This window comes from Kitasatospora sp. NPDC059795 (genome assembly GCF_042732175.1).
Lineage (GTDB): Bacteria > Actinomycetota > Actinomycetes > Streptomycetales > Streptomycetaceae > Kitasatospora.
Map to the genome: position 1 here is coordinate 1 of NZ_JBHWID010000008.1, position 54,436 is coordinate 54,436.

Here is a 54,436-nt window from a genome sequence, read left to right on the forward strand (position 1 = left end):
ACCTCGGCGATCTGGCACAACGACCGGACCGGTCAGCCAGTCATGCGCTCGCTGACCGCCTACGACCACTAACCCTTCGCATCATTCATCTAGAGCCGCGTCGCGCACTCGCTCCGAACGGGGCCCCGGCCGTGGCCGGGGTCCCGTTCGGCGTTCTGCCGTCCTCGGACGGCCGGTCACTGGTACGGGTGAAATCTCCGGCCGCCTGGTACGTGGGGCCGTCCGCCGCCGTTGACCGAGGAAGGCGGTTCGTCGGCGGAGGGGCGTGCGGATGGCTCGGGTGCACAAGGCGGTCCTGCTGCGGGCGCTGGCGGCCGGCCTGGCGCTGTCCGCCGCACTGGTCGGAACCGGCGGCGTGGAACGGGAGTTGGCGCGCCGGGGCGCGGAGCGGGCGGTGGTGTGCCAGCAGTCGGAGGCGGAGTGCGGACCGCCGGGGCGATGATCCGAAGAATCGGACGTACGACCATATAACGTCACTCGTCCGGCGTAACTGGCGAATATGGAGGAACCACACCTCATCCCCTACGGTTCATCAGGCAGGAAACGGTGGAGCGCACCCGAGGGGGAACCGATGGCCAGTCAGCAGGCCGAACACGACCGGGTGGGCGGGTTCCGCCGGGTGGTGGACGGGCCGGCGGCGGAGTGGTTCGGGCTGGCGGTGCGGCTGGGCCTGGCCGTGGTGTGGGGCTGGGCCGGCCTGGCGAAGGTCTCCGACCCGGCGGAGGCGGCGCAGGCCGTCCGGGCCTACGAGATCCTGCCGGAGTCGCTGGTGAAGCCGGTCGGCTGGGGGCTGCCGTTCCTCGAACTCGCCCTGGCCGTCCTGCTGGTGATCGGCCTCGGCACCCGGGTGGTGGCGGTGATCTCCGCGACGCTGCTGCTGGTGTTCATCGCCGGCATCTCCTCCGCCTGGGCGCGCGGCATCTCGATCGACTGCGGCTGCTTCGGCGGCGGCGGCACGGTGGACGAGTCGCAGACCAAGTACCTGCAGGAGATCCTCCGCGACACCGGCTTCCTGCTGCTGTCGGCGTGGCTGATCTTCCGCCCCCGCACCAAGCTCTCCGCGGACGCCTGGCTGGCCGCCTGACCCGCCCGTCCCGCCCACCCATCGACGAACCGACCCCTGGACCATGGCAGAAGACCTCATGAGCGACAAGAACCGAGAAGGCAAGCGCAGCGCCCGTGAGCGGATGCTGGAGGAACGGGCGGGCCAGGAGGCCCGGGCGAAGCGGAACAAGAAGCTGGTGGTCGGCGGCGCGGCGATCGCCGTGATCGCCGCCGCGGTGGTGGTCGGCGTGGTGGTGCAGAACCAGCGCTCCAAGCCGGAGACGCCGACCGCCGCCCCCGCGGGCACCATCGGCGACAAAAATCTGATCATCCCGGTCGGCGCCGACAACGCCCCGTCCACCCTCACCGTCTACGAGGACCCGCGCTGCCCGGCCTGCGGCAGCTTCGAGCGCACCTTCTCGCCGACCGTCGACCAGCTGGAGGACGCCGGCAAGATCTTCGTCAACTACCACATCGTCTCGTTCATCGACCGCTCGCTGGGCGGCAACGGCTCCAAGTACGGTGCCAACGCGCTGGGTTGCGCGCAGAACGCCGGGCACTTCCGGGACTACCACGACGTGCTGTACCGCAACCAGCCCGGCGAGACCGAGGACACCTTCGGCAACAAGCAGACCCTGATCGACCTCGGCAAGCAGGTCCCGGGCCTGGACAACCCCGAGTTCCAGTCCTGCGTCAACACCAACACCTTCGGCGGCTGGGTCTCCGCGGTGCAGCAGGACTTCGACAAGTCCAGCTTCAAGTCCACGCCCACGGTGCTGCTCAACGGCCAGCCGATCTACCCGAAGAAGGGCGACGAGCAGATCAGCCCGGAGAACCTGGTCAAGTGGGTGGACGAGGCCAACCAGGGCAAGCAGCTCGGCACTCCCGGCTCGCACGGGCAGAGCCCGGCGCCCAGCTCGACCGCCGCCGAGACCAACACCTCGCCCTCGCCCTGACCGCCGGCGGACTCGACCGGGAGAGTGACGCTTCCGTGACCCGCTCCGGTGCGGGTACGACCGGCGGGACACGGTAGCGTCGAGGGTGTCATGGATCTCGCATACATTCCGAGCCCGTCGCGGGGCGTCCTGTACCTGGGGCCCATCCCGCTGCGCGCCTACGCCTTCTGCATCATCATCGGTGTCGTCGCGGCCGTGTGGCTCGGCAGCAGGCGCTGGGTCGCCCGCGGCGGCGGCAAGCACACCGTCGGCGACATCGCGGTCTGGGCGGTGCCGTTCGGCCTGGTCGGCGGTCGGCTGTACCACGTCATCACCGACAACCAGCTGTACTTCCGCGAGGGCAAGCACCCGCTCGACGCGCTGAAGATCTGGGAGGGCGGCCTCGGCATCTGGGGCGCCATCGCGTTCGGCGCGGTCGGCGCCTGGATCGGCGCCCGCCGCCGCGGCGCCCCGCTGCCCGCCTGGGCCGACGCGCTCGCCCCCGGCATCGCGCTCGCCCAGGCCATCGGCCGCTGGGGCAACTGGTTCAACCAGGAGCTGTACGGCAAGCCCACCACGCTGCCCTGGGGCCTGGAGATCGACAAGACCCTGCCCAACGGCGAGGTCGTCACCGGCATCTACCACCCGACCTTCCTGTACGAGTCGCTCTGGTGCGTGCTGGTCGCGGTGCTGGTGATCTGGGCCGACAAGCGCTTCACCCTCGGCCACGGCCGGGCCTTCGCGCTGTACGTCGCGCTCTACACGCCCGGCCGGTTCTGGACCGAGTGGCTGCGGATCGACGAGGCGCACCGCTTCTTCGGCCTGCGGCTGAACGACTGGGTGGCGATCCTCGTCTTCATCGGCGCGGTGGTCTACCTGGTGGTCTCCGCCCGGCTGCGCCCCGGCCGCGAGGACCCGGACGAGATCGACCCGCAGGCCACCCGCGAGCGCGCAGAGGCCGCGGCCGAGGCCGTGGCCGTGGCCGCGGACGTCCCGACCGACGAGACGCCGAAGGACGGCAAGGGCCCGGAGGGCAAGCCGGACGGCAAGGGCGGCAAGGGCGGCAAGGACACCGAGGACGGCAAGGACACCAAGGACGCCAAGGACGTCCAGGACTCCGAAAAGTCCTCCTGACCACGGCAGTTGACCCGGCCCGGGGCCGCTCCGCCAGCATCGGCGGGGCGGCCCCAACTGCCTTTGGGCAGGCTTACTTTGCTGGAAACTCGCAGGTCAAACGGCTAGTTTCGAGAGGCACGAGCAGCCCGTCCGGAACCCGGCAGGGGGTTCTTCGCCGTGCCCGGAAGGGGAGGCCGACAGCATGAGCGCCGTCATCGCGGACCAGCACACCGACAACTCGCAGCCGCGGATACCCGCCGCCGACCACCACCGGGACGTCAACGGCGGCTGGCTGCGGCCGGCCGTGTTCGGCGCGGTGGACGGCCTGGTCTCCAACTTCGCGCTGATGACCGGCGTGGTCGGCGGCGCCGCCGAGCCGAGCACCGTGGTGCTGACCGGGCTGGCCGGTCTGGCGGCCGGCGCGTTCTCGATGGCGGTGGGGGAGTACACCTCGGTGGCGTCCCAGCGCGAGCTGGTGGAGGCCGAGCTGGAGGCCGAGCGGATCGAGCTGCGGCGCAACCCGCAGGGCGAGCTGGCCGAGCTGGCACAGCTGTACGTGGCCAAGGGCGTGGACCCGGAGCTGGCCATGGAGGTCGCCCGCCAGCTGTCCGCCGACCCGGACACCCTGCTCGCGGTGCACGCCCGCGAGGAGCTCGGCGTGGACCCGGAGGACCTGCCCTCGCCGCTGGTCGCCGCCGTCTCCTCGTTCGGCTGCTTCGCCCTGGGCGCGCTGCTGCCCGTGCTGCCCTACCTGCTCGGCGCCACCGCGCTGTGGCCGGCCGCGCTGCTGGCGATGCTCGGCCTGTTCGGCTGCGGCGCCGCGGTGGCCCGGGTGACCGCCCGCAGCTGGTGGTTCAGCGGCCTGCGCCAGCTGTCGCTGGGCGCCGCGGCCGCGGCCGTCACCTTCCTGCTGGGTCGCCTGATCGGCGGGGCGATCGGCTGACCGGGCCTCCGGACGGCCCTGTACGAACACCCAGACTTCTGCATGGTTATGCGCTCCGATGCGTGATGTTCCACACATGGGCAGCGCGCCCCGCCTTGCCCTAGTCTCAACATCCGGTCGTCGACCCGCACAATCCCAACCGCGATCTGCGCTCCGGTCGGGAAATCCCAGGCCGGCCTCCGGAGGGGGTCGTTCCGAGGGTGTTTCGCCCCTGTTTCGGCCCCCTGGCACCCGGGCACACTGGTCTGGACGCGCGACGCTGCGCCTACCCTCCATCGGCCCCTTGACCTGGGGTTTGCGTCCGCGATGTGGACGCAGGATTCCGCTACCCGGGATCACCGGCATCATGTAACCTGCACCGACAAATCGCATCAGGGCCAACGTCGTCCCTTTGCATGAAGCAACAGATCACGACGACGGGAGAGCCGATGCTGTCTGCATCCCTGCACTCCGGCCCCGAGGGCAACCAGGCCGCCGGCCCCTACGCCCTCGTTCCGGACGCGCGTCCCCAGGCCCAGGGTCTGTACGACCCGCGCAACGAGCACGACGCGTGTGGCGTCGGCTTCGTGGCCACGCTCACCGGCATCGCCGACCACAGGATCGTCGAGCAGGCGCTGACGGTACTGCGCAACCTGGAGCACCGCGGCGCCACCGGCGCCGAGCCCGACTCCGGCGACGGCGCGGGCATCCTCACCCAGATCCCGGACGCCTTCCTGCGCTCCCGGGTCGACTTCGACCTCCCCGCCGCCGGCTCCTACGCGGTCGGCATCGCCTTCCTGCCCGACGACGACGAGGCGGACGCCGCCGCCGTCGCCCGGATCGGCGCGATCGCCGCCGAGGAGGGCCTGACCGCCCTCGGCTGGCGCGACGTCCCCACCGCCCCGGAGCTGCTGGGCAGCACCGCCCGCTCGGTCATGCCGCGCTTCCGCCAGCTCTTCTTGGCGTCGGCTCCCGCCGGTGAGAACGGCGGGCGGGCCGGGATCGAGCTGGACCGGGTCGCCTTCGTGGTGCGCAAGCGCGCCGAGCGGGAGGTCGGGGTGTACTTCCCGTCGCTGTCCGCCCGGACCCTGGTCTACAAGGGCATGCTGACGACCGGCCAGCTGGAGCCGTTCTTCCCCGACCTGTCGGACCGGCTCTACGCCTCCGCGATCGGCCTGGTGCACTCGCGGTTCTCCACCAACACCTTCCCGAGCTGGCCGCTGGCCCACCCGTACCGCTTCGTCGCGCACAACGGCGAGATCAACACGGTCAAGGGCAACCGCAACTGGATGACCGCCCGGGAGTCCCAGCTCGCCACCGACCTGATCCCCGGCGACCTGAGCCGGATCTTCCCGGTCTGCACCCCGGACCACTCCGACTCGGCGTCCTTCGACGAGGTGCTGGAGCTGCTCCACCTCGGCGGACGCTCGCTGCCGCACGCGGTGCTGATGATGATCCCGGAGGCGTGGGAGAACCACGCCACCATGGACCCGGCCCGCCGCGCGTTCTACCAGTACCACTCCAACCTGATGGAGCCCTGGGACGGCCCGGCCTGCGTCACCTTCACCGACGGCACCCGGATCGGCGCCGTCCTCGACCGCAACGGCCTGCGCCCCGCCCGGTACTGGATCACCGAGGACGGCCTGGTCGTCCTCTCCTCCGAGGTCGGCGTGCTCGACATCGAGCAGGACAAGGTCGTCAAGAAGGGCCGCCTGCAGCCCGGCCGGATGTTCCTGATCGACATCGCCGAGCACCGGATCGTCGAGGACGAGGAGATCAAGGCCTCGCTCGCCGCCGAGCACCCCTACGAGGAGTGGGTCGCCGCCGGGCAGATCCAGCTCGCCAAGCTCCCCGAGCGCGAGCACATCGCCCACACCCACGCCTCGGTGACGCGCCGGCAGCAGACCTTCGGCTACACCGAGGAGGAACTCCGGGTCATCCTCGCGCCGATGGCCAAGTCCGGTGCCGAGGCGCTCGGTTCGATGGGCACCGACTCGCCGATCGCCGCGCTCAGCGAGAAGCCGCGGCTGCTGTTCGACTACTTCACCCAGCTGTTCGCCCAGGTCACCAACCCGCCGCTGGACGCCATCCGCGAAGAGCTGGTCACCTCGCTGCACAGCAACCTCGGCCCCGAGGGCAACCTGCTGGACGCCACTCCGGCGCACTGCCGCTCGGTCGGCATCACCTTCCCGGTGATCGACAACGACGAGCTGGCCAAGCTGATCCACGTCAACGCGGACGGCGACCAGTCCGGACTGAAGGCCGTCACGCTCTCCGGTCTGTACAAGGTCGCCACCGGCGGCCAGGGCCTCGCCGCCCGGCTCGCCGAGATCGCGGCCGAGGCCGACGCGGCGATCGCCGACGGCGCCCGGATCATCCTGCTGTCCGACCGGCACTCGGACGCCGAGCACGCGCCGATCCCGTCGCTGCTGCTCACCTCCGCCATCCACCACCACCTGATCCGCACCAAGCAGCGCACCCAGGTGTCGCTGCTGGTCGAGGCCGGCGACGTCCGCGAGGTGCACCACGTCGCGCTGCTGATCGGCTACGGCGCCGGCGCGGTCAACCCGTACCTGGCGATGGAGTCGGTCGAGGACCTGGTCACGCAAGGTGTGTTCGTGAAGGGCGCGGAGCCCGAGAAGGCGATCAAGAACCTGATCAAGGCGCTCGGCAAGGGCGTGCTGAAGGTGATGTCCAAGATGGGCATCTCCACCGTCGCCTCCTACCGCGGCGCGCAGGTCTTCGAGGCGATCGGCCTGTCCCAGGAGCTGGTGAACGCCTACTTCGCGGGCACCACCACCAAGCTCGGCGGCATCGGCCTCGACGAGATCGCCAAGGAGACCGCCGCCCGGCACGCCAAGGCGTACCCGGCGTCCGGCATCTCCGCCGCGCACCGCGCGCTGGAGATCGGCGGCGAGTACCAGTGGCGCCGCGAGGGCGAGCCGCACCTGTTCGACCCGGAGACGGTGTTCCGGCTCCAGCACTCCACCCGCACCAAGCGCTACGACGTCTTCAAGCAGTACACGGACCGGGTGAACGCCCAGTCCGAGCGGCTGATGACGCTGCGCGGCCTGTTCCAGCTGGACGGCCTCGGCCGGGCCCCGATCTCCGTCGACGAGGTCGAACCGGTCTCCGAGATCGTCAGGCGGTTCTCCACCGGCGCGATGTCCTACGGCTCCATCTCGATGGAGGCGCACGAGACCCTCGCGATCGCGATGAACCGGATCGGCGGCAAGTCGAACACCGGCGAGGGCGGCGAGGACCCGGAGCGCCTGCACGACCCGGAGCGCCGCTCGGCGATCAAGCAGGTCGCCTCCGGCCGGTTCGGCGTCACCTCCGAGTACCTGGTCAACGCCGACGACATCCAGATCAAGATGGCCCAGGGCGCCAAGCCCGGCGAGGGCGGCCAGCTGCCCGGCCACAAGGTCTACCCGTGGGTGGCGAAGACCCGGCACTCGACCCCGGGCGTCGGCCTGATCTCCCCGCCGCCGCACCACGACATCTACTCCATCGAGGATCTCGCCCAGCTGATCCACGACCTGAAGAACGCCAACCCGGACGCCCGCATCCACGTGAAGCTGGTCTCCGAGGTCGGCGTCGGCACCGTCGCCGCCGGTGTGTCGAAGGCGCACGCGGACGTCGTCCTGATCTCCGGGCACGACGGCGGCACCGGCGCCTCCCCGCTGACCTCGCTGAAGCACGCGGGCGGCCCCTGGGAGCTCGGCCTCGCCGAGACCCAGCAGACCCTGCTGCTCAACGGCCTGCGCGACCGCATCGTCGTGCAGACCGACGGCCAGCTGAAGACCGGCCGCGACGTGGTCATCGCCGCCCTGCTGGGCGCCGAGGAGTTCGGCTTCGCGACCGCCCCGCTGGTGGTCTCCGGCTGCATCATGATGCGGGTCTGCCACCTCGACACCTGCCCGGTCGGCGTCGCCACGCAGAACCCGGTGCTGCGCGAACGCTTCACCGGCAAGCCCGAATTCGTGGTCAACTTCTTCGAGTTCATCGCCGAGGAGGTCCGCGAGATCCTCGCCGAGCTGGGCTTCCGCTCGATCGAGGAGGCCGTCGGCCACGCCGAGCACATCGACGCGCGCGCCGCGATCGACCACTGGAAGGCCGCCGGGCTCGACCTCGCCCCGCTGCTCCACGTCCCCGAACTGCCCGAGGGCGCGGCCCTGCACCGCACCGTCGAGCAGGACCACGCGCTCGACAAGGCCCTCGACAACCAGCTGATCGAGCTCGCCGAGGACGCCCTGGAGCGCGGCGACGCCGTCCGCATCCAGCTGCCGATCCGCAACGTCAACCGCACCGTCGGCACCATGCTCGGCCACCGGGTGACCAAGAAGTACCGCGGCGAGGGCCTGCCCGAAGGCACCATCGACATCACCTTCACCGGCTCGGCCGGCCAGTCGTTCGGCGCCTTCGTCCCCCGGGGCGTGACGCTGCGCCTGGAGGGCGACGCCAACGACTACGTCGGCAAGGGCCTGTCCGGCGGCGTCATCGTGGTCCGCCCCGCCCGGGACGCCGCCGCGATCGGCGCCGACGCGCAGCAGCACGTGATCGCCGGCAACACCATCGGCTACGGCGCCACCGCGGGCCGGATCCACCTGCGCGGCAAGGCCGGTGAGCGTTTCGCCGTCCGCAACTCCGGTGCCACCCTGGTGGTGGAGGGCGTGGGCGACCACGGCCTGGAGTACATGACCGGCGGCCGGGTGGTCGTCCTCGGCGAGACCGGCCGCAACCTGGCGGCGGGCATGTCCGGCGGCATCGCCTACGTGCTGGACCTGCGCCCCGCCAACGTCAACAGCGGCATGGTGGGCATCGAGGCCCCCTCCGCCGCCGACCGCGAATGGCTGCGCGAGACCGTGCAGCAGCACTACGAGGAGACCGGCTCCACCGTGGCCGCCGAGCTCCTGGCCGACTGGGGCAGCGGGGTCTCCCGCTTCTCCACGATCATGCCGACCGACTACAAGGCAGTGCTCGCCGCCAAGGACGCCGCTGAGCGCGATGGCCTCTCCGAGGCCGACACCACCGCGAAGATGATGGAGGCGGCACGTGGCTGACCCCAAGGGCTTCCTGACCACGCCCAAGCAGCTGGCGGAGCGCCGTCCGGTGGACGTGCGACTGCGCGACTGGAACGAGGTCTACGTCGAGCGCAGCCTCCTTCCGATCATCAGCAAGCAGGCCGGCCGCTGCATGGACTGCGGCATCCCGTTCTGCCACAACGGCTGCCCGCTCGGGAACCTCATCCCCGAGTGGAACGACCTCGCCTATCGGGACGACTTCGTCGGCGCCATCGAGCGGCTGCACGCCACCAACAACTTCCCGGAGTTCACCGGCCGGCTGTGCCCGGCCCCGTGCGAGTCGGCGTGCGTGCTCGGCATCAACCAGGACCCGGTGACCATCAAGAACGTCGAGGTCACCATCATCGACAAGGCCTGGGACCGGGGCGGCGTCACCCCGCAGGTCCCGGAGCGGCTCTCCGGCAAGACCGTCGCCGTGGTGGGCTCCGGCCCGTCCGGCCTGGCCGCCGCCCAGCAGCTCACCCGGGCCGGGCACACCGTCGTCGTGTACGAGCGGGCCGACCGGATCGGCGGACTGCTGCGCTACGGCATCCCCGAGTTCAAGATGGAGAAGCGCCACATCAACCGCCGCATCGAGCAGATGCGTGCGGAAGGCACCCGCTTCCGCACCGGCGTCGAGGTCGGCGTCGACCTCACCGGGCAGGACCTGCGCTCGCGCTTCGACGCCGTCGTGATCGCGGCCGGCGCCACCACCGCGCGCGATCTGCCCGTCCCCGGGCGGGAGTTGAACGGCATCCACCAGGCGATGGAGTACCTGCCGCTGGCCAACAAGGTCCAGGAGGGCGACTACGTCGACTCCCCGATCTCGGCCAGGGGCAAGCACGTCGTCGTCATCGGCGGCGGCGACACCGGCGCCGACTGCGTCGGCACCGCGCACCGTCAGGGCGCGGCCTCCGTCACCCAGTTGGAGATCATGCCGCGACCGTCGGACGCGCGTCCGGCCGGGCAGCCGTGGCCGACCATGCCGATGACGTACAAGGTCACCTCCGCGCACGAGGAGGGCGGGGAGCGGGTCTACTCGGTCTCCACCACGCACTTCGCGGGCGACGAGGACGGGAACGTGCAGGAGCTGCACCTCGTCGAGGTCGCTTTCAAGGACGGCAAGTTCGAGCCGGTGCCGGGCAGCGAGAAGGCGATCCCCGCCCAACTGGTCACCCTTGCCATGGGCTTCACCGGGACGGACGTCAAGAACGGCCTCGTGGAGCAGCTCGGCGTCGAGCTCGACCCGCGCGGGAACGTCGCCCGGGACGGCAAGTTCGGCACCAACGTCCCCGGGGTGTACGTTTGCGGTGACGCCGGTCGCGGTCAGTCGTTGATCGTCTGGGCGATCGCGGAGGGCCGTTCGGCCGCTGCGGCGGTCGACACGTACCTGGGTGGCAAGACACCGCTCCCCGCCCCGATCAAGCCGACCGACCGTCCCCTGGTGGTCTGACCACCACCCCACAGACGCCAGCCCCCCTCGCGGGGGGTACGGCCGACAAACACCGACCCGCCAGAGCCGCCGGGATCCGGTCGACGCCTGCCCCTTTCCCCGACCAGGTAGAGGGCAGGCGTCGTTGTTTGTCGGGGGACTCGTTTTCAGGGGATCGAGGTTCTTTCTCAGCTCCGCGACTGCATGACCAAGTCGCGGTACGGGAGGGAGACCGTGGAGTTCCCGTAGATCCCCAATTCCTTCTCCACCGCTTCGATCAGCCCCATCGCGCCGGTGGTGGCGGTGCCCTGGAGCACCTCGGTCTCCACGAACATCCCGGCGTCGCGCACGGTGTCGATGTTCACGGTCACTCCCGGCAGATCGGGGTGACGGTAGGTGGTCCGGGTTTTCACCACCCGGACCAGCTCGCGCATGCCGATGTTGGCGAGCAGCCGTTCGGCGGCGGCGGCCTGGTCGGCTCCCGCGAGGGCCACGTTCGTCTCGGTCTTGGCCACCACGTCGTCCGCGCTGTGGGTGGTTCCGGTGGACGCGGGCTTGTACGTCACCTCCGCGATGCCGCCCCGTCGTCGGACCCGCAGGCATTCGACCGTCGTCATGTAGTCCACGTCCGGTCGGCTGAAGTAGGTGTCCTCCTCCGTCACCGGCGCATCGGCCACGTAGCCGAGCTCCGTCAGCAGTCCCAACAGGGCCTGCTCGTCGGGGAGTTCCCGCTTGCGCTCAATCTCCGTCAAATCTGGCATACCGTCATCCTGCCGTACTGGCCGCCGAGTACACGCGAGCCAGTGTGGAGCGGCTGCACCACCGCTGCATGGCGTCCATCGCCGACCGGAGCCGGTCCGTGTCGGACAGGCGGATGTTCGAGAACAGCACGAGCTGCTTGGCGTCGCGCAGCGGGTTGGACAGGGCGCGCCGCAGGTACCGGTTGTAGTAGGTGCGGTTGCGGCGCGTCACGTCCGACACGTGCACCGGCATGAGGATGGTCGGGTCGCTGCCGGTCGATTCCGTGGAGCTGACGGCGACCGTGGACAGCAGCGCGTCCAGCGTCAGGTACGCGTACGTCTCCCGCCCCTCGCGGACGCACCACGCGTTCCACACCGGCCGGCACTGGTCGTCACCGGCCTCGGCGAGTGCCAGGAACCGGGACAGGGCGATGTCCGAGCACATGTCGAAGACGTCGCCGTCCACCGTCAGGTGGTCTCCGAACGGCTCGCTGAGCGCGAGCATCATGCCGCGTTGCGACTCGGTCAGGCGGCTGTCGGTCAGCCGGTAGTGCACCTGCTTGTGCCCGTTGCGCCGGCTGTTCCAGTCGGCCGCCAACTGCCCGTCGAGGTAGGGCGAGAAGCCGAGCACGCCGGACCGCCACACGTAGTCGCGCATCGTGATGTAGTGCCGCTGGACCTCGCGGCAGACCCCTACCGGGGCGCCGACGATCACGGGCCGGTCCGGGGCGATGTCCCGCAGCGGCGCGATCCGGGAGTCCTGCCGGAGCACCACCTCGTCGTGGGCCCCGTGGTACGGGTGCGTGCCCTCGCCGAGGTAGAGCGGCAGAAACATGCGCAGGAACTGGGTCCACGGTCGCCGGTCGTACGTCTGCGTCACACGGACGTGCAGCGACTCGGCGTCCACGGCGTACACGTCGCGATAGGCGAACAGCCCCCCGGGGCGGAGAACGGCCGGCAGGGTCCGGATCACGTCGTTCAGCCCGCCGTACCCACCCCCGTAGCTGTAGACCTCGTGCATCAGTGCGGACGCCGAGATCACGTCCACCGGCTCTGCGAGCAGCGAGCCGAGATCCTGCGCGAACCCGGCCAGCAGCTCCACCGGGCCGCCGACCTTCCGGTACTCCGCCATGGCGTCCACCAGTGTCGCGGACTCCACCCCGGGGACCTCGACCAGTGTGAGATCCACCGTTCCGCCCCTGCTGTCGGCCGCGAGCCGCGAAGCGAGGTACTCCACCGCGGAGCCGCCTCCGGGGCCGATCTCGACCACGCGCGGGCGCTCCGTGTCGATCCGCTGCAAGGCCTGGTAGGTCAGCAGCCCCTTCTCCTCCCCGTGAGCGTTCGCGGCCACGTCCAGGTAGCCGGCGCTGGCCTTCTCCTCGGTGGCGAACTTCGAACCGTTCATCTGCCCACCCCATGAGTCGAGTTGTCCAATTGAGCGTGCGAGGGTCGGTGCGGTCATCCGGCACCTCCGGCGTCCGCCGCCGGCTTCGCGCGTGCCATGCCGTCCCGCACGCGCTCGTTGAGGGTGGCGGTCCGGACGAAGGCCGGGTCCGCCGACCACGGCTTGCCGCCGTGAATCGGGGCGAGCTGCCACAGGTTGCCCCACTGCCCCCGGAATTCGCCGACCCTGCCCGTGGACAGGTCTACGACAGGGTCACCGACGTTCGGCTTCCGGAGGGGGACCGGTGTGTCCTCGGGTTGCGGGTTCGGCATGGCTGTCTCTCCACTTGGGTCGGCGGGCTCCTCGGTGCACCACCGATCCTTGGCGTTCGGACGGGCCAAAGCACCCCCGTGTCCGAGACATGAGGGCGGTCTACGCGCTAGCGTCCAAGAAAGCCCGAACGTCCCGGGGATGGCTCTTGAACATCGCTCTCCGACAAGGTCTGGCGGACGCGAAGCTCACTCCACGTCAGCTCGCAACCCGCGTAGGTGTCACACCTAAGACCGTGGAACGCTGGCTGTCGAACGCCGCGTTGGTACCACACCAGAAGAATCGCAACGATGTGTGCGCAACCCTGGGGGTTGACGAGCAAGTGATCTGGCCCAACACCGTCCGAGCGAACGTCAAGACCGGCCACGACCGGGAGGTGTTCGCCGCCTACCCGTACCGCTCGACGTGTCCGACTTCTGTATGGAGCCAGCTCATTGGAAGTGCCGTGGATGACATCTTCCTGGCTGGATATACGAACTACTTCGTATGGCTGGAGCAGCCGGCGCTGCACCAGACGCTGCGTCGAAAGGCCGAGTCCGGGTGCCGGGTCCGCTTCCTGCTGGGCGATCCCGCGTCCGCGACGACGCGGCAGCGAGAGCAGATCGAAGACGTGGCGTTGACTGTCTCGACGCGAATTCGCATCACCCTTGAGCACCTGGAGAAACTCTCCGGAGTCGAGGGCGTCGAGGCGCGGTTCAGCGCGCCCGACGACGGACCGAACCATGTTGGTCTGTCAGTCTTCCGTTTCGACCATGATGCCCTGGTAACCCCCCATCTGGCGCGGGTAGTTGGCCATGACTCCCCGATGATGCATCTTCGTCGGTCTCAGGACGGCGGGATGTTCGATCGATTCGCTGAGCATGCGGAAGAGCTGTGGGAACGCGGCGCACCTATGTGCTGAAAGCACAAACAGGCCCGCCCTGACCGCCCGCAGGGGCAGGTCAGGGCGGGGCACGAAGGTCCTGTGGGTCGGGGGTGCGTGCGTTCAGCCCTGGGGCACGCGGTCCAGGAAGCCGACCACGCTTGCGACGCGGCCGTCCTCGGTGGCGGTGAGGACGTCGAAGCCGATGACCAGGGGCTCGTCCGCGTTCTTGGGGGCGAGGTGCCAGGTGAAGCGGGCGACGTTGTGGTGGGCGTCGACGGGGCCGGCGAGGCGGAAGGTGAGGCCGGGGAACTGGGACTGGACGGCGGCGAGGGTGGCGTCGAACTCGTCGTGGCCACGGGTGGCGACCAGCGGGTCGGTGTAGGTGCCGTCGGTGGCCCAGGCGTCCTCGACGAGCTTGCGGCGGGCGGTCGGGTCGGTCTCGTTCCAGGCGGCGACGTAGCGCTCGGTGAGGTTCTGCAGGTCCATGGCGGGCTCCGTTTCGGTGTGGTTCTCCTTGCAGGACAAGAAGCTACGGAGAGCGCGGGAACGGGGAATCAGTCACGCATAGGTAGGGTGCGGGGCATGCTGCTGTACGGGCGGGGGGCGGAGCAGTCGGCGGTGGGCCGGCTGCTGGCGGAGGCGGGCGCGGGCCGGGCCGGGGTGCTGGTGCTGCGCGGGGAGCCGGGGATCGGCAAGAGCGTGCTGCTGGCCGAGGCGGCCGACGGCGCGCAGGGGCGGGTGCTGCGGGCGACGGGTGTGGAGTCGGAGGCCCGGTTGCCGTACGCGGCGCTGAGTCAGTTGCTGGCCCCGGTGCTGGACCGGGTGCCGGAGCTGCCCGGGCCCCAGCGGGCCGCGCTGGAGCGGGTGTTGGGGCTGTCGGACGGCCCGGCGGGGGACCGGCTGCTGGTGGGGCTGGCGGTGCTGACGCTGCTGGGCGATCTCGCCGAGCAGGGGCCGCTGCTGTGCCTGGTGGACGACGTGCAGTGGGTGGACCGGGAGTCCGTGGCGGCGTTGCAGGTCGCGGCCCGCCGGCTGGGCGCGGAGGCGGTGGCGCTGCTGCTGGCGACCCGGACGGACGGCCCGGAGCTGCCGGGGCTGCCCGAGGTGCGGGTGGAGCCGCTGAGCGAGCAGGCCGCCGTCGCGCTGCTGGCCGCCGTCGTACCCGAACTCGCCGACACCGACACGGTGTTGAAGGCGGCACAGGGCAACCCCCTGGCGCTGCTGGAGCTTTCGGCGGGCGAAGTCGCCGGCGTGCTGCCCCCGGCGGGGCGGCTGCGGCTGACGTACCACGGGCAGGTGAGCCGCCTGCCCGGCGGGACCCAACGGTGGCTGCTGCTGGCGGCGTTGGAGGAGTCCGGTTCGCTGGAGGTGCTGCTGCGCGCGGCGGCCGAGTGCGGACTGACCGTGGCGGACCTCGCGCCCGCCGAGCAACAGGGGCTGGTGCGGGTCGAGTTGGGCGCCGACCGGGTGACCTTCCGGCATCCGGTGCTGCGTTCGGCGCTGATCGACCGGGCCCCGCTGGTGGACCGGCTGGCCGCGCACACCGCGCTGGCGCAGGCGTACGGCGAGCGGGCGCCGCTGTGCCGGGCCTGGCACCTGGCCCTCGCCGCGACCGGCCGGGACGCGGCGGTGGCGGAGGAGTTGGCGTCGGCGGCGGCCGGCGCGGCCTGGCGCGGCGGCCACCTGGGCGCGTCGGCGGCGTACGAGCGGGCCGCGCGGCTGAGCCCGGACCCGTCGCGGGCACGGGAGTTGACGGTGGAGGCGGTGGAGGCCGCGCTGGAGGCGGGCGAACTCGGCCGGGCCGAGGCGCTGGCGGCCGCGGCGGACGTCCCCGGGCTGGACGCGGTGACCCGGGCGCACCTGCTGTTCGCCCGCGGGGTGGCCGAGTTCTGGCGCGGCGAGCACCGCTCCGCGCACCTGCGGCTGACGGAGGCGGCGGCGCTGGCGGCGCAGTTCGCGCCCGGCCCGGCCGCCCGGGTGCTGGTGCAGGCGGTGCACGCGGCCTGGTACCTGGACGCCGACGCGGTCCGCGGCACGCTCACGGCGCTCGACGACCTCGTCCTCCCGGCGGGCGACCCGCTGGCGCCGGTGGCGGGCTACCTGGCCCGGACGCTGGGCGACGCGCCGGACGCGCCGACCCCGGCCGGGCCGGACGCGCCGGACGGGCCGACCCCGGCGGAGACCGAGCGGGCGGCGCGGGCCGCCGGGGCGGTGGCGCCGGTGGACCTGGCGCTGGTGTGCGGGGCCGCGCTGAGCGCCGGGCAGGACGAGGAAGTGCTCGACCTGGCGGGCCGGCTGGTCCGGGAGGCCCGGGAGGGCGGCCTGTTCGGGACGCTGCCGACGCTGCTGTTCTTCCTGGCCGAGGCCGAGCTGTTCACCGGCCGTCCGGGCACCGCCGACGAGCATGCCGGGGAGGCGCTGCGGCTCGCCGAGGACTGCGGGCAGCCGCAGTGGACCGGTCAGACGCACGGCTTCCTGGCGTACCTGGCGGCGGCCCGCGGCGAGGACGCGCGGTGCCGGGAGCAGGCGGGGCTGGCGCGGGCCCGGGGCGCGTCCGGGGTGCGGTGGGCGCAGTGGGCGCTCGGCGTGCTGGAGCTGGGCGCGGGCCGGGCCGAGGACGCCTGGGCGCAGTTGGCGGCGCTGACCGGCGGCGGGCACAACTTCCACGTGTCGGCGACCCGTTCGGTGCCGGACCTGGTGGAGGCCGCGGTACGGCTGCGTCGGCCCGAGGAGGTCGCCGAGCCGCTGGCCCGGTTCGAACGCTGGGCGGAGCGCGGCGGCCGGCCGTGGGCGCGGGCGCTGGTGCACCGCTGCCACGCGCTGCTGGCGCCCGACGAGTGGGCGGAGGACCTCTACCTGGCGGCGCTGGCCCGGCACGCCGAGCAGCCGCGCCCGTGGGAGCAGGCCCGCACCGAGCTGCTGTACGGCGAGTGGCTGCGCCGCAACCGGCGCAAGGCCGAGGCCCGGGTGCCGCTGCGGTCGGCCGAGCAGACGCTGCGGCAGCTCGGCGCGCTGCCCTGGGCGGAGCGGGCCCGGCTGGAGCTGGACGCCACCGGCGCGCCCGCCACCGGCGGCCCGGTCAAGGCGGTGGCGGGCCTGACCCCGCAGGAGTCGCAGATCGTCCGGCTGGCCGCGCAGGGCCTGTCCAACCGGGACATCGCCGCGCAGCTGTTCCTCAGCGCCCGCACCGTCGGCCACCACCTGTACAAGGCGTACCCGAAGCTCGGGGTGAGTTCGCGCACCGATCTTGCGGAGGTGCTGCCCGCGCTGTCCTGAGCCGCGGAGCAGCACAACTGTGCAACGTCCGTGGCCAAATGCCGGAAGCCCCTCGCGGAGTGTCGTCGCGCAGTGGCAGACTGCATCCCACAGGGTCCAACTGTCGGTTCGGCGCGGAGGTTTGCATGACGGGCCTGCAGACGGGCAGCGGCGCGACCGCGCGTCGCATCCAGCTGGGCGCCCAGTTGCGGCGCCTGCGCGAGGCCCGCGGCGTGACCCGGGAGGACGCGGGCTACTCGATCCGCGCCTCCGAGTCGAAGATCAGCCGGATGGAACTCGGCCGCGTCGGCTTCAAGCAGCGCGACGTGGCGGACCTGCTGACGCTGTACGGCGTCGAGGACGAGCACTCCCGGGCGGCGCTGCTCGGCCTGGTCGGCGAGACCAACGCCCCGGCCTGGTGGCACGGTTACGGGGACGTCATCCCGGGCTGGTTCCAGACGTACCTCAACCTGGAGGACGCGGCGAACCTGGTGCGCAGCTACGAGGTGCAGTTCGTGCCCGGGCTGTTGCAGACCCCGGAGTACGTGCACGCCGTGATGCGGGCGGGCAGCCCGGGCGTGCCGGACGAGGAGATCGTCCGCCGGGCGGCCGTCCGGCTGCGCCGCCAGGAGCGCTACCTCGCGGCCGACACCACCGCCCGGCTGGAGCTGATCGTCGACGAGACGGCGCTGCGCCGGCCGTGCGGCGGGCCCGAGGTGATGTGCGGTCAGCTGGAGCGGCTGGCCGAGCTGTCGCTGCGGGAGACCATCAGCCTGCGGGTGCTGCCGCTGGGCATGGGCGCGCTGGCCGCGGACAGCGGGGCGTTCACCGTGCTGTGCTTCCCGGAGCCGGACCTCGTGGACGTGGTGTACGTCGAGCAGTTCACCACCGCGCTGTACCTGGACAAGCCGAGCGAGGTCGCCGAGTACGCGGCCGCGCTGGACCGGGTGTCGGCGGCGGCGCTGTCCGAGGAAGAGACCAGGTCGCTTCTCGTAGAGATCCTCCAAGAGAGCTGACCCGCAATTAGGATGATGATCCGTCAGTAGGTGATCGTTAGCGCCGAAAGGGATCTGATGTCCTTGATCGCGGAACTCGCCCAGCAGTACATCGACGGCCAGTGGCGGCCGGGAACCGGCTCCTGGGACATCGTGGACCTCGATCCCTTCACCGGGGAGAAGCTGGCCTCCTTCACGGTCGCCACCGCCGAGGAGATCGACCAGGCCTACCGCGCCGCCGAGCGGGCCCAGCCCGCGTGGGCCGCCACCAGCGCCTACGAACGTCGGCTGGTGTTCGAACGGGCCCTGCAGGTGCTGGAGGCCCGCGAGGCGGAGATTCTTGAGGTGATGACCGTCGAACTCGGCGGCACCCTGATGAAGTCCGCGTTCGAACTCTCCCTGGTCAAGGACATGCTGCGGGAGGCCACGTCGGTGGCGCTGCGCGCCGAGGGCCGGATCCTGCCCTCGCCGGTGCCCGGCAAGGAGAACCGCCTCTACCGGCTGCCGGTCGGCGTGGTCGGCGTGATCAGCCCGTTCAACGCCCCCGTCTTCCTCTCCCTGAAGGCCGTCGCGCCCGCGCTCGCGCTCGGCAACGCGGTCGTCCTCAAGCCGCACCAGGACGCGCCGGTGGCCGGCGGCACCCTGATCGCCAAGATCTTCGAGGAGGCCGGTCTGCCCGCCGGCGTGCTCAACGTCGTCCTCACCGACATCGCCGAGATCGGCGACGCGTTCATCGAGCACCCGGTGCCCAAGGTGATCGCCTTCACCGGCTCGGACAGCGTCGGGCGGCACGTCGCCACCGTCGCGGCGAGCCACCTGAAGCGGACGGTGCTCGAACTCGGCGGCAACAGCGCGCTGGTGGTGCTCGACGACGCGGACGTCGACTACGCGGTGGACGCCGCGGTGGCCAGCCGCTTCGTCCACCAGGGGCAGATCTGCATGGCCGCCAACCGGATCCTGGTGGACCGGTCGCTGTTCGCCGAGTTCAGCGAGAAGTTCACCGCGAAGGTCGCCTCGCTGCGGGCCGGCGACCCCGGCGACCCCGCCACCCAGCTCGGACCGCTCATCAACACCGCGCAGGCGGAGTCCGTCACGACGGAGGTCGACGCCGCGATAGCGGGCGGCGCCCGGGCGCTGCTGCACGGCGCGACCGTCGGCACCCTGGTGAAGCCGACGGTCCTCACGGACATTCCGGCCGACGCCCCGATCCTGCAACGGGAGATCTTCGGGCCGGTCGCGCTGCTGATCCCGTTCGACGGCGAGGACGAGGCCGCCCGGATCGCCAACGACACGCCCTTCGGCCTGTCCGGCGCGGTGCACACCGCCGACATCGAGCGGGGTGTGCGGTTCGCGCAGCGGATCGACACCGGCATGATCCACGTCAACGACGGGACGATCGCGGACGAGCCGATCGTGCCGTTCGGCGGGCAGAAGAGCTCGGGGCTCGGGCGGCTCAACGGCGACACGAGTGTGGACGCGTTCACCACGGTGAAGTGGATCTCGATCCAGCACGGGCGCTCGCGCTTCCCGTTCTGAGAGGGCGCGAGGCGCAGGCGGCAGCACCACCAGGGGCTTCTGCGCCAGCCTGCGTCTCGCCCTCCCCGTGTCAGCGGGTGAGGCGGAAGGCCTCCAGCTCGGTGCCGTACCAGCGGTCGGTGCGGCCGAGCGGCGTCATGCCCAGGCGGTGGCAGACCGCCGTCGAGCGAGTGTTGTCCGGGCGGACGACGGCGTAGAGCTCGGTGAGTCCGCCGGCGAAGGCGCGGTCGCGGATCGCGGCCGCGGCCTCCGTCGCGTAGCCGTGGCCCCAGCTGTCCGGGTGGAAGTGCCAGCCGATCTCGATCTCGCCGTTGCCGTCCGGTATCGGGATCAGCAGTAGCGTCCCGGCGATCACGCCGGTCTCGCGGACCTCGACCGCCCATACGCCGTACCGGCCGTCCGCGGTGCAGCGGGAGTGGAAGCGGGCGATGATCTCGTCCGCCTCGGCCGGTTCGGCGAGGGCGCGGGGTTCGCGGCCGAGCCAACGGGCCACCTCCCACTGGGAGTACAGGTCGAAGGCGCGGTCGCGGTCGGCGGGTTCCCAGGGGCGCAGCACGAGGCGTTCGGTGGTCAGCATCCGGTCAGGCTATCGGGCTGCTCCGCCCTCGTTCCGGGAATCAGCCCCTGCCGCGCTGCAACTGCGGGAGGCCGTCGTCGAAGCCGAGGACGGGGCGGGTGCCGAGGGGGTGGGCGAGGCGGAACTCGACGGGGATCGTGTACGCGGCCGCGTTGCACGCCCAGCCCTCGGGGAGATGGACGGGGGTGATGCGGGGAGGGATCAGGACGACGGCCTGGTCGGTCTCGTAGACCTCGCCGGGCTCAGGGATGTCGCAACTGCCGTGCTCGACCCCTGCGGTGAGGATCAGGCCGTCGGGGGAGACCGATGCCAGGACGGGTTCGGTGTAGGGGCCGTGCGGGGGGCGGTCCGGGCCCTGGGAGAGCACGGCGGGGTAGCGGAACGGCTCGTCGTAGCCCGCGATGGTGAACTCCCAGACGGGGATGGTGGCTCGGCCCCGGCTGGTGGCGACGGTGGTGGTTCCGGGTCGGACGGCGGTGATGGCCAGCGGGTCGGCGCACCGGTCGGTGCAGGTGTTGCCGCGGTCGGTCATCCAGGTGAGGACGTCCTTCGCGGAGCGTCGTGGCAGGACCGTCCGCTCGCCGTTCTCGAACTGCACTTCGGCGGTGTCGGAGACGGCGACCGGCAGGGTGGCTCGGAGGTCGAAGTGGCCGGTGGCGTCGGCCGTCTTGTCGGCGTTGTTGTGGAACGCGTCCTTCGGCAGCCACTCGACCGTGTTCTCGATCGCGAAGTAGCCGTGTTCCCAGGCTTGTCGGGTGGCCGAGCCCGGCCAGACGGCCGCCACTTCGGCGGCCCGTCGGGCGGCGTCGCCGGTGGCGGGGTGGGCTTCGGGGTAGGCCGTGATCAGGCTCGGCCTGGGCGCCGGGCCGTCCGACGATGCGGTGCACCCGGTCAGTAGCAGGGCCGTTGCCGCCGCTGCCATGGCGATTCGTCCGCGCATGTCTGTCGTCCCCCTCAACATCCGTTTCAAGGTTGCGAGTTGGACGGTCCGGTCGGCCGCCCGGTTCCAGTGGCCGTCCGGATGCGATCCGAACGGCCACTGGAGCGGCGGGGGTTAGAAGACCGGGACGCCGGCCCGGACCAGGCGCCAGGCGGACTGGCCGTAGAAGTCGGCCGGGTCGATGACGCCCTTGGCCTTGACCCAGGCGATCATGGTGTTGCGGATCTCGTCGGAGTTCGCCCACAGCTGCTGGGACTTGGCGACGTGCGGGAAGTTGCCGCCGCCGTTGGCGCGGTAGTTGTTGACGGCGAGGACGAACTGCGCGGTCGGGTCGACCGGCTTGCCCTGGTAGGACAGGTTGACGATGCGGCTGCCGACCGGCTGCGCGATGTCGATGTCGTAGCTGACGCCGTACAGGGAGTCGTAGTTGTAGTCGGGGGTGTTGTTGGCCTGGTTGGTGAGGGTGTCCAGGTTGATGGGCGCGCCGGGGGCGACCTGGGCGTAGTACTTGGCGGAGTACTCCAGGTAGTCCTTGATCTGGGCGCCGGTCAGGAGGCGGGCCTCCAGGGTGTTCTCGTAGATGTACAGGCCGGCCGCGTCGCGCAGCTTGACCTCGCCGGCCGGGATGACGGCGGTGCGGTTGAACGGCGCGGCCTGGGCGATCACCGGCAGGTTCGCGTACTGGCCGCCGGCCAGCGCGTCGCGCACGGCGTCGGCCTGGATGCGGCCGATCAGGTCGATGATCGGGGTGTCCTTGAACCGGGACTCGGCGATGGAGAGGCTCTCCTTGCAGGTGCCGATGACCTGGTTGACGTACGCGACGACCTTCTTGTGCTGGGCGTCGACCAGCTTGACGATCTTCGGGTCCTCGGCGACGGCGTTGGAGTTCAGCAGGCGCGAGGTGACGCCGGTGACGGTCCACTGGCCGCGGGCGAACTCGACCTCGAAGTCGAAGCAGGTCAGGCGCTCGCCCCAGCACAGCGGCTCGGACAGCACGACGGTCTTGCCGGTCTTGGTGTTGACGACGTCGCGCTGGACCACCTCCTTGTGGGCGTGGCCGATCAGCACCGCGTCGATGCCGGGGACGGTGGCGGCCATGGTGACGCCCGCGTTCTCGGCGTACGGCAGCTGGTCGCCCCAGGAGGACGGGTCGTCGGCGCCGGTGTGGGCGGAGACGACGACGACGTCGGCGCCGGCGGCGCGCAGCTTCGGCACCCACTTGGCGGCGACCTCGGGGATGCCCGGGAAGGTCAGCTTGCCCTGGACGTTGGCCTTGTCCCAGATGGCGATGCCGGGGTTGGTGAGGCCGAGGATGCCGACCCGGAGGGGCCGGCCGTGGCCGAGGTGCAGCTCGCGGATGACGTACGGCGGGAAGGCGGGCTTCTCGTTCTTGGCGTCCAGCGCGTTGGCGCCGAGCAGCGGGAAGTCCAGCTGGTCCTGGTAGGCGCGCAGCAGCGGGATGCCGTAGTTGAACTCGTGGTTGCCGAGCGCGGCGGCGTCGTAGCCGATGGCGTTCATCGCGACGGCCATCGGGTGGCGCGGGGCCTTCTTGCCGGTGATCGGCTCGACCCGGGCGTAGTAGTAGGACAGCTGGGTGCCCTGGATGGTGTCGCCGGCGTCGATGAGCAGGGTGTGGCCGCGGCCCTTCTCCTTGCGGACCTGCTCGACCAGGGTGGAGATCTTCGCCAGGCCGACGTCGTTGTGGGCCTTGTCGTCGTACTCGGAGTCGGTGAAGTACTCCCAGTTGAAGACGTGGCCGTGCAGGTCGGTGGTGCCCATCACGGTGAAGCTCGCCTTGAACGGGACGGGGCCCCGGCCGCGGGACTCGTCCTGGTTCTGGTCCGCCGCGGCGGCGGGGGTGGCCGTGGCGGCGGTCAGGCCGCCGGCCAGGGCGGCCCCGGCCGCGGTGGCGGCGGAGCGGGTGACGAAGTCACGGCGGTTCAGGGACATCAAGACTCCAAGTCGGGCGTACGGGCCGTCAGGCGGGCACGGCGAAAGAGCGGCTGACACCCCGCCACCCGCCGCGACGCGCGTAGAAAACGCGTGTGGCAGTCTGCCCTCTTCTCGGCTTCCGTACCAGCCCCGAGAGCTGTCCAACAGGTGAGATCTGGGCAACTCTCCCGTGACGGCGGCCCGGCGGACCGTACAGCCGTGCGTCAATCGGGGGCGGTCGCGCTCACCCCGTACCCCATCGTCCGGACTGTGTCGGTCCGTTCATCAAATCTTTCGCCAACTGCCATGGGACGACTGGCCGGAAGCGTGCTGTTACGGCCCGGTAATACCTAGGCTTGCTAGGTATGCGCCGAGCAAAAATCGTTTGTACTCTCGGGCCTGCCGCGGACTCGTACGACCAGATCAAGGCCCTGGTCGACGCCGGCATGGACATTGCCCGAATGAACCTCAGCCACGGCTCCCACGCGGAGCACGAGGAGCGTTACCACCGGGTCCGCAAGGCCTCGGACGAGACAGGTCGCAGCGTCGGGGTGCTTGCCGACCTGCAGGGCCCGAAGATCCGGCTGAGCACCTTCGCCGACGGCCCCGTGCTGCTGGAACGCGGCGACGAGTTCACCATCACCACCGACGACGTCCCGGGCGACCGGGAGATCTGCGGCACCACCTACCGGGGGCTGGCCGCGGACGTGTCGCGCGGGGAGCGGATCCTGGTCGACGACGGCCGGGTCTGCCTGGAGGTCACCCACGTCGAGGGCCCCCGGGTGCACTGCATCGTCATCGAAGGCGGCCTGGTCTCCGACCACAAGGGCCTCAACCTGCCCGGAGTCGCCGTCTCCGTGCCCGCGCTCTCCGACAAGGACGTCGAAGACCTGCGCTGGGCGCTGCGGACCGGCGCCGACCTGATCGCGCTGTCGTTCGTGCGCAGCGGGAAGGACGTCGAGGAGGTGCACCGGATCATGGCCGAGGAAGGCCGTCGGATTCCGGTCATCGCCAAGATCGAGAAGCCGCAGGCGGTGGAGAACCTGGACTCCATCGTGGACGCCTTCGACGGACTGATGGTCGCCCGCGGCGACCTGGGCGTCGAACTCCCGCTGGAGGAGGTGCCGATCGTCCAGAAGCGGGCGATCAAGCTGGCCAGGCGGAACGCCAAGCCGGTGATCGTCGCCACCCAGATGCTGGACTCGATGATCAACGCCTCCCGGCCGACCCGCGCCGAGGCGTCCGACGTGGCCAACGCGGTGTTCGACGGCACCGACGCGGTGATGCTGTCCGGCGAGACCTCGGTCGGCAAGTACCCGGTGGAGACGGTCCGGACGATGGCCCGGATCGTCGAGGCCGCCGAGACCGAGATCCTGGCGGGCGGGCTGCCGCCGCTCACCGAGAAGAGCAAGCCCCGCACCCAGGGCGGCGCGGTGGCCCGGGCCGCCGCCGAGATCGGCGACTTCCTGGACGCCAAGTACCTGATCGCGTTCACCCAGAGCGGCGACACGGCCCGCCGGCTGACCCGCTACCGCTCGCCGATCCCGGTCCTGGCGTTCACCTACGAGCCCGCCGTGCGCAGCCGGTTGGCGCTGACCTGGGGCGTGGAGACGTTCCTCGGCCCGTTCGTCACCACCACCGACGAGATGGTCGCCCAGGTCGACGCCCAGCTGCTGAGCCTCGGCCGCTGCAAGCGCGGCGACATCGTGGTGATCACCGCCGGCTCCCCGCCCGGACTGGCCGGCTCCACCAACCTGGTGCGGGTGCACCACGTCGGCGAGCTGGACAACTGACCCCCGAAGGGCCGCCCGGTACGGGCGGCCCTTCGTGTCACACCGTCAGGACGATCTTGCCGCGCAGGTGGCCGTGCTCGCTGAGCCGGTGCGCCTCGGCGGCGTCCGCGAGCGGCAGCACCCGGTGGATCGGCAGCACCAGGGTGCCCGCCTCGTGCAGCGCCAGCGCGGCCGCGAACGCCCGCGGGTGGTACGGCTCGGCCTCGGCGCCGCCGGTGAAGCGGACGCCGTGCTGCTCGGCCGCCATCGGCGAGGTGATGGTCAGCACCCGGTCCGCGCTGCTGGTCAGTTCGATCGACACCGGCACCTCGTCGGCCTTCCCGGCCGCGTCCAGCGCCCGGTCCACCCCGCCCGGGGCGGCCGCCCGCACCCGCTCGGCCAGGCCCTCGCCGTACGCCACCGGGATCGCGCCCAACTCCCGCAGGTACACGTGGTTGGCCTCGCTCGCGGTGCCCACCACGGTGATCCCGCGGGCCCGGGCGAACTGCAGCAGCAGCGTGCCGACACCGCCGGCCGCGCCGTGCACCAGCAGCGTCTCGCCCGGCTGCACGCCGAGCACGCCGAGGATCCGCTCGGAGGTCTCCGCGGCCACCGGCAGCGCCGCCGCCTCCGCCCAGCTCAGCGAGGCCGGCTTGCGGGCCAGCAACTCGACGTCCACCAGGGCGTGTTCGGCGTACCCGCCGCCCATCACCGCACCGAACACCTCGTCCCCGATCGCGAACCCGGTCACCTCGGCGCCGACCGCCTCCACCGTGCCCGCCACCTCGTAGCCCGGCACCGCCGGGAAGGCGACGGGGATGAAGCCGTCCAGCGCGCCGCTGCGCACCTTGTGGTCCAGCGGGTTGACGCCCACCGCGCGGACCGCGACCCGCACCTGCCGGGGCCCCGGCTCGGGCAGGTCCAGGTCGATCGGGCCCAGCACGTCCGGGTCGCCGTAGTGCGCGAAAGCAATGGCCTTGGTCATGGCAATGTCCTTGGGTTCATGAGGAGTTGCTTCGTTCCGACGTGTTCCATCCTGCGCCCCGCGCGGCTGCCGTCCGGCCGGTCTTTCGGACAGTTCGACCTGGCCGAAAAGCCAGGGCCGTCGGGCGGCGCCCGAACTAGGCTGACGGGCATGGACGAGACCGCCCCCTGGGCCCGCCCGCAGGACGCACTGGCCCGTGTCGTCGAGGTGCTGCGCGAACCCCGCCCCGGCCTGCCGGCGCGGCTGTCCGAGGTGCTCGAACCGCTGGTCCCGCATGTCGCGGCCGCCCAGCTCAGCGGCGTCTGCGCGTACTCGCCGGCGCACACCGTCGGGCCGGCGGAGTTCGCCGACGCCTTCGGCAGTCTGGTGATCTCCCGGCTCGGCGAGCGCGCGCTGACCGCGGCCGGGCCCGGCCGACCGTGGCAAGGGATCGCCGAACTCGCCGGACAGGAGCGGCCGTTGGTGGTCGTCACCACCACGCCCGGGGCCGGGAAGGGCGCCGTCCTGGTGCTGGTCCGGTCGGACGCGGAACCGCTCGCGGCGGACGCGCTGGAGATCCTGCAACAGCTGTGGGACCTGGTGGTCGCCCACTCCGAACACCGCGCCACCGACGCCGCCCCCGCCCAGACCGCCGTCTCCCGGGTCTCCGCCAACGCCCGCGCCTGGGCCATCGCCAAATCCGCCGGCGCCCACAGCGCCGCGCTCACCGCCATCCTCGCCCCGCTGCGCTCCGCCGACCTGGACGACGCCACTGCCCGCCGCGCCGCCACCGAACTCGCCGTCACCGCCCTGCTCGACGTGCGCCGCTCCGCCGACCTGGACCGCACCCTCAGCGAGGAACCCGCCGACGCCGCGTTCGCCCGGCTGGTCCGCGAACTGCGCCCGCTGCTGCGCCACACCCGGATCCGCCTCGACGTCGCACCGCCCGCCGACGCGGCCCGCTCCGTCCCCGCCGACCTGGCGCACACCGCGCGGGACGCCGTCCGGGCCGCCGTGCTGGTGATGCTCGACCAGGAGAAGCCCGGGCGGCTGCACGTCGGTTGGCAGTTCCTGCCGGACGCCGTACTGCGCGCGGTGGTGCGCGGCGACGGCCTCGGCGTGCTGGCGGCCGACGCGCTGGGCGTGCACCGCACCGCGGAGCGGATCGCCGCGCTGGGCGGTCGCAGCACCGTCGAGGCCGTCCCCGGCTGGGGCGCCACCGTCACCGTGGACCTGCCGCTCGCCCTGCCCGAACCCGCCGCGGCCGGCGGCCCGCTGGACGGCCTTCAGGCCCGCGAACTGGAAGTCCTCGACGAGCTCGCCCGGGGCCGCCGCAACCGGGACATCGCCGCCGCGCTGCACATCAGCGAGTCCACGGTGAAGTTCCACGTCGCCAACATCCTGGCCAAGCTCGGCGTCGCCTCCCGGGGCGAGGCCGCCGCCGTCGCCCACCGGGCGGGGCTGCCCGGCGGACTGCACCTGGCGTCCTGAGCCGGCGGCCGTCGTCCCAATCGGTGAGACGGCCACTGCCGGAGACGGCGACGCCGCCGTGGTGATGGTCACCGCGGCGGCGCGCACCCAAGGTCAGTGACCTTGGAATTGAAGGAGAAGTGCCCCGAGTGGGATTCGAACCCACACCGGACGGTGTTTGAGACCGTTGCCTCTGCCGATTGGGCTATCGGGGCCCAGCGGTTCGAAGGTCAAACCCCCCACCGTGGTGAACCAAACATACCGTGTCTGGGTAGGCTCGTGCATGCAGCACCCCGCCGGACCGAGGAGCCCCGTGAGCACCGCCGACGAGCAGGCCCAGCCGCTTGACACCGACTCGCCCCAGATCACCCGAATCGTCATCGCCGAGGACGAGGCACTGATCCGCCTCGATCTCAAGGAGATGCTGGAGGAGGAGGGCTACACCGTCGTCGGTGAGGCCGGTGACGGCGAGACGGCGGTCCGGCTGGTCGAGGAGCTCAAGCCCGACCTGGCCATTCTGGACGTCAAGATGCCGGTGCTGGACGGCCTGTCCGCCGCCGAGCGGATCCACGAGCAGCACCTCGCCCCGGTGCTGATGCTCACCGCCTTCTCGCAGCGCGAGCTGGTCGACCGGGCCCGCGACGCCGGCGCGATGGCGTACATCGTCAAGCCGTTCAGCAAGAGCGACCTGGTGCCGGCGATCGAGATGGCGGTCTCCCGCTACACCGAGATGCGCACCCTGGAGCAGGAGATCGCGGACCTCGCGCAGCGCCTGGAGACCCGCAAGCTGGTCGACCGGGCGAAGAGCGTGCTGCAGACCAAGTTCGGGCTGAACGAGCCCGCCTCGTTCCGCTGGATCCAGAAGACCTCGATGGACCGCCGGATGACCATGGCCGCCGTCGCCGAGGCCGTGATCGAGGAGGGCGCCGCCCAGGACCGCAAGAAGGCGGAGACGGCGGAGAGTTGACCGCGCACACGAGTGCCCCCGTCGGATTCCCGGCGGGGGCACTCGCGGTGGTGACGTACCGTCAGTCCTCGCCCAGGTAGGCGCGGCGCACGGTGTCGTCGCGCAGCAGCTCCGCGCCGGTGCCGGAGAGGGTGATCTCGCCGGTGGTCATCACGTACGCGCGGTCCGACAGCGACAGCGCGGCCTGCGCGTTCTGCTCCACCAGCAGGATGGTGGTGCCCGAGGCACGCAGCTCGACGATGGTCGCCATGATCTTCTGCATCATCAGCGGCGACAGGCCCATCGACGGCTCGTCCAGCATCAGCAGCTTCGGACGGGACATCAGCGCCCGGCCCATCGCCAGCATCTGCTGCTCGCCGCCGGACAGCGTGCCCGCGGCCTGCTTGCGGCGCTCGGCGAGGATCGGGAACAGCGTGCAGGCCCGCTCCACGTCCTGGGCGATGCCCGCCTGGTCGCGTCGCAGGAACGCGCCCAGCAGCAGGTTCTCCTCGATGGTCATCCGGGGGAAGATGTGCCGGCCCTCGGGGGAGTGCGCCAGGCCCAGCGCGACGATCTTGTGCGCGGGCACCGTGTCGATCGCCGAGCCCTCGAAGAGGATCTTGCCCGCGGTCGGCCGGAGCAGCCCGGAGAGCGCGCGCAGGGTGGTGGTCTTGCCCGCGCCGTTGGTGCCGATCAGGGTGGTGACCTCGCCCTGTTCGACGGTGAAGCTGATGCCCTTGACGGCCTCGATCTTGCCGTAGGCGACGCGAAGGTCCTCGACCTCCAGCAGAGCGGTCACTGGTCGGCCTCCGTTGCGGTGGTGGTTCCTTCGAGCGGCTCGCCCAGGTACGCGGCGACGACCCGCTCGTCGTTCTGGACGGTCTCCCGGTCGCCCTCGACGATCTTCTGGCCCTGCACCAGCACGGCGGTGCGGTCGCACAGGTTGAAGATGAACTTCATGTCGTGCTCGATCACCAGCACCGCGATCCCGAGGTCCCGGATCGCGAACACCAGCTCCTCGGCGGCCCGGGTCTCCTGCGGGTTCATGCCCGCGGTCGGCTCGTCGAGCAGCAGCAGGCCGGGCTCGGAGGCCAGCGCCCGGGCGATCTCCAGCTTGCGCTGCTCGCCGTAGGGCAGGTTGCGGGCCAGGTGCTCGGACTTCGCGGCCAGGCCGCAGAACTCCAGCAGCTCCATGGCCCGTTCGCGGCTCTCCTGTTCGGCCCGCCGGTAGCCGGGGCCGCGCAGGATGGCCGAGAACAGGCCCTCCTTGGTGCGGGTGTGCCGGCCCACCAGGACGTTCTCCAGCACCGTCATGTTGGAGAACAGCCGGATGTTCTGGAAGGTCCGGGCGATGCCGGCCTCGGTGACCAGGTGCGGCTTGGGCGGCAGCACCCGGCCCTTGTACGTGACGGTGCCCTCGGTCGGGACGTACAGCCCGGTCAGGCAGTTGAAGAAGGTGGTCTTGCCGGCGCCGTTCGGGCCGATCAGACCGACGATCTCGCCCTGGCGGACGGTCAGGTCCACCTGGTTGACGGCGGTCAGGCCGCCGAAGCGCATGACCACGCCGGAGGCTTCCAGGACGGGTTCGGCGAGCGGTGCGGGCGCGGTGTCGGTGGTCATGGTGCTCACGCCCCTGCCTTCGTGAGTGCGTCGTCGACCGGGCCGCCCGGTGCGGGCACGTCGGCCTCGTGGAACTCCAGCTGCTGCCGCCGGTTGGGGATCAGACCCTCCGGGCGGAAGCGCATCAGCAGGATCAGCGCGATGCCGAACGCCAGCAGCTGGTAGGACTGCAGGAACTGGAGCTTCGCCGGGATCAGGAACAGCAGCGCCGCGCCGACCAGCGGGCCGGAGATGGTGCCCATGCCGCCGAGGATCACCGCGGCCAGCAGGAACGCCGAGTTCGGCGGCACCGGCCCGGCGAACTGGTACTGGTCGGGCGAGACCGCGCCCGACACGTGCGCCTGCACCGCACCGGCCAGACCGGCCAGCGTGGCGCCCAGGGCGAAGGCGATCAGCTTCACCCGGAAGCCGTTGATGCCCATCGCCTCGGCCGCCGTCTCGTCCTCGCGGATCGCCACCCAGGCGCGGCCGATCCGGGAGTTGGCGACCCGGCCGAACACCACCACGACGATCGCGGTGACCACCAGCATCAGCAGCAGGTAGTTGCCGAACTTGCCGAGCTGCACCGGGCCGAAGTCGTGCGGCTGGCCGAAGTCGAAGCCGAACAGGTTGACGTCCGGGATCGCCGCGATGCCGTTCGGGCCGTTGGTCAGGCTCGGGCCGGACTTGCCGTCCAGGTTGTTCATGCCGATCCGGAAGATCTCACCGAAGCCGAGCGTGACGATCGCCAGGTAGTCGCCGCGCAGCCGCAGCGTCGGGGCGCCGATCACCACGCCGAAGACCAGCGCGGCCAGCGCGCCGATCAGCGCCGCGACCGGGAACGGCACGTGCACGCCGCGGAACACCGAGTACGGCGAACCGGAGACCAGCGCCGCCGCGTACGCGCCGACGCCGAGGAAGGCCACGTAGCCGAGGTCGAGCAGGCCGGCCAGGCCGACCACCACGTTCAGGCCGAGCGCCACCGTCGCGAAGATCAGGATGTTCGCGCCGATCAGCACGTACGTCTCGCCGCTCTGGGTGAACGGGAACGCGCCCGCGGCGGCGAACGCCGCGCCGGTGGTCACCGCCCGGTGCCGGACGGTCAGTTCGCGCAGCCGGGCGATCACGCCGGAGGACAGCAGCGCCGCGGTGCCGAACACCACCAGCAGCAGGAAGCCGATGAACAGCTCGCCGTACTCGGTGGAGATGCCGAACTCGACCACGCCCAGGCCGACCGCGAACACCGCGGTGACCACCAGGATCTCCGCCCAGGACGGCAGGGCGCGGGCGGCGGGCAGCGGCCGCTCGATCCGGCCGATCCGCAGCCAGGCGTTCAGCAGCAGCCACAGCTTGAAGCCGACGATGCCGGCCGGCAGCGCGACGAAGAACCACAGGTTCTCGGTGACGATCGGCCGCACCCCGGTCGGGACGGCGTTCAGCGCCCAGCCCTCGCCGAGGCCGTACCGCAGCACGGCGGCGACCGCGGCGACCAGGTACCACCACCGGGCCACGGCGGGCTGCTGGACGGCGGTGCGGCGGTCCAGCGGCAGGCCGAGCGCGCCGACCACGGCGAGCAGCGAGCCGACCGCGGCGACCCAGCCGCCCGGGTCGAGGTTGACCAGGCCGTCGAGCTGGACGGTGATCGCGATCACCGAGTACCAGCAGACCGCGAGGGTGCCGAGGGCGGCGAACAGCACGCCGTTGTTGCTGCCGGACGGGCTCAGCCAGCGCAGGCCCGGCAGCGCGCGCGAGGCGAGCGCCAGCAGCACCGTCAGCAGGCCGCCGGCCAGTGCCAGCCACTGCAGGCCGGCCGGGGAGCCGTAGTAGGTGAGGTCGCCGGGGAACGCGTCGGTCCAGGTCCAGGACATCGCCGCGGACGCGGCGGCGAGCACCCCGCCGGCCACCGTCGCGGCGAGCGCCGCAGTGCCGGGAAGGCGCAGAACGGGCGTCGTCTCGTGGGAAGTTGTGGTCATGCTGCTCACGCCCGATCCGCGACGCGCTCGCCGAGCAGACCCTGTGGCCTGACCAGCAGCACGACGATCAGCAGGACGAACGCCCACACGTTGGCCCAGGCGCCGCCGCCGAGCTGGTGCATGCCGGGGACGTTCTGGATGTACGCGGTGGCCAGCGATTCGGCGATGCCGAGGACCAGCCCGCCGAGCATCGCGCCGTAGATGTTGCCGATGCCGCCCAGGACGGCGGCGGTGAAGGCCTTCAGGCCGGCGATGAAGCCCATCATGAAGTCGACCTGGCCGTACCGCAGTCCGTGCGCCACGGCCGCGATGGCGGCGAAGGCCGCGCCCAGCGCGAAGGCGATCACGATGATGCGGTCGGTGTTGATGCCCATCAGCTTCGCGGTGTCCGGGTCCTGCGCGGTCGCCTGCATGGCCCGGCCGGTGCGGGTGAAACGCACGAAGGAGGCCAGGATCAGCATGCACAGCGGAGCGGCGGCCAGCAGGAACAGGTCGTTGCGCTGGAGGTTGAACAGGCCGAGGTCGACGGTGTCGCCCTGGAACTGCGGGAAGGTGATGGCCTTCTTGGCGCCCGGGTAGAACGCCCAGACCACCTGCTGCAGGGCGATGGACAGGCCGATCGCGGTGATCAGCGGGGCCAGCCGGGGCGCGCCGCGCAGCGGCCGGTAGGCGAACCGCTCGGCGGCGGTGGCGGTGAGCACGGAGGCGATCACGCCGCCAATGATCATGACCGGCAGGGCCAGCCAGAGCGAAGTGCCGTGCGGCAGCGCCGCGAAGGCGGTCAGGGCCCCGAAGCCGCCGATCATGAAGATCTCGCCGTGGGCGAAGTTGATGAGTTGGACGATGCCGTAGACCATCGTGTACCCGATGGCGATCAGGCCGTACATCAGGCCGAGCATCAGCCCGTTGGCCAGATTTTGCGGCAGTTCGTGCACCGCGGGCCTCCGTGGTTAGGGGTATGAGGAGGCGGGGGGCACTTGTGGCGCCCCCCGCCGGACAGCGGCTGGTGCAGGGAGAGATCAGCCGGTGTAGGTGCCGGTCTTGATCGGCTTCCAGTCGGGGCCCTTGACGGTGTACACGGTGAGCTGCTTGTTGGTGGTGTCGCCGTACTGGTCGTAGGAGACCTGGCCGCCGACGCCGGTGAAGCTCACCTTGGCCATCTCGGCCAGCACCTTGGTGCGCAGGTCGTCGGGCACCTTGCCGCCGTTGTGCTCGACCGCGGCCTTGACGGCCTGGATGATCGACCAGGCGGCGTCGTACGAGTAGCCGCCGTACGCGGAGTAGCCGTCCTTGTAGCCGGCCGCGGTGTAGTCGGCGATGTAGGCCTTGGCGGAGTCCAGCTGCTCGACCGGGGCGCCGACCGAGGTGGCCAGGTCGCCCTCGCTGTTGTTGTTGGAGAGCTTGATGAACTCGGGGTCGACCAGGCCGTCGCCGCCCATCAGCGGGATCTTCGCCCCGGCCTTCTTGATCTGGTCGGAGAGCGGGCCGCCCTCCGGGTACTCGCCGCCGTAGTACACCGCCTCGGCGCCGGAGGAGGCGACCTTGGTGGCGACCGCGGAGAAGTCCTTGTCGTCGGGGCTGATGTGGTCGGTGCCGACCACGGTGCCGCCGAGCTTCTTGAACTCGTCCTGGAAGATGGCCGCCAGGCCCGCGCCGTAGGTCTTCTTGTCGTCGAGGACGAAGACCTTGGTCTTCTTGGCGTCGTTGAACATGTACTGGGCGGCGTACCGGCCCTGCACGATGTCGGTGGTGGCGGTGCGGAAGTACGTGGGGTACGGGCGGGTGTACTTGCCGCTGGTCCAGTCCGGGCCGAGCGAGAGGTCCGGGGTGGTGTTGGAGGGGGAGATCTGGGTCAGCTTGCCGTCGCTGAAGATCTTCTGCATGGTCAGCGAGACGCTGGAGTTCAGCGGGCCGACCACGCCGACGACGTCCTTCATGCCCACCAGGGCGGTGGCGTTCTGGCCGCCGGTGTTCGGGTTGCCCTGGTCGTCCTTGGACTCCAGCGCGAAGGTGACGCCGGGGACCAGGTTCTCCTTGTTGGCCTTCTTGACGGCCAGGTCGGTGGAGTTCTTGATGCCCAGGCCCAGCGCGGACAGCTTGCCGCTGAGCGGGGCGTCCACGCCGATGACCACCTTGGTGGTGCCGCCCGCGTTCTCGGAGCCGGACTTGGCGCCGCGCGAGCCACAGGCCGACAGGGTGAGCGCTCCGGTAACTGCAATGGTCACGACAAGCAGTGAGCTCTTTCGCACGACGAGTGGTCTCCTTCTGCAATGGAAGACACGCGCCCAGGGCTGGCGGTGCCGGAACGCGTCTACCGAGCCCGGTAATCGGACAGCCGGTGACTGGGCGTGACTCTAGACCGGGCGCGGCGGCTCGGGCAGAGGGGCGAGAGGGCTGTGATTCTCTTGTTATGACCACGCCGGAAGTTGATCTCAGAACGTGGTCGAGAAACCGCAGGTGGGGCTGGAGATTCCGGTCCCTGCCCGGCGGGGCGAATGGTTGACGTTCCCAACTCCCTGGTGGCGCGCGGAAACTCCGCTTATCGAACAGGTGTGTCCGCAATCGTCGGGCTGGTCGTCGGCGTCCGATTATCGGGTGCGTCGCAGGTGGCGTGCAGCGCCACGGACAGGTCGCGGGCGTACGCGTCGCCCAGGATCTGGCTGACCGTCTGCATCCCGCGATTGTTACGCAGCGTGACATCCAGCTCGGGCTGCGCGGCGTCCGCCGGGGCGGTCGGACAGTCCGTCACCCGCAGGCCGACCCGCAGCGAAATGGTCCGACCCGGCGGCACCGTCTGCGGCAGCCAGCCCGACACCACCACGGACAGGCCGCGGTAGCCCTGGCTCACGCCCAGCACGTCCACCGGCGCCGGCCCGGTGTTGTGCACCGTCAGCGACAGCGCGAGCGAGTCCTCCCAGGCCGGCAGCCGGCCCCCGTACTCGAAGCGGACGGACTGCGAGGGGAACGGAACGTTCGGCGGCGGGGCCGAACTCGCCGCGGGACCAGGCCTGTTGATCGCGTGACGCACGGTCAGCAGCAGGGCCAGCAGGATCAGAACGGCTGCCAGCAGGGCCCTCACGCGGCCGCTCAGCAGGCGTGGCGGTTGCTCGGTGTACAGCCTCAGCTGCGTCCAGGTGCCCTCGCCCGGCTCCACCGGGCCGAGGAACCCCCCTGGCTCGCCCGTCGGTTCTGCGGACATGGCGGCGCCCCCTCGTCCAGCCGAGAGTGCCCCTGTCGGGGAGCGGCCAAACCCAGGGGGCGCGTGGGGAGTTGAGACATTCGGGCCCCTCCGGGGGAGCCCGTTCGACGGCCCGCTCCGGGGCCCGTTCGGAGGTCTACAGGTCGCGCAGCATGCAGGTCAGCCGGCAGCTGGTGATCCGGCGTCCGGTGTCGTCCGTCACCGCGATCTCGTAGGTCGCCGCGGTACGGCCCTTGAACACCGCCGTCGCCACGCCCGTCACCAGGCCGGAGGTGGCCGAACGGTGGTGGGTGGCGTTCAGGTCCACGCCCACCGCGTACCGGCCCGGGCCCGCGTGCAGCATCGCGCCGATCGACCCCAGCGTCTCCGCCAGCGCCGCCGACGCCCCGCCGTGCAGCAGCCCGTACGGCTGCTGGTTGCCCTCCACCGGCATGGTGCCCACCACCCGGTCCGGGGAGGCCTCGACGATGGTGATGCCCAGCTTCTCGCCCAGGTGCCCGCCTGAGAAGGTCTCCGGGCTCACCCCCAGCTTCGCGAAGTGGTCCAGCACGTCCTGGGGCACGTTCAGTACGGGCGCCGCGTCGGTCATGGTGCTCCTGTTCGGGGTTCACTCCGTTGATGCGCGTCGATCGTACGACTGTCTACCCGTCGGTAGGCAGGTGCTCCGCGCCGCGCCGGGGGATGTCGGCCCCGGGCCATAGGATCGGGGACGGCAGTGCAATCCGGCAGGAACAGGACGTGACGTGGCGACACAGGGTGCGAGCAAGAGTGCGGCCGGCCGGCCCCGGCTGATGCTGCTGGACGGGCATTCGATGGCCTACCGGGCCTTCTTCGCCCTGCCGGTGGAGAACTTCTCCACCACCACCGGCCAGCACACCAACGCGGTGTACGGCTTCACCTCGATGCTGGTCAACACCGTCCGGGACGAAGCGCCCACCCACCTCGCAGTGGCCTTCGACCTGTCCCGACAGACCTTCCGCGCCGCCGAGTTCCCCGAGTACAAGGCCAACCGCGCCAAGACGCCCGACGAGTTCCGCAGCCAGATCCCGCTGATCGGCGAACTCCTCGACGCCATGCGGATCCCGCGGATCACCGCCGAGAACTTCGAGGCCGACGACATCATCGCCACCCTGGCCACCGCCGCCGCGGCCGAGGGCTTCGAGGTCCTCATCGTCACCGGCGACCGGGATTCGCTGCAACTGGTCAACGAGCACGTCACGGTGCTCTATCCGACCAAGGGCGTCTCGGAGATGAAGCGCTACACGCCCGACGCGGTCGCCGAGAAGTACGGCGTGCGCCCCGACCAGTACCCCGACCTCGCCGCGCTGCGCGGCGACCCGTCCGACAACCTGCCCGGCATCCCCGGCGTCGGCGAGAAGACCGCCGCGAAGTGGGTCAACCAGTTCGGCTCCTTCGAGGAGTTGGTCGAACGCGCGGACGAGGTCAAGGGCAAGATCGGCGAGAAGCTGCGCGAGCACCTCGACTCCGTCAAGCGCAACCGGGTCCTCACCGAGCTCGTGCGGGACGTCGAACTCCCGCTCACCGTCCCGCAGTTGGAGCGCACGCCGTTCGACCGGGAGGAAATCGCCCGGCTGATGGAGGCGTTGGAGTTCCGCAACCCCAACTTCCGCGACCGGGTGGCCGGCATCGACCCGGCCGACGCCGAGAGCGCCGCCGTCGAGATGCCCACCGGCCCCGCCGTCGAGGGCGACCTGCTCACCGTCCCCGGCGCGCTCACCGCCTGGCTTGAGGAGCACACCGGCAAGGGCGGACGCACCGCGCTCGCCGCCGACTACGCGTGGGCCCTCGGCAGCGGCCAGGTCAAGCAGGTCGCACTCGCCACCGGCACCGCCGCCGCCTGGTTCGACCCCGCCGCACTGGAGGAGGACGACGACCGGGCGTTCACCGCCTGGCTCGCCGACGCCGACCGCCCCAAGGCCCTGCACATCGCCAAGCAGGTCATGCGCGCTTTCGCCGAACAGGGCTGGCAGTTCGCCGGCGTCAGCGCCGACACCGCGCTCGCCGCCTACCTGGAGAAGCCCGGCCGCCGCACCTTCACCCTCGACGTCCTCGCCGAGGAGTACCTGGCCCGCTCGCTCGCCCCCGCCGCCGCGCAGGCCGAGACCGGCCAGCTCAGCTTCGACTCCGACGAGCCCGACCCGACGGCCGGCGCCCAGGCCCTGATGACCGAGGCCCGCGCCGTCCACGACCTCGCCGAACTCTTCGACACCCGGCTCGACGAGGTCGGCGCCGCCAAGCTGTTCCACGACATGGAACTGCCCATCGCCGAACTGCTCGCCCGGATGGAGCGCTACGGCATCGCCGCCGACCGCGCCTGGCTGCAGGGCCTGGAGGCGCAGTTCGCCGCCGAGATCCAGCGCTGCGTCGAAGAGGCGCACGCCGCCGCCGGCCGCGAGTTCAACCTCGGCTCGCCCAAGCAGCTCCAGGAGATCCTGTTCGGCGACCTCGGCCTGCCCAAGACCAAGAAGATCAAGACCGGGTACACCACCGACGCCGACGCCCTCACCTGGCTCGCCACCCGGACCGACAACGAACTGCCGGTCATCCTGCTCCGCCACCGCGACCAGGCCAAGCTGCGCACCACCGTCGAGGGCCTGCTCAAGACCGTCTCCCCGCAGGGCCGCATCCACACCACCTTCAACCAGATGGTGGCCGCCACCGGCCGGCTCTCCTCCCAGGACCCGAACCTGCAGAACATCCCGGTCCGCACCGAGGAGGGCCGCGCCATCCGCCGCGCCTTCGTGGTCGGCGAGGGCTACGAGTCGCTGCTCACCGCCGACTACTCGCAGATCGAACTGCGCATCATGGCGCACCTCTCCGAGGACGAAGCCCTGATCGAGGCCTTCGCCTCCGGCGAGGACCTGCACACCACCGTCGCCTCCCAGGTCTTCTCGGTCGCCCCCGACGCGGTCGACGCCGAGATGCGCCGCAAGATCAAGGCCATGTCGTACGGCCTCGCCTACGGCCTGTCCGCGTACGGCCTCTCCCAGCAGCTCGGCATCAAGCCCGCCGAGGCCCAGGGCCTGATGGACACCTACTTCGAGCGCTTCGGCGGCGTCCGCGACTACCTGCACAACGTGGTCGAGGAGGCCCGTGCGGTCGGCTACACCGAGACCCTGCTCGGCCGCCGCCGCTACCTGCCCGACCTCACCAGCGACAACCGTCAGCGCCGCGAGATGGCCGAACGGATGGCCCTCAACGCCCCCATCCAGGGCTCCGCCGCCGACATCGTCAAGATCGCCATGCTCCGGGTCGACGAGGCCCTGCGCGCCGCCGGCCTCACCTCCCGGATGCTCCTCCAGGTGCACGACGAAATCGTCCTCGAACTCGCCCCCGGCGAACGCGAGCAGGTCGAGACCCTGGTCCGCGAGCAGATGGCCGCCGCCTACCCGCTGCGCGCCCCGCTCGACGTCTCCGTCGGCGTCGGCGCGAACTGGGAGGCGGCCGCCCACTGAGCCGTCACCGGCCCGGGCGGCGGCCCCCGCGAGCGGCTAAATCGTTTGCAGGGGCCCGCCCGGGGCTCGGAGACTGGCCGAATGACTGATCAACTTCCCACTCCCACCGCCACGTTCGCTGACAAGCCGACACTGGAGGGGGAGCGGATCGTCCTCCGGCCGGTCAACGCCGAGGAGGACCTTCCCTGGCTGCGCGTCATGCTCGACGACCCGGACGTGCTGCGCTACACCTCGCCCGTGTACACGCCCGTCGCGCCCGAGTGGGACGAGGCGATGGAGAAGCGCATCGTCGAGTGGTACTCCACGCGCAACGAGCAGACCGACCGACTCGACCTGATCATCGTCGACAGGTCGACCGGCCGCGGCGTCGGCGAGGTCGTCCTCAACGAGTGGGACGAGGCCAACCGCTCCTGCAACCTGCGCATCTGCATCGGCCCCGACGGCCGCGACCGCGGCTTCGGCACCGAGGCCGTCCGGATGGCCACCGACCACGCCCTCCGCGCCATCGGCCTGAACCGGGTCTCGCTGGGCGTCTACGCCTTCAACGGGCGCGGCCAACGGGCCTACGAGAAGGCCGGGTTCAAGGTCGAGGGCGTCCGCCGACAGGTGCTGCGGTACGGCGACGAATGGATCGACGACATCGACATGGCCGCCCTCGCGGAGGACTGGCGGTAGGGCCTGTCCGGCCCCGGTCACCTGCGCGGGTTCGCCCGGCGGGTGGGCTCGGCCGTCGTCGGGTCCTCCGGCCAGGGGTGACGGGGGTAGCGGCCGCGCAGGTCGGCGCGGACGGCGCGGTAGCCCTCGTGCCAGAACGCGGCCAGGTCGCCGGTGACGGCGGCCGGGCGGCCGGCGGGGGAGAGCAGGTGGACGGTGAGCGGGGCGCGGCCGTCGGCGAGGGCCGGGGCGGCGTCCCAGCCGAACAGCTCCTGGAGCTTGACGGCGAGGACGGGCCGGTCGCCCGTGTAGTCGACCCGGATCCGGCTGCCGGTGGGCACGGTGATCCGCTCCGGGGCGAGCTCGTCCAACCGGCCCGCCTGGCCGCTCGCCCACGGCAGCAGGCGTTGCAGCGCGGCGGCGGTGTCGATCCGCTCCAGGTCGGCGCGGCGGCGGGCCCGGGAGAGTTCCGGCTCCAGCCACTGCTCGGCGGCGGTCAGCAGCGCGGCGTCGCCCACGTCCGGCCACACCCCGCCCAGGGTGCGGTGCAGGAAGGCGAGCCGCTCGCGCAGCCCCGCCGCAGCGGGCGGCCAGCTCAACAGCGCGGACACGCCCTCCCGTTCGAGACCGGTCAGCAGCGCCTTGCGGACCAGCGCCGGATCGGGCGAGGCCAGCGGCACCGCGGCGAGCTCGACCGCGCCGAGGGTCTCCACCCGACGGGCCGTCACCTCCCGCTGCCGGGCCGACCAGCCGACCTCCTCCCGCCCGTCCAGCAGCGGCGCGCCCGCCCGGCGGGCCGTCGCCTCGTCGATCGCCACCGCCCGCAGCACCCGCGCCGACGGCGAACCGGCCGGACGGTCGGCCACCGCGATCGCCAGCCACCCGCCGGCCGGCAGCCGCGAGCCGCCCTGCACCTGGGCGGCCGTCCCGGAGGCCATCAGGTACGCGCCGTCGCCGCCCTCCCGGGCCCTTGCCAGCCGCTCCGGGTACGCCAGGCCGACCACCAGCCCGGCCGCGGCGGCGTCGGAGAGGCCGCCCTCCCGGTGCTGTTCCAGGCCGCGTTCCAGCCGGCGGGTCTCCTCCTTCCAGCGGCGCGCGTACGGGTCGTCGCCCTGCCTGACGGTGCGCCAGATCTGCGCGAGGTCGTCGCCGAGGGCGCGCGGCGGCTCCTCGGACAGCAACGCGACCAGCTCGGCGGCGCGCCGCCGACCGACGGCCGCGGCGCCGTCCAGCAGCGCGCGGGCGAGGCGGGGGTGCAGGCCGGTGCGGGCGATCGTCCGGCCGCGGTCGGTGGGGCGGCCGTCGGCGTCCACCGCGTCCAGCGCGCGCAGCGTGTCGCGGGCGGCGGCCATCGCCCCGGCGGGCGGCGGGTCGGGAAGGGTGAGGCCGGCGGCGTCCGGGTCGCCCCAGCAGGCGGCCTGCAGGGCGAACGAAGTCAGGTCGGCGAGCGCGATCTCGGGCGTCGGGAAGCGGGCCGCGCGGGCGTCCTCCACCTCCGCCCAGCACCGGTACACCGTGCCCGGGGCCTCGCGCCCGGCCCGGCCGGCCCGCTGCCGGGCGGCGGCCAGCGAGGTGCGGACGGTGACCAGGCCGGACAGGCCGCGGGCGTGGTCGGTGCGCGGCTCCCGGGTCAGCCCGGAGTCCACCACCACCCGCACGCCCGGCACCGTCAGCGAGGACTCGGCGACCGAGGTGGCCAGCACCACCCGCCGCGCGGCGCCCGGCGCGAGCGCCGCGTCCTGCACGGACTGCGGCGCCTGCCCGTGCAGCTGCAGCACCTCGACACCGGCCAACTGCCCGGCCACCCGGGCGATCTCGCCCACGCCCGGGAGGAAGCACAGCACGTCCCCGGTGCGCTCGGCGAGCGCCCGGCGGACCGTCGCCGCGACGTGCTCCAGCAGCGCCGGATCGACCCGCGTCCCCTGCGGCGGACGGACCGCGGCCGGCGGCGGCGCCCACACCGTCGCCACCGGGTGCGAGACGCCCTCGGCGGCCACCACCGGTGCGCCGCCCAGCAGTTCGGCCCAGGCGTCGGTGTCGGCGGTCGCCGAGGCCAGCAGCAGCCGCAGCTCCGGGCGGAGCGCCGCCCGGACGTCCAGCAGGAACGCCAGCGCGGTGTCCGCGTCCAGGTGCCGCTCGTGGCACTCGTCGAGCACCACCGTGTCCACGCCCGGCAGTTCGGGATCGCGCTGCAGACGCTGCAACAGGACGCCGGTGGTGACCACCTCGACCCGGGTCTCCGGGCCGACCCGGCGCTCGCCGCGCACCGTGAACCCGACCCGGCCGCCAACTTGCTCGCCCTGCAGCCAGGCCATCCGCCGGGCCGCCGCCCGCACCGCCAGCCGGCGCGGCTCGGCGACCAGCACCCGGCGCGGCGGGCCAGGGAAAGCGTCCAGCAGGCCCGCCAGCGCCAGCGGCACCAGCGTCGTCTTTCCGGTGCCGGGCGGCGCGGACAGCACCGCCGCGCCGTGCTCCTCCAGCGCCGCCGCGAGCGGCAACAGCGCGGTGCGGACGGGCAGTTCGAGCCCCCCGGCGCGCACCGTCAGCCGTTCCGGCGGGCGACGAAGATTGCCGTCCCGGGGATGTGCCGGCCGCGCAGCGGGCTCCAGCCGCCCCACTCCTGCTCCAGCTCCTCCGGCCACTCCGGCTCGATCAGGTCGACCAGCGAGAACCCGGCCCCGACCAGCTCCCGCACCCGGTCGCCCACCGTCCGGTGGTGCTCGACGTACGTCGCCACGCCCTGCTCGTCCTGCTCCACGTACGGCGTCCGGTCGAAGTACGAGGACGACGCCGTCAGGCCCTCCTCGCCCGGCTCGTCCGGGAACGCCCAGCGGATCGGGTGCGTCACCGAGAACACCCACCGCCCGCCCGGCCGCAGCACCCGGTGCACCTCGCGCATCAGCCGCGCCGTGTCCGCGCTGAACGGCACCGCGCCGTACGCCGAGCACGCGTGGTCGAACGAGCCGTCCGCGAACGGCAGCACCGCGCCGTCCGCCTGCACCACCGCGACCGGCTCCAGGCCGCGGCCCAGGTCGAGCCGCCGCGAGTGCTGCAACTGCCGGTACGAGATGTCCAGCGCCACCGGCCGGGCGCCCTGCGCGGCCAGCCAGCGCGAGCACTGCGCCGCGCCCGACCCGATCTCCAGCACGTCCGCGCCCTTCAGCGCCGCCGGCTCGCCGAGCAGCCGCACCTCGGCCTCGTCCACGCCCTCCGGGCACCAGGTGAACCGGTCGTCGCCCAGGAACTCCCCGTGCTCGTCCTGGTACTCGTCCGCGTTCCGGTCCCACCAGTGCCGGCTCGCCCGGCTCGACTCCACCTCCCCGGCCTCCCGCCGGAGCGCCTCGTCGCCGTCCTCGTCCTGCTCGGCGTCGCCCTGGTAGGCGCTCGGGACGTCGTACTCGGCGGGGTCGTAGTCGCGGGGCATTGAATCCGTCATCTGGAATCTCCGGTGATGCCCCGGTCCTGGCCGGGGAGGAACGGGCTGTTGAGTCGGAGCAGCTGGGCTCCGTGGTGATCCTCGCAGGTTTGAGCAGCGTGTGCTGTCGGCGGCCGGCGGTAGCTTGGCCAGGTGCACCTGCGGTATTCGTTCCGCCTGTATCCGACGGTCGGTCAGCGTGCGGCGCTGGCGCGGACGTTCGGCTGCGCGCGGGTGGTGTTCAACGATGCCTTGGCCGTGCGGCAGGAGGCGAGGAGGTCCGGGCAGCCCTGTCCGAGAAGCGCGGACCTGCAGAAACGCGTGATCACACGGGCCAAGCAGACACCGGAGCGGGCGTGGCTGGCATCGGTGGGCGTGGACCCGCTGATCCAGTCCTTGCGGGATCTGGACGCGGCCTACCGGGCCTTCTTCGATTCGCAGTCCGGTGGACGGGCTGGGCGTCGGGTCGGGCCCCCGAGGTTCAAGTCGAGGAAGGACAGCCGGCAGTCGCTGCGGTTCACCCGCAACGGGTTCCGAATCCGGCCGAACGGGAAGCTGAACCTGGCGAAGATCGGCGATGTGCGGGTGAGGTGGTCGCGGAGGCTGCCTGCGGATCCGTCCTCGGTGACGGTGGTGCTCGACGCGGCAGGGCGCTACCACGCGAGCTTCGTGGTGGACACGGAACCCACCCTCCTGCCGGAGACGGACCGGGAGGTCGGGATCGATCTGGGGCTGGCTGCCCATGCCGTCTGTTCCGACGGCGCAGTGATCGACAACCCGCGCTTTCTGCGCAGGGCGGAGAGGAGGCTGAAGTCGGCGCAGCGGGCGCTCTCCCGCAAGGCCAAGGGCTCGAGGAACCGGGCCAAGGCCCGGCGGAAGCTTGCCAAGGCGCATGCCAGGGTGGCCGATTCCCGTAGGGACTGGCTGCACAAGGAGTCCACCAGGCTGGTCCGTGAGAACCAAGCGGTGTACCTGGAGGACTTGAACGTGCGGGGCCTGGCCCGGGGCAGATTGGCGAAGTCCGTCCACGATGCCGGCTGGGCGACCTTCCGGCGAATGATCGAGGAGAAGGCGGCCCGGTACGGCCGGACCGTTGGGATCGTCGGCCGGTTCGAGCCGACCTCCCAGGTCTGTTCGGCCTGTGGTGCGCACGACGGCCCGAAGCCTCTTGCGGTACGGGAGTGGACGTGCGTGGCGTGCGGGGCCGTTCACGACCGTGATCTGAACGCTGCCCGAAACATCCTGGCCGCCGGGCGGGCGGACAGGTCAAACGCCCGTGGAGGGCCGGTGAGACCGGGCGTGGCAACCCCACGCCGGGCGCGGCTCGTGGAAGCGGGAACCCATCGGGACACCGGCAGCGGTACCGGGTGCGAGCCCTGCGCCGCCGGTGCGACCGGAAGCCCCCGGCGCGGGCCGGGGGAGGACGTCAAGTAAGGTATGGAATGCGGAAGCGCCGCTGCCGCGGAACCGGTCCCTGGCGGGATCGGGTCGGGCTGTGGCATCCGGGGAGTAGGGCCGGTGTTCGAGCCACCGCGAGGTGCGCCTTCGGAGAATATGGCCTGATCCGTCCCGGCCTCTACCGGTCTCGCCGACTTCGGCATTGACCGTGTCCGGGTGTCCCCGTATGCTACAAGTTGCGCTGCGGGCCTGCGCGCCTCGGACGGAGCAGGTCGCGCTCGCATCTGTCGAAGACCCCACGGTCGTCAGACGGACACCGGGATTCCCGTTGACGGAATCGTTTCGGTGGCCGTTTTCTGGCCTGTACGGCTTTCGGTGGGAGCGATCAGGGCCCTCCGCGTGGCATTACTACGACTTCATGTCCGTACCGGAGCCCTTTTCCTAATGACGAGCCCCACCGACACCTCTGTCAGCACCACCCCGCAGGTTGCGGTCAACGACATCGGCGACGCCGAGGCCTTCCTCGCCGCCATCGACGAGACCATCAAGTACTTCAACGACGGCGACATCGTTGAGGGCGTCATCGTGAAGGTCGACCGTGACGAGGTGCTCCTCGACATCGGTTACAAGACCGAGGGTGTCATCCCGTCCCGCGAGCTCTCGATCAAGCACGACGTCGACCCCCACGAGGTTGTCGCGGTCGGCGACAACATCGAGGCCCTGGTTCTCCAGAAGGAGGACAAGGAGGGTCGCCTGATCCTGTCCAAGAAGCGTGCGCAGTACGAGCGCGCCTGGGGCACGATCGAGAAGATCAAGGAAGAGGACGGCATCGTCACCGGTACCGTCATCGAGGTCGTCAAGGGTGGTCTCATCCTCGACATCGGCCTCCGCGGCTTCCTCCCGGCCTCGCTGGTCGAGATGCGTCGTGTCCGCGACCTCCAGCCCTACGTGGGCAAGGAGCTCGAGGCGAAGATCATCGAGCTGGACAAGAACCGCAACAACGTGGTCCTGTCCCGCCGCGCCTGGCTCGAGCAGACCCAGAGCGAGGTCCGCCAGACCTTCCTCACCACCCTGCAGAAGGGCCAGGTCCGCTCCGGCGTCGTCTCCTCGATCGTCAACTTCGGTGCGTTCGTGGACCTCGGCGGCGTCGACGGCCTGGTGCACGTCTCCGAGCTGTCCTGGAAGCACATCGACCACCCGAACGAGGTTGTCGAGGTCGGCCAGGAGGTCACCGTCGAGGTTCTCGACGTCGACATGGACCGCGAGCGTGTCTCCCTGTCGCTGAAGGCGACCCAGGAGGACCCGTGGCAGCAGTTCGCCCGCACGCACCAGATCTCCCAGGTCGTGCCGGGTAAGGTCACCAAGCTGGTTCCGTTCGGTGCGTTCGTCCGCGTGGACGAGGGCATCGAGGGCCTGGTCCACATCTCCGAGCTGGCCGAGCGCCACGTCGAGATCCCGGAGCAGGTCGTCCAGGTCGGCGACGAGATCTTCGTCAAGGTCATCGACATCGACCTCGAGCGTCGTCGCATCAGCCTCTCGCTGAAGCAGGCCAACGAGTCCCTCGGTGCCGACCCGGCGTCGGTCGAGTTCGACCCGACCCTGTACGGCATGGCTGCCTCGTACGACGACCAGGGCAACTACATCTACCCGGAGGGCTTCGACCCCGAGGCGAACGACTGGCTGCCCGGCTTCGAGAAGCAGCGCGAGGAGTGGGAGCGGCAGTACGCCGAGGCCCAGTCCCGCTTCGAGCAGCACCAGGCCCAGGTCATCAAGTCCCGCGAGGCGGACGCGGCTGCTGCCGCCGAGGCCGGCGAGGAGGCCCCGGTGTCCGGTGGCGGCTCGTACTCCTCCAGCAGCGACGAGGGCTCGGGCGCGCTGGCGTCCGACGAGGCGCTTGCCGCTCTGCGGGAGAAGCTGGCCGGTGGCCAGAGCTGAACGCTCTCGCTTCGGAGTAGCTGACTGCTGACTCAACAGGGACCCCCTGTCCAGGCTTGCCTGGGCGGGGGGTTCCTGTTTTTGCGCCCGCAGTCGCGTCCCGTCGCGTCCGTCGCGTCCCGCGTCGGGTCAAAGGGTGGGAACTGAGGAGCTTAAGTGGCGTTTATGTGAAGGGAATTGTGAGATGAGGCTCATCGTCCGGCTATAGAACGTTTGGGTGGTCGCGCATACCTTGGGGTGAGTTGTCCGAAAGGCTCCCCGCATGCGCAGCTCTCGCTCCAATGCAGTAGCAGAGGTCCAGGTTTCCCAGGTTCGTGGCCGGTTGGCCGCGCTTGGGCGGGTGTGTTTCCGGCACCGGCGTTGGGTGCTGGGGGTGTGGGCGGCGGTGCTCGTGGTGGGGGTGCTGATCGGCGGGCGGGTGTTCGAGGGCTCGGTGGCGGGGACGGGCGGCGGTGGGTCGGAGTCGGCGCGGGGGGCGGCGGTGGTCCAGGCCGCGGACCCGGCGCAGGGCACCGTGACGGCGGTGGTGGACGGTCCGCAGGTGGCGGACGAAGGCGTCAAGTCGGCCGTCCAGCAGGCGAGTTCCGAGGTGGCGAAGCTGTCCGGCGTCCTCTCGGTGGCGGACACGTACTCGACGGGCGGCCGGCTGAGCGCGGACGACGGCAGGGCGTCGCTGGTGACCGTGCGGATGGCGGACGGCGCGTCGGCGAAGCAGCTGAGCGCGGTGACGGACCGGCTGGAGCGGATCACCGCGGACGGCGCGCACACGGTGGTCGGCGGCGATCCGGTGCTGCAGCAGGAGGTGAAGGACCAGACCGCGAAGGACACCCGCTTCGGGGAGATCGTGACGCTGCCGCTCACCCTGATCGTGATGGTGCTGGTGTTCGGCGGGCTGGCCGCGGCGGGCCTGCCGGGGATCGGGGCGGTGGCGTCGGTGGGCGGCGCGCTGCTGGCGATGTTCGGGTTCAGCCGGATCATGGACATCGACACCAGTGTCCTGCCGATCGCGACGGTGCTGGGCCTGGGCCTGTCGATCGACTACGCGCTGCTGATGGTGAACCGTTTCCGCGAGGAACGCGGCCTGGGCGCGACGATCGCGCAGGCGGTGGAGCGGACGTCCGCGACGGCCGGCCGGACGGTGGCGTTCTCGGGGCTGACGGTGGCGGTGGCGCTGAGCGGCCTGTTCGTGTTCACCAGCCCGGTGTTCCGGGCGGTCGCGGCGGCCGGCGTGAGCGTGGTGGTGATCGCGGTGGCGGCGGCGCTGACGCTGATTCCGGCGCTGCTGGGCTTCATGGGGCGGCGGATCAAGGCGCCCGGCGGGCCCGTCCCGGACGAGGGGTTCTTCTCCCGGACGGTGCGCCGGGTGCAGCGGCGGGCGGTGCCGGTGATGCTGGCCTGCGTGGCGCTGCTGCTCGCGGCGGGCGCGCCGTTCCTGGGCTCGCACTTCCGCAACTCGGGCGCCGAGGTGCTGCCGAAGAGCTTCGCGTCCCGGCAGGTCGCCGAGACGGTGCAGGAACGTTTCCCGGCGCAGGTCCCGGCCCCCGTCCAGGTGGTCGTCGAGGGGACGCCGCAGCAGGCGCAGCACTACGCGGACACCGTGGTGGCGAGCGTGCCGGGCGTGTCGGGGGTGCGGGCCGTGGTGCCCGTCTCGGACGAGGTGCAGACCGTGGACGTCCTGGTGAAGGGCGACCCGCAGGGCGCGGAGGCCAAGCGGGTGGTCGCCGAACTGCGTGATCACCGCGGCGGCCTGGAGACGTCCGTGACGGGGGACGCGGCGTCGCTGGTGGACTTCCGGCACGAGATCGACTCGCGCGGGCCGTGGGCGCTGGGCCTGGTCGCGGCGGGGACGCTGGTGCTGCTGTTCATGATGACCGGCTCGGTGGTGTTGCCGGTCAAGGCGCTGCTGATGAACGTGCTGTCGCTGGGCGCGTCGCTGGGGGCGCTGACGCTGGTGTTCCAGCACGGCTACTTCAGCGGGCTGCTCGGGTTCACCCCGACCGGCGGCCTGGAGACGGTGATCCCGGTGCTGGTGTTCGCCTTCGCGTTCGGGCTGTCGATGGACTACGAGGTGTTCCTGCTGTCCCGGATCAAGGAACTCCACGACCAGGGCCACGGCTGCCTGCGCTCGGTGGAGCTGGGCCTGCAACGCAGCGGTCGGATCATCACTTCGGCCGCGCTGCTGATGGTGATCGTGTTCGCCGGGTTCGCCTTCGGGCAGATGCTCATGGTCAAACAGATGGGCATCGCGCTGGCCGTCGCCGTCGCCGTGGACGCCACCCTGGTGCGCACCCTGCTGGTGCCCGCCACCATGTCGCTGTTCGGCCGCCTCAACTGGTGGGCGCCCGCCCCGCTGCGCCGCCTGCACGGGATCATCGGCCTCAGCGAGCACGTCGAACTGCCGCCGCTGCGCCCGCTGACGCTGCCCGTGGCGCTGCCCGCCCCGCGCCTGCCCAAGCAGCCGGGGTTCGCGCCCGCACCCTAGGGCCTGGCCCTAGTCTGGCGGTATGCGACTGACGAAGTACGGCCATGCCTGCGTCCGGATCGAGCACGCGGAGGGGGCGGTGCTGATCGATCCCGGCATGTTCACCGGCCCGGACGTGGTGCGCGGGGTGAGCGCGCTGCTGATCACGCACGAGCACGCCGACCATTTCACCGAGGGGCAGGTGCGGGCCGCCGTCGAGGCCAATCCGGGGCTGCGGGTCTGGACCAACCGCTCGGTGGCCCGGCAGCTGGAGGGCATCGGCACGCGGGTGACGGTGGTCGGCGACGGCGATGCGTTCGAGCTGGACGGGCTGCCGGTGACGGTGCACGGCGAGTGGCACGCGGAGATCCACCGGGACATCGAGCGGATCCCGAACATCGGCTTCCTGCTCGGCGGCCGGGTCTTCCACCCGGGCGACGCGCTGACCGTCGCGCCGGACACCGTCGACACGCTGCTGCTGCCGATCGGCGCGCCGTGGGTGAAGGTCGGCGAATTGGTCGACTACCTGCGCGACGCCCGGCCCCGGCAGGCGGTGGGCATTCACGAGGCGACCCTCAGCGAGGCCGGGCAGGCCGTGCACGGGCGGCTGCTCGGCCCGCAGGGACCCGGCACCGGCGGCGTGGAGTACCGGGTGCTGGGCGCCGGCGAGTCCGTCGACCTGTCCTGACGCCTGGTCAGTGCACCGTCGCGGCGGCCGTGAACGGGCGGCCGTCGAGCGTCCAGTGCGGGTCGGGGGCGATCTCCAGCGCCGCGTACACCTGCGCCGCGACGTCGGTGTGGTGCAGCGGGCCGACCGGCACGCCCGGGGTGATGCCGGGGCCGAACGCGGCGATCCACGCGGTGCGTTCGAGTTCGCTGCGGCCGCCGTGGCCGCCCGCGTCGACGTGCCCGTGGTCGGTGACCACGACGACCGTCCACTCCTCGGCGGCGTACGTGGGCCGCTCGCGCAGGGCGGCCAGCAGGCGGCCGAGGCGGACGTCGGCGGCCTCGATCGAGCGGCGGTAGTCCTCGCCGCAGCCGCGGAAGTGCGCGGTCTCGTCCACCGCGCCGAGGTAGACGAAGGACGCCTGCGGGTCGTCGTCGGACCGGGCGAGCACGTACTCGGCCTCGGCGGTGACCCGCTCGTCGCAGACCTCCCACGCCTCCGGGGTGTCCTCCAGCGGCGCGATGTACGAGAGCCGGCCGGGCGCGTTGAACAGCGGGCCGCCGTCGCGGGCCAGGAACAGCGGCTCCCAGCCGCCGACCGCGAAGGTGCGGCGGCGGTGCGTCTTGGCGAGGCGGGTGGTGAAGTCCGGGAACACGTCGAGGCGGTGGCCCCCGAAGTGGTTGCCGAGCACGCCGTGCTTGGCGACGCCGACGCCGGTGGCGATGGTCGCCCAGCACGGGCCGGACATCGTCGGGGTGGCGTCGTCGACCTCGACGCGGCCGAGGAAACCGGCGGCGGCGACCGCGTCCAGGTGCGGGGTGTGCAGCTCGGGCAGCAGGTCGAGACGGACGCCGTCGATGCCGACGACCAGGACCCGGCGCGGGCCGGCGGGCCAGTTGCTGGACACGGGTGGTGCTCCGATCGTTCGAGGGTGGGGCAGGTGTTCGGCACCCTAACCGGCGAATTTGGCCTCGCAGAGCTGTACGGACAACTCGTCCCGGACGCCCCTTGGGCGGGCCTCCCCGGAATTCCCGCGAAGTTCCCCTTGCGGCCGTCCGGCGTTCGCTCCGGGCGGGCCCCTCCGAGCGCCCCGGTACGGACCGGTAACCTGACTCGCATGCTGAGGATCGGACTGACGGGCGGAATCGGCGCGGGCAAGAGCGAGGTCTCCCGCCAACTCGCCGCGCTGGGCGCGGTGATCATCGACTCGGACCTGATCGCCCGCGAGGTGGTCGCCCCCGGAACGCCCGGACTGGCCGCGGTGGTCGCCGAGTTCGGCCCCGAGGTGCTGCTGCCCGACGGCGCCCTCGACCGCCCCGCCCTCGGCCGGATCGTCTTCACCGACCCGGCCCGCCTCGCCGCCCTCAACGCGATCGTCCACCCCCTGGTCCGGGCCCGATCCGCCGAACTGGAGGCCGCCGCCGGCCCCGACGCGATCGTCGTCCACGACGTCCCGCTCCTCGCCGAGAACGGCCTCGCCCCCCTCTACGACCTGGTCGTCGTCATCGACGTCCCCGACGCCGAACGCCTCCGCCGCCTCACCGCCCTCCGCGGCATGCCCGAGGACGAGGCCCGCGCCCGCATGTCCGCCCAGGCCACCCGCGAGGCCCGCCTCGCCGTCGCCGACCTGGTCCTCGACAACAGCGGCACCCTCGACCGACTCACCACCCGCGTCCACGACCTCTGGCGCCAACTGGAACTGCGCCGCGCCTGACCGGTCGCCGGCGTCGCCCTTCTCGACGGGCGGGACGGCGCCGAAGAGGATGGGGGCATGTCCCTTGTCTTCGTCAACTACCGCACGGGCGACGAGGAAGCGGTCGCCGCGCTGCTCGACCACGGGCTGTCGCACCGGTTCGGCAGCGAGCGGGTGTTCCGGGCCTGCAAGTCCATCGCGCCCGGCCGCTGCTACCCGCAGGAGCTGATCGCCGCGGTGCGTTCCTGCCCGGTGCTGCTCGCGGTGATCGGGCCGCGCTGGTTCGACGTCCGGGGCCGGGACGGGCGTGCCGCGGTGGAGGACCCGGAGGACTGGCCGTGCCGCGAGATCGCCGAGGCGTTCGCGGCGGGCGCGCTGGTCGTCCCGGTGCTGGTCGGCGACACCCCGAGGCTGCACCCCGAACGCCTCCCCGAGCCGCTCGCCGCGCTCGCCCACTGCCAGTACCGGCGGCTGGACCTGCGCACCTCGCACGCCGACCTGACCCGGATCGCGGACGAACTCGCCTGCCTGGTGCCCGAACTGGCCGACGTGGACGAGGTGTGCGCGAGGTGCCGGTCGGTCAGTCCCCCGTGGCCGTCGGGAGGGTGGTTTCCGGGCGGCCCCAGTCGGACCAGGAGCCGTCGTAGACGGTGGGGGCGGGGTGGGTGGTGAGGTGGGCGGCGAAGGCGAGGATGCAGGCGGTGACGCCGGAGCCGCAGGTGGTGACGAGGCGGGGGCGGTGGGCGGTGGCGGCGGCGAGGCGGGCGTGCAGCTCGGGGAGGGGGAGGTAGCGGCCGTCGGGGGTGAGGAGTTCGGTGAAGGGGAGGTTGGCGGAGCCGGGGAGGTGGCCGCGGCGCAGGTGCGGGCGGGGTTCGGGGGCGTCGCCGGTGAAGCGCTCGCGGGAGCGGGCGTCCAGGACGGTGGTGCCGGGGTCGGCGAGGGCGGCGGCCACGGCGTCCCGGTCGATCAGCAGGCCGGGGCGCGGCCGGGCGGTGAAGTCGCCGGGGGAGTACGGGAGTTGTTCGGAGGTGACGGGGTGGCCGGCGGCCTGCCAGGCGGGCAGTCCGCCGTTCAGGACGGCGGCGCGGTCGAAGCCCATGGCGCGCAGCATCCACCAGGCGCGCGGGCTGGAGTAGATCCCGGCGCCGTCGTAGAGGACGACGGTGGAGCGGTCGTTGACGCCGAGGGCGCGCAGTTCGCGCTGGAAGTCGGCGGCCGAGGGCATGGTGTGCGGCAGGTCGGAGGCCGGGTCGGAGAGCGGCCCGTCGATGTCGAACGGGCGGGCGCCGGGGATGCGGAGCGCGGCGTGGCGGTGCGTGCCGAGGCTCGCGTCCAGGACCACCAGGTCGGGGTCGGCGAGGCCGTCGGCCAGCCAGGAAGGGTCGACCAGGGGCGGCGGCAGTGCGGTCACGGGACAGCCTCCAGAGATGGGGAGGCAAGAATGATCGCACTGCCGCCGAACGGCCAGTGACGCGGCGTCAGGGCTTGCGGGCGACGCCGGCCCAGATGGCGACCTGGTCGTCGGTGTCCTGCGGGGCCTGGTCGGGACGCCACTGCGGGGCGGTGACCAGACCGGGTTCGAGCAGTTCCAGGCCGTCGAAGAAGCGCAGCACCTGCGCGTGGGAGCGCATGGTGAGCTGGGCGGTCGCGGAGCGGTACACGGCGGGGCCCTTCGAGGCGTGCTCCGCGTCGTCGATGAAGTCCGCGGTGCCGTGCGAGAGCGCCAGGAAGCTGCCGGAGGGCAGGGCGTCGACCAGGGTGCGGACGACGGCGTACGGGTCGTCCGCGTCGTCGATGAAGTGCAGGATCGCGAACAGCATCAGGGCGACCGGCCGGTCGAGGTCGAGCAGGTCACGGACGGCGGGGTCGGTGAGGATCGCCTTCGGGTCGCGCAGGTCGGCCTGCAGGACGCTGACGCTGCCCTGCTGCGCGCCGGCCAGCAGGGCCCGGCCGTGGACCAGCACGATCGGGTCGTTGTCCAGGTAGGCGACCCGGGCGGCGGGGTCGACGGACTGGGCGATCTCGTGGGTGTTGCCCGCGGAGGGGATGCCGGTGCCGATGTCGAGGAACTGGCGGACGCCCTGCTCGGCGGCGAGGGTGCGCACCGCGCGCTGCAGGAAGGCGCGGTTGGCGAGCGCGCTGATCCGCACCAGCGGGCTGAGCGCGAGCACCTTCTCGGCGGCGGCCCGGTCGGCGGGGAAGTTGTCCTTGCCGCCCAGGTAGTAGTCGTACATCCGGGCCGGGTGCGGGACCTCGGGGCGCAGCTCGGCGGACGGCGGCGGACTCTGGGCGCCGGACATCCAGTCGAGCGAGATCTCCTGATGATCGGTCATATCCGGCCCCCCGTTGATGGAACACGCTTTCGGGGCAGCATAGACGGCCGGGAAACCGGTTCGACGACGGATGGCCGAAACCGGTCCCCGGCGGACAGGCTAGCGCCCGGGTCCGACAGCCGGGCCGTCGTCAGAGCGGGCGCTCGGGTCCGACAACCGGCTCCGGCCCGTCGTCCGGGTCGCGGGTGAGCAGGTAGCGGGCGCCGGGCCCGGCCGCGGCGGCGCGGTCGCCGGCGTTGTACAGCGCGCAGCGGCTCATGGAGAGGCAGCCGCAGCCGATGCAGCCCGTCAACTTGGCTTTCATCATTTGGAGTTCGGCGATCTGCCGGTCGATGCGGTGCTGCCAGGTGCTGGCCACGGAGTGCCAGTCGCGGGGTGTGGGCGCACGGTCCTCGGGCAGTCGGGCGAGCGCGGTGCGGACCTCCTCCAGGGAGAGGCCGACCTGCTGGGCGGCCCGGACGAAGGCGATCCGGCGCAGCGCGGCGCGCGGGTAGCGGCGCTGATTGCCGGTGGTGCGCTCGGAGTGGATCAGGCCGAGGCTCTCGTAGTAGCGCAGCGCGGAGGTGGCGAGGCCGCTGCGCTCGGCGAGTTGGCCGATGGTGAGGCGGTCGTGCCGGGAGGGCGTCATGCCCCGGAACACTACCGGCGCGCGCCCTTGACCTGAAGCGGACTTGAAGTTGGATGCTCAGTGGCATGACGAGCGAAACAACGCACACTCCCGGCCGCCCCGCCGGCCCGGGCTGGGCCGACCTGCCGCACCTGATGTCGGTGATGACCGGCGACGAGAAGCACTCCCCGGCCGCGACCTCCACCCTGGACGCCCTCTGGGTGCTCTACGACCGGGTCCTGAACGTCGGCCCGGCCACCGTGGACGCGGCCCACCGGGACCGCTTCCTGCTGTCCAAGGGCCACGGCCCGATGGCGTACTACGCGGTGCTGGCCGCCAAGGGCTTCTTCCCGGTGGAGCTGCTGTCCAGCTTCGGGTCGTACGACTCGCCGCTCGGCCACCACCCGGACCGGCTGCTGGTGCCCGGCGCGGAGATCGGCTCCGGCTCGCTCGGGCACGGGCTGCCGCTGGCCGTCGGGACGGCGCTGGGCCTGCGGGCGCAGGGCCTGGACGCCCCGGCGGTGTGGGTGCTGGTCGGGGACGCCGAGTTCGACGAGGGCAGCAACCACGAGGCGGTGGCGTTCGCCGGCGCGTACGGCCTGGAGCGGCTGCACGTCGTGGTGATCGACAACTCCTCGGCCACGCACGGCTGGAACGGCGGCATCGCGGCCCGGTTCGCGGGCGAGGGCTGGTCCACGGCCACCGTGGACGGCCGCGACCACGAGGAGCTGCACCGGGCGTTCACCGCCCCGCACCCCGGCCGGCCGCACGTGGTGGTCGCCCGCGTCGAACCCAAGAACTGACAGCC

43 protein-coding genes and 1 tRNA gene are annotated in these 54,436 nt (G+C 71.8%); 23 read left to right on the top strand and 21 right to left on the bottom strand.

Annotation, left to right across the window (positions count from 1 at the left end):
• Positions 1-271 precede the first annotated feature (271 nt).
• From ACFV4P_RS17730 to ACFV4P_RS17760, 7 genes are all read left to right on the top strand, one after another.
• A complete protein-coding gene (locus tag ACFV4P_RS17730) occupies positions 272-442 on the top strand; it encodes a hypothetical protein (RefSeq protein ID WP_380472073.1) in 171 nt (56 codons plus the stop codon).
• A gap of 129 nt (positions 443-571) precedes the next feature.
• Positions 572-1,084: a MauE/DoxX family redox-associated membrane protein gene (locus ACFV4P_RS17735; protein ID WP_380472075.1), complete on the top strand. Its 513-nt coding sequence runs from the start codon at positions 572-574 to the stop codon at positions 1,082-1,084.
• A 58-nt stretch (positions 1,085-1,142) separates the two neighbouring features.
• Positions 1,143-2,000, top strand: coding sequence for a thioredoxin domain-containing protein (locus ACFV4P_RS17740; protein ID WP_380472077.1), 858 nt, complete (start codon positions 1,143-1,145; stop codon positions 1,998-2,000).
• A 90-nt stretch (positions 2,001-2,090) separates the two neighbouring features.
• Complete coding sequence (gene lgt / locus ACFV4P_RS17745; protein ID WP_380472079.1) at positions 2,091-3,113, top strand: prolipoprotein diacylglyceryl transferase; 1,023 nt, start codon at positions 2,091-2,093, stop codon at positions 3,111-3,113.
• Between the two features lie 184 nt (positions 3,114-3,297).
• Entirely contained in the window at positions 3,298-4,038 is a 741-nt protein-coding gene (locus ACFV4P_RS17750) for a VIT1/CCC1 transporter family protein (RefSeq protein WP_380472081.1), read from the top strand.
• A 428-nt stretch (positions 4,039-4,466) separates the two neighbouring features.
• Positions 4,467-9,080: a glutamate synthase large subunit gene (gene gltB / locus ACFV4P_RS17755; protein WP_380472083.1), complete on the top strand. Its 4,614-nt coding sequence runs from the start codon at positions 4,467-4,469 to the stop codon at positions 9,078-9,080.
• Positions 9,073-10,533, top strand: coding sequence for a glutamate synthase subunit beta (locus tag ACFV4P_RS17760; RefSeq protein ID WP_380472085.1), 1,461 nt, complete (start codon positions 9,073-9,075; stop codon positions 10,531-10,533). Before gltB ends, ACFV4P_RS17760 begins: the two co-directional genes overlap by 8 nt.
• A 167-nt stretch (positions 10,534-10,700) precedes the next feature.
• Here the strand turns inward: ACFV4P_RS17760 and cyaB are convergent, their stop codons facing one another.
• Both cyaB and ACFV4P_RS17770 read right to left on the bottom strand, forming a co-directional pair.
• A complete protein-coding gene (gene cyaB, locus ACFV4P_RS17765) occupies positions 10,701-11,273 on the bottom strand; it encodes a class IV adenylate cyclase (protein WP_380472087.1) in 573 nt (190 codons plus the stop codon).
• Positions 11,274-11,277: 4 nt separating this feature from the next.
• Positions 11,278-12,657, bottom strand: coding sequence for a hypothetical protein (locus tag ACFV4P_RS17770; RefSeq protein ID WP_380472089.1), 1,380 nt, complete (start codon positions 12,655-12,657; stop codon positions 11,278-11,280).
• A gap of 544 nt (positions 12,658-13,201) precedes the next feature.
• Between ACFV4P_RS17770 and ACFV4P_RS17775 the strand changes: the two genes are divergently transcribed.
• Entirely contained in the window at positions 13,202-13,867 is a 666-nt protein-coding gene (locus tag ACFV4P_RS17775) for a DUF5919 domain-containing protein (protein ID WP_380472091.1), read from the top strand.
• Positions 13,868-13,951: 84 nt separating this feature from the next.
• Here the strand turns inward: ACFV4P_RS17775 and ACFV4P_RS17780 are convergent, their stop codons facing one another.
• Positions 13,952-14,317: a nuclear transport factor 2 family protein gene (locus ACFV4P_RS17780; protein ID WP_380472093.1), complete on the bottom strand. Its 366-nt coding sequence runs from the start codon at positions 14,315-14,317 to the stop codon at positions 13,952-13,954.
• Positions 14,318-14,413: 96 nt separating this feature from the next.
• Here ACFV4P_RS17780 and ACFV4P_RS17785 point away from each other — a divergent pair, with 96 nt between their 5' ends.
• From ACFV4P_RS17785 to ACFV4P_RS17795, 3 genes are all read left to right on the top strand, one after another.
• Positions 14,414-17,107 (top strand): AAA family ATPase, encoded by a 2,694-nt coding sequence (locus ACFV4P_RS17785; RefSeq protein ID WP_380472095.1) that lies wholly within the window; start codon positions 14,414-14,416, stop codon positions 17,105-17,107.
• Between the two features lie 125 nt (positions 17,108-17,232).
• Positions 17,233-18,102, top strand: a complete 870-nt coding sequence (locus ACFV4P_RS17790; protein WP_380472097.1) for a helix-turn-helix domain-containing protein — start codon at positions 17,233-17,235, stop codon at positions 18,100-18,102.
• Positions 18,103-18,159: 57 nt separating this feature from the next.
• Positions 18,160-19,617, top strand: a complete 1,458-nt coding sequence (locus tag ACFV4P_RS17795) for an aldehyde dehydrogenase family protein (protein ID WP_380472099.1) — start codon at positions 18,160-18,162, stop codon at positions 19,615-19,617.
• 70 nt (positions 19,618-19,687) lie between these two features.
• Here the strand turns inward: ACFV4P_RS17795 and ACFV4P_RS17800 are convergent, their stop codons facing one another.
• The 3 genes from ACFV4P_RS17800 to ACFV4P_RS17810 form a co-directional block, all read right to left on the bottom strand.
• A complete protein-coding gene (locus ACFV4P_RS17800) occupies positions 19,688-20,194 on the bottom strand; it encodes a GNAT family N-acetyltransferase (protein ID WP_380472101.1) in 507 nt (168 codons plus the stop codon).
• Between the two features lie 40 nt (positions 20,195-20,234).
• A complete protein-coding gene (locus ACFV4P_RS17805; RefSeq protein ID WP_380472103.1) occupies positions 20,235-21,134 on the bottom strand; it encodes a hypothetical protein in 900 nt (299 codons plus the stop codon).
• Between the two features lie 114 nt (positions 21,135-21,248).
• Entirely contained in the window at positions 21,249-23,084 is a 1,836-nt protein-coding gene (locus ACFV4P_RS17810; RefSeq protein WP_380472105.1) for a bifunctional metallophosphatase/5'-nucleotidase, read from the bottom strand.
• A 347-nt stretch (positions 23,085-23,431) separates the two neighbouring features.
• Between ACFV4P_RS17810 and pyk the strand changes: the two genes are divergently transcribed.
• Positions 23,432-24,859, top strand: a complete 1,428-nt coding sequence (gene pyk / locus ACFV4P_RS17815) for a pyruvate kinase (protein ID WP_380472107.1) — start codon at positions 23,432-23,434, stop codon at positions 24,857-24,859.
• A 37-nt stretch (positions 24,860-24,896) separates the two neighbouring features.
• Here pyk and ACFV4P_RS17820 read toward each other — a convergent pair whose 3' ends face one another.
• Positions 24,897-25,823 carry an NADP-dependent oxidoreductase gene (locus tag ACFV4P_RS17820; RefSeq protein WP_380472108.1) on the bottom strand — a complete coding sequence of 309 codons (927 nt, stop codon included), beginning with the start codon at positions 25,821-25,823 and terminating at the stop codon, positions 24,897-24,899.
• 150 nt (positions 25,824-25,973) lie between these two features.
• Here ACFV4P_RS17820 and ACFV4P_RS17825 point away from each other — a divergent pair, with 150 nt between their 5' ends.
• Complete coding sequence (locus tag ACFV4P_RS17825; protein WP_380472110.1) at positions 25,974-27,293, top strand: LuxR C-terminal-related transcriptional regulator; 1,320 nt, start codon at positions 25,974-25,976, stop codon at positions 27,291-27,293.
• A gap of 120 nt (positions 27,294-27,413) precedes the next feature.
• Here ACFV4P_RS17825 and ACFV4P_RS17830 read toward each other — a convergent pair.
• Positions 27,414-27,487: transfer RNA gene (locus tag ACFV4P_RS17830), tRNA-Leu, on the bottom strand.
• Between the two features lie 98 nt (positions 27,488-27,585).
• Between ACFV4P_RS17830 and ACFV4P_RS17835 the strand changes: the two genes are divergently transcribed.
• Positions 27,586-28,239, top strand: a complete 654-nt coding sequence (locus tag ACFV4P_RS17835; protein WP_380472112.1) for an ANTAR domain-containing response regulator — start codon at positions 27,586-27,588, stop codon at positions 28,237-28,239.
• Between the two features lie 61 nt (positions 28,240-28,300).
• Here ACFV4P_RS17835 and ACFV4P_RS17840 read toward each other — a convergent pair whose 3' ends face one another.
• The 7 genes from ACFV4P_RS17840 to ACFV4P_RS17870 all read right to left on the bottom strand — a co-directional run bounded on the left by ACFV4P_RS17840 (position 28,301) and on the right by ACFV4P_RS17870 (position 35,578).
• Positions 28,301-29,017, bottom strand: a complete 717-nt coding sequence (locus ACFV4P_RS17840) for an ABC transporter ATP-binding protein (RefSeq protein ID WP_380472114.1) — start codon at positions 29,015-29,017, stop codon at positions 28,301-28,303.
• Complete coding sequence (locus ACFV4P_RS17845) at positions 29,014-29,838, bottom strand: ABC transporter ATP-binding protein (protein ID WP_073813846.1); 825 nt, start codon at positions 29,836-29,838, stop codon at positions 29,014-29,016. The genes ACFV4P_RS17840 and ACFV4P_RS17845 overlap by 4 nt, the downstream gene beginning before the upstream one ends.
• Positions 29,839-29,843: 5 nt before the next feature.
• Entirely contained in the window at positions 29,844-31,790 is a 1,947-nt protein-coding gene (locus ACFV4P_RS17850; RefSeq protein WP_380472116.1) for a branched-chain amino acid ABC transporter permease, read from the bottom strand.
• Positions 31,791-31,795: 5 nt separating this feature from the next.
• Positions 31,796-32,725: a branched-chain amino acid ABC transporter permease gene (locus ACFV4P_RS17855; RefSeq protein ID WP_380472118.1), complete on the bottom strand. Its 930-nt coding sequence runs from the start codon at positions 32,723-32,725 to the stop codon at positions 31,796-31,798.
• A gap of 84 nt (positions 32,726-32,809) precedes the next feature.
• A complete protein-coding gene (locus ACFV4P_RS17860) occupies positions 32,810-34,039 on the bottom strand; it encodes a branched-chain amino acid ABC transporter substrate-binding protein (protein WP_380472120.1) in 1,230 nt (409 codons plus the stop codon).
• A 290-nt stretch (positions 34,040-34,329) separates the two neighbouring features.
• Positions 34,330-34,989, bottom strand: coding sequence for a hypothetical protein (locus tag ACFV4P_RS17865; protein WP_380472122.1), 660 nt, complete (start codon positions 34,987-34,989; stop codon positions 34,330-34,332).
• A gap of 136 nt (positions 34,990-35,125) precedes the next feature.
• Positions 35,126-35,578 (bottom strand): PaaI family thioesterase, encoded by a 453-nt coding sequence (locus ACFV4P_RS17870; protein ID WP_073813597.1) that lies wholly within the window; start codon positions 35,576-35,578, stop codon positions 35,126-35,128.
• 202 nt (positions 35,579-35,780) lie between these two features.
• Between ACFV4P_RS17870 and polA the strand changes: the two genes are divergently transcribed.
• Positions 35,781-38,465, top strand: a complete 2,685-nt coding sequence (gene polA, locus ACFV4P_RS17875; protein ID WP_380472592.1) for a DNA polymerase I — start codon at positions 35,781-35,783, stop codon at positions 38,463-38,465.
• An 81-nt stretch (positions 38,466-38,546) separates the two neighbouring features.
• Positions 38,547-39,140: a GNAT family N-acetyltransferase gene (locus tag ACFV4P_RS17880; protein ID WP_380472124.1), complete on the top strand. Its 594-nt coding sequence runs from the start codon at positions 38,547-38,549 to the stop codon at positions 39,138-39,140.
• 17 nt (positions 39,141-39,157) lie between these two features.
• On the opposite strand, the gene hrpB is transcribed toward ACFV4P_RS17880, so the two are convergent.
• Together hrpB and ACFV4P_RS17890 are read right to left on the bottom strand one after the other, a co-directional pair.
• Positions 39,158-41,659: an ATP-dependent helicase HrpB gene (gene hrpB, locus ACFV4P_RS17885; RefSeq protein ID WP_380472126.1), complete on the bottom strand. Its 2,502-nt coding sequence runs from the start codon at positions 41,657-41,659 to the stop codon at positions 39,158-39,160.
• Between the two features lie 2 nt (positions 41,660-41,661).
• Positions 41,662-42,555, bottom strand: a complete 894-nt coding sequence (locus tag ACFV4P_RS17890; protein WP_380472128.1) for a class I SAM-dependent methyltransferase — start codon at positions 42,553-42,555, stop codon at positions 41,662-41,664.
• Positions 42,556-42,687: 132 nt separating this feature from the next.
• Here ACFV4P_RS17890 and ACFV4P_RS17895 point away from each other — a divergent pair, with 132 nt between their 5' ends.
• The 4 genes from ACFV4P_RS17895 to ACFV4P_RS17910 all read left to right on the top strand — a co-directional run bounded on the left by ACFV4P_RS17895 (position 42,688) and on the right by ACFV4P_RS17910 (position 49,016).
• The gene (locus tag ACFV4P_RS17895) at positions 42,688-43,968 is read left to right on the top strand and encodes an RNA-guided endonuclease InsQ/TnpB family protein (protein ID WP_380472130.1); all 1,281 of its coding nucleotides are present in this window, start codon (positions 42,688-42,690) and stop codon (positions 43,966-43,968) included.
• A gap of 408 nt (positions 43,969-44,376) precedes the next feature.
• Positions 44,377-45,867, top strand: a complete 1,491-nt coding sequence (rpsA, locus tag ACFV4P_RS17900; RefSeq protein WP_073813589.1) for a 30S ribosomal protein S1 — start codon at positions 44,377-44,379, stop codon at positions 45,865-45,867.
• 364 nt (positions 45,868-46,231) lie between these two features.
• Positions 46,232-48,349, top strand: coding sequence for an MMPL family transporter (locus ACFV4P_RS17905; RefSeq protein WP_380472132.1), 2,118 nt, complete (start codon positions 46,232-46,234; stop codon positions 48,347-48,349).
• A gap of 22 nt (positions 48,350-48,371) precedes the next feature.
• Positions 48,372-49,016, top strand: coding sequence for an MBL fold metallo-hydrolase (locus ACFV4P_RS17910; protein WP_380472134.1), 645 nt, complete (start codon positions 48,372-48,374; stop codon positions 49,014-49,016).
• A 7-nt stretch (positions 49,017-49,023) separates the two neighbouring features.
• Here the strand turns inward: ACFV4P_RS17910 and ACFV4P_RS17915 are convergent, their stop codons facing one another.
• A complete protein-coding gene (locus ACFV4P_RS17915) occupies positions 49,024-49,902 on the bottom strand; it encodes an alkaline phosphatase family protein (RefSeq protein WP_380472136.1) in 879 nt (292 codons plus the stop codon).
• Between the two features lie 210 nt (positions 49,903-50,112).
• Between ACFV4P_RS17915 and coaE the strand changes: the two genes are divergently transcribed.
• The gene (gene coaE / locus ACFV4P_RS17920) at positions 50,113-50,709 is read left to right on the top strand and encodes a dephospho-CoA kinase (RefSeq protein WP_380472137.1); all 597 of its coding nucleotides are present in this window, start codon (positions 50,113-50,115) and stop codon (positions 50,707-50,709) included.
• Between the two features lie 57 nt (positions 50,710-50,766).
• Positions 50,767-51,360 (top strand): TIR domain-containing protein, encoded by a 594-nt coding sequence (locus ACFV4P_RS17925; protein WP_380472138.1) that lies wholly within the window; start codon positions 50,767-50,769, stop codon positions 51,358-51,360.
• On the opposite strand, the gene ACFV4P_RS17930 is transcribed toward ACFV4P_RS17925, so the two are convergent.
• The 3 genes from ACFV4P_RS17930 to soxR form a co-directional block, all read right to left on the bottom strand.
• Positions 51,269-52,099 (bottom strand): sulfurtransferase, encoded by an 831-nt coding sequence (locus tag ACFV4P_RS17930; RefSeq protein WP_380472139.1) that lies wholly within the window; start codon positions 52,097-52,099, stop codon positions 51,269-51,271. The genes ACFV4P_RS17925 and ACFV4P_RS17930 overlap by 92 nt on opposite strands.
• 67 nt (positions 52,100-52,166) lie before the next feature.
• Complete coding sequence (locus tag ACFV4P_RS17935; RefSeq protein WP_380472141.1) at positions 52,167-53,021, bottom strand: SAM-dependent methyltransferase; 855 nt, start codon at positions 53,019-53,021, stop codon at positions 52,167-52,169.
• Positions 53,022-53,151: 130 nt separating this feature from the next.
• Positions 53,152-53,649, bottom strand: a complete 498-nt coding sequence (soxR, locus tag ACFV4P_RS17940; RefSeq protein ID WP_380472143.1) for a redox-sensitive transcriptional activator SoxR — start codon at positions 53,647-53,649, stop codon at positions 53,152-53,154.
• Between the two features lie 65 nt (positions 53,650-53,714).
• Here soxR and ACFV4P_RS17945 point away from each other — a divergent pair, with 65 nt between their 5' ends.
• Positions 53,715-54,431, top strand: a complete 717-nt coding sequence (locus tag ACFV4P_RS17945) for a thiamine pyrophosphate-dependent enzyme (protein ID WP_380472145.1) — start codon at positions 53,715-53,717, stop codon at positions 54,429-54,431.
• Positions 54,432-54,436: the final 5 nt, after the last annotated feature.

Bases quoted from the DNA above. Each gene is read 5' to 3' on its own strand.
- ACFV4P_RS17730 (WP_380472073.1), top strand. From the start codon at position 272: ATGGCTCGGGTGCACAAGGCGGTCCTGCTGCGGGCGCTGGCGGCCGGC.
- ACFV4P_RS17735 (WP_380472075.1), top strand. From the start codon at position 572: ATGGCCAGTCAGCAGGCCGAACACGACCGGGTGGGCGGGTTCCGCCGG.
- ACFV4P_RS17740 (WP_380472077.1), top strand. From the start codon at position 1,143: ATGAGCGACAAGAACCGAGAAGGCAAGCGCAGCGCCCGTGAGCGGATG.
- lgt (WP_380472079.1), top strand. From the start codon at position 2,091: ATGGATCTCGCATACATTCCGAGCCCGTCGCGGGGCGTCCTGTACCTG.
- ACFV4P_RS17750 (WP_380472081.1), top strand. From the start codon at position 3,298: ATGAGCGCCGTCATCGCGGACCAGCACACCGACAACTCGCAGCCGCGG.
- gltB (WP_380472083.1), top strand. From the start codon at position 4,467: ATGCTGTCTGCATCCCTGCACTCCGGCCCCGAGGGCAACCAGGCCGCC.
- cyaB (WP_380472087.1), bottom strand. From the start codon at position 11,273: ATGCCAGATTTGACGGAGATTGAGCGCAAGCGGGAACTCCCCGACGAG.
- ACFV4P_RS17770 (WP_380472089.1), bottom strand. From the start codon at position 12,657: ATGAACGGTTCGAAGTTCGCCACCGAGGAGAAGGCCAGCGCCGGCTAC.
- ACFV4P_RS17780 (WP_380472093.1), bottom strand. From the start codon at position 14,317: ATGGACCTGCAGAACCTCACCGAGCGCTACGTCGCCGCCTGGAACGAG.
- ACFV4P_RS17785 (WP_380472095.1), top strand. From the start codon at position 14,414: ATGCTGCTGTACGGGCGGGGGGCGGAGCAGTCGGCGGTGGGCCGGCTG.
- ACFV4P_RS17790 (WP_380472097.1), top strand. From the start codon at position 17,233: ATGACGGGCCTGCAGACGGGCAGCGGCGCGACCGCGCGTCGCATCCAG.
- ACFV4P_RS17795 (WP_380472099.1), top strand. From the start codon at position 18,160: ATGTCCTTGATCGCGGAACTCGCCCAGCAGTACATCGACGGCCAGTGG.
- ACFV4P_RS17800 (WP_380472101.1), bottom strand. From the start codon at position 20,194: ATGCTGACCACCGAACGCCTCGTGCTGCGCCCCTGGGAACCCGCCGAC.
- ACFV4P_RS17805 (WP_380472103.1), bottom strand. From the start codon at position 21,134: ATGCGCGGACGAATCGCCATGGCAGCGGCGGCAACGGCCCTGCTACTG.
- ACFV4P_RS17810 (WP_380472105.1), bottom strand. From the start codon at position 23,084: ATGTCCCTGAACCGCCGTGACTTCGTCACCCGCTCCGCCGCCACCGCG.
- pyk (WP_380472107.1), top strand. From the start codon at position 23,432: ATGCGCCGAGCAAAAATCGTTTGTACTCTCGGGCCTGCCGCGGACTCG.
- ACFV4P_RS17820 (WP_380472108.1), bottom strand. From the start codon at position 25,823: ATGACCAAGGCCATTGCTTTCGCGCACTACGGCGACCCGGACGTGCTG.
- ACFV4P_RS17825 (WP_380472110.1), top strand. From the start codon at position 25,974: ATGGACGAGACCGCCCCCTGGGCCCGCCCGCAGGACGCACTGGCCCGT.
- ACFV4P_RS17845 (WP_073813846.1), bottom strand. From the start codon at position 29,838: ATGACCACCGACACCGCGCCCGCACCGCTCGCCGAACCCGTCCTGGAA.
- ACFV4P_RS17850 (WP_380472116.1), bottom strand. From the start codon at position 31,790: ATGACCACAACTTCCCACGAGACGACGCCCGTTCTGCGCCTTCCCGGC.
- ACFV4P_RS17865 (WP_380472122.1), bottom strand. From the start codon at position 34,989: ATGTCCGCAGAACCGACGGGCGAGCCAGGGGGGTTCCTCGGCCCGGTG.
- ACFV4P_RS17870 (WP_073813597.1), bottom strand. From the start codon at position 35,578: ATGACCGACGCGGCGCCCGTACTGAACGTGCCCCAGGACGTGCTGGAC.
- polA (WP_380472592.1), top strand. From the start codon at position 35,781: ATGCTGCTGGACGGGCATTCGATGGCCTACCGGGCCTTCTTCGCCCTG.
- ACFV4P_RS17880 (WP_380472124.1), top strand. From the start codon at position 38,547: ATGACTGATCAACTTCCCACTCCCACCGCCACGTTCGCTGACAAGCCG.
- ACFV4P_RS17890 (WP_380472128.1), bottom strand. From the start codon at position 42,555: ATGACGGATTCAATGCCCCGCGACTACGACCCCGCCGAGTACGACGTC.
- rpsA (WP_073813589.1), top strand. From the start codon at position 44,377: ATGACGAGCCCCACCGACACCTCTGTCAGCACCACCCCGCAGGTTGCG.
- ACFV4P_RS17910 (WP_380472134.1), top strand. From the start codon at position 48,372: ATGCGACTGACGAAGTACGGCCATGCCTGCGTCCGGATCGAGCACGCG.
- coaE (WP_380472137.1), top strand. From the start codon at position 50,113: ATGCTGAGGATCGGACTGACGGGCGGAATCGGCGCGGGCAAGAGCGAG.
- ACFV4P_RS17925 (WP_380472138.1), top strand. From the start codon at position 50,767: ATGTCCCTTGTCTTCGTCAACTACCGCACGGGCGACGAGGAAGCGGTC.
- ACFV4P_RS17935 (WP_380472141.1), bottom strand. From the start codon at position 53,021: ATGACCGATCATCAGGAGATCTCGCTCGACTGGATGTCCGGCGCCCAG.
- soxR (WP_380472143.1), bottom strand. From the start codon at position 53,649: ATGACGCCCTCCCGGCACGACCGCCTCACCATCGGCCAACTCGCCGAG.
- ACFV4P_RS17945 (WP_380472145.1), top strand. From the start codon at position 53,715: ATGACGAGCGAAACAACGCACACTCCCGGCCGCCCCGCCGGCCCGGGC.